44 protein-coding genes, 1 tRNA gene and 3 pseudogenes (1 of these 48 only partly in view) are annotated in these 56,373 nt (G+C 57.6%); 32 read left to right on the plus strand and 16 right to left on the minus strand.

What is annotated here, in order from left to right; genetic code table 11:
- The 8 genes from infC to ACZYSM_RS16445 all read left to right on the plus strand — a co-directional run.
- On the plus strand, positions 1–255 hold the final stretch of the coding sequence (gene infC / locus ACZYSM_RS16410) for a translation initiation factor IF-3 (protein WP_176469887.1). 297 nt of this gene lie to the left of the window's left edge; only the last 255 of its 552 coding nucleotides appear in the window; its start codon lies beyond the left edge, outside the window; it ends in the stop codon at positions 253–255.
- A 60-nt stretch (positions 256–315) separates the two neighbouring features.
- Positions 316–510 carry a 50S ribosomal protein L35 gene (gene rpmI / locus ACZYSM_RS16415; protein WP_003442181.1) on the plus strand — a complete coding sequence of 65 codons (195 nt, stop codon included), beginning with the start codon at positions 316–318 and terminating at the stop codon, positions 508–510.
- Positions 511–539: 29 nt separating this feature from the next.
- Positions 540–896, plus strand: coding sequence for a 50S ribosomal protein L20 (gene rplT, locus ACZYSM_RS16420; protein ID WP_007905879.1), 357 nt, complete (start codon positions 540–542; stop codon positions 894–896).
- Positions 897–1,005: 109 nt separating this feature from the next.
- A complete protein-coding gene (gene pheS / locus ACZYSM_RS16425) occupies positions 1,006–2,022 on the plus strand; it encodes a phenylalanine--tRNA ligase subunit alpha (RefSeq protein ID WP_489072514.1) in 1,017 nt (338 codons plus the stop codon).
- Between the two features lie 26 nt (positions 2,023–2,048).
- Positions 2,049–4,427, plus strand: coding sequence for a phenylalanine--tRNA ligase subunit beta (gene pheT, locus ACZYSM_RS16430; protein WP_489072515.1), 2,379 nt, complete (start codon positions 2,049–2,051; stop codon positions 4,425–4,427).
- Between the two features lie 3 nt (positions 4,428–4,430).
- Positions 4,431–4,733 carry an integration host factor subunit alpha gene (ihfA, locus tag ACZYSM_RS16435; protein ID WP_002553164.1) on the plus strand — a complete coding sequence of 101 codons (303 nt, stop codon included), beginning with the start codon at positions 4,431–4,433 and terminating at the stop codon, positions 4,731–4,733.
- The gene (locus ACZYSM_RS16440) at positions 4,714–5,070 is read left to right on the plus strand and encodes a MerR family transcriptional regulator (RefSeq protein ID WP_003179985.1); all 357 of its coding nucleotides are present in this window, start codon (positions 4,714–4,716) and stop codon (positions 5,068–5,070) included. The genes ihfA and ACZYSM_RS16440 overlap by 20 nt, the downstream gene beginning before the upstream one ends.
- Before the next feature lie 90 nt (positions 5,071–5,160).
- Positions 5,161–5,237 (plus strand) — tRNA-Pro (locus tag ACZYSM_RS16445).
- Between the two features lie 711 nt (positions 5,238–5,948).
- Here the strand turns inward: ACZYSM_RS16445 and ACZYSM_RS16450 are convergent.
- From ACZYSM_RS16450 to ACZYSM_RS16470, 5 genes and pseudogenes are all read right to left on the minus strand, one after another.
- Positions 5,949–6,386, minus strand: a pseudogene (locus tag ACZYSM_RS16450) (site-specific integrase); the annotation flags it as partial.
- A gap of 92 nt (positions 6,387–6,478) precedes the next feature.
- On the minus strand, positions 6,479–6,802 hold the full coding sequence (locus tag ACZYSM_RS16455; protein WP_489072516.1) for an isochorismate lyase: 324 nt from the start codon (positions 6,800–6,802) through the stop codon (positions 6,479–6,481).
- Positions 6,803–6,867: 65 nt separating this feature from the next.
- Complete coding sequence (locus ACZYSM_RS16460) at positions 6,868–8,115, minus strand: histidine decarboxylase (protein WP_489072517.1); 1,248 nt, start codon at positions 8,113–8,115, stop codon at positions 6,868–6,870.
- Between the two features lie 145 nt (positions 8,116–8,260).
- A complete protein-coding gene (locus ACZYSM_RS16465; RefSeq protein WP_489072518.1) occupies positions 8,261–10,096 on the minus strand; it encodes a (2,3-dihydroxybenzoyl)adenylate synthase in 1,836 nt (611 codons plus the stop codon).
- A 26-nt stretch (positions 10,097–10,122) separates the two neighbouring features.
- Positions 10,123–11,268, minus strand: coding sequence for an isochorismate synthase (locus ACZYSM_RS16470; protein WP_489072519.1), 1,146 nt, complete (start codon positions 11,266–11,268; stop codon positions 10,123–10,125).
- Positions 11,269–11,411: 143 nt separating this feature from the next.
- Here ACZYSM_RS16470 and ACZYSM_RS16475 point away from each other — a divergent pair, with 143 nt between their 5' ends.
- Together ACZYSM_RS16475 and basC are read left to right on the plus strand one after the other, a co-directional pair.
- On the plus strand, positions 11,412–15,824 hold the full coding sequence (locus ACZYSM_RS16475; RefSeq protein WP_489072520.1) for an amino acid adenylation domain-containing protein: 4,413 nt from the start codon (positions 11,412–11,414) through the stop codon (positions 15,822–15,824).
- A gap of 93 nt (positions 15,825–15,917) precedes the next feature.
- On the plus strand, positions 15,918–17,234 hold the full coding sequence (gene basC, locus ACZYSM_RS16480) for a putative histamine N-monooxygenase (RefSeq protein ID WP_489072521.1): 1,317 nt from the start codon (positions 15,918–15,920) through the stop codon (positions 17,232–17,234).
- Between the two features lie 98 nt (positions 17,235–17,332).
- Here the strand turns inward: basC and ACZYSM_RS16485 are convergent, their stop codons facing one another.
- A complete protein-coding gene (locus ACZYSM_RS16485; protein ID WP_489072522.1) occupies positions 17,333–19,501 on the minus strand; it encodes a condensation domain-containing protein in 2,169 nt (722 codons plus the stop codon).
- Positions 19,502–19,871: 370 nt separating this feature from the next.
- Here ACZYSM_RS16485 and ACZYSM_RS16490 point away from each other — a divergent pair, with 370 nt between their 5' ends.
- The 8 genes from ACZYSM_RS16490 (at position 19,872) to ACZYSM_RS16525 (ending at position 30,222) form a co-directional block, all read left to right on the plus strand.
- The gene (locus ACZYSM_RS16490; protein ID WP_489072523.1) at positions 19,872–20,390 is read left to right on the plus strand and encodes a sigma-70 family RNA polymerase sigma factor; all 519 of its coding nucleotides are present in this window, start codon (positions 19,872–19,874) and stop codon (positions 20,388–20,390) included.
- Between the two features lie 162 nt (positions 20,391–20,552).
- Positions 20,553–22,358 carry an ABC transporter ATP-binding protein gene (locus ACZYSM_RS16495; protein WP_489072524.1) on the plus strand — a complete coding sequence of 602 codons (1,806 nt, stop codon included), beginning with the start codon at positions 20,553–20,555 and terminating at the stop codon, positions 22,356–22,358.
- Positions 22,352–24,121, plus strand: coding sequence for an ABC transporter ATP-binding protein (locus ACZYSM_RS16500; RefSeq protein WP_489072525.1), 1,770 nt, complete (start codon positions 22,352–22,354; stop codon positions 24,119–24,121). Before ACZYSM_RS16495 ends, ACZYSM_RS16500 begins: the two co-directional genes overlap by 7 nt.
- Positions 24,118–25,062: an ABC transporter permease gene (locus tag ACZYSM_RS16505; RefSeq protein ID WP_489072526.1), complete on the plus strand. Its 945-nt coding sequence runs from the start codon at positions 24,118–24,120 to the stop codon at positions 25,060–25,062. Before ACZYSM_RS16500 ends, ACZYSM_RS16505 begins: the two co-directional genes overlap by 4 nt.
- The gene (locus tag ACZYSM_RS16510; RefSeq protein ID WP_489072527.1) at positions 25,059–26,009 is read left to right on the plus strand and encodes an iron chelate uptake ABC transporter family permease subunit; all 951 of its coding nucleotides are present in this window, start codon (positions 25,059–25,061) and stop codon (positions 26,007–26,009) included. The genes ACZYSM_RS16505 and ACZYSM_RS16510 overlap by 4 nt, the downstream gene beginning before the upstream one ends.
- Positions 26,006–26,788 carry an iron ABC transporter ATP-binding protein gene (locus ACZYSM_RS16515; RefSeq protein WP_489072528.1) on the plus strand — a complete coding sequence of 261 codons (783 nt, stop codon included), beginning with the start codon at positions 26,006–26,008 and terminating at the stop codon, positions 26,786–26,788. The genes ACZYSM_RS16510 and ACZYSM_RS16515 overlap by 4 nt, the downstream gene beginning before the upstream one ends.
- The gene (locus ACZYSM_RS16520; RefSeq protein ID WP_489072529.1) at positions 26,785–27,777 is read left to right on the plus strand and encodes a siderophore ABC transporter substrate-binding protein; all 993 of its coding nucleotides are present in this window, start codon (positions 26,785–26,787) and stop codon (positions 27,775–27,777) included. The genes ACZYSM_RS16515 and ACZYSM_RS16520 overlap by 4 nt, the downstream gene beginning before the upstream one ends.
- Positions 27,778–27,945: 168 nt before the next feature.
- Entirely contained in the window at positions 27,946–30,222 is a 2,277-nt protein-coding gene (locus ACZYSM_RS16525; protein ID WP_489072530.1) for a TonB-dependent receptor, read from the plus strand.
- 322 nt (positions 30,223–30,544) lie between these two features.
- On the opposite strand, the gene ACZYSM_RS16530 is transcribed toward ACZYSM_RS16525, so the two are convergent.
- Positions 30,545–31,573, minus strand: coding sequence for an amino acid ABC transporter substrate-binding protein (locus tag ACZYSM_RS16530; RefSeq protein ID WP_489072531.1), 1,029 nt, complete (start codon positions 31,571–31,573; stop codon positions 30,545–30,547).
- Positions 31,574–31,799: 226 nt separating this feature from the next.
- Between ACZYSM_RS16530 and ACZYSM_RS16535 the strand changes: the two genes are divergently transcribed.
- A complete protein-coding gene (locus ACZYSM_RS16535; protein ID WP_489072574.1) occupies positions 31,800–32,657 on the plus strand; it encodes a LysR family transcriptional regulator in 858 nt (285 codons plus the stop codon).
- Positions 32,658–33,145: 488 nt separating this feature from the next.
- Here the strand turns inward: ACZYSM_RS16535 and ACZYSM_RS16540 are convergent, their stop codons facing one another.
- Positions 33,146–33,559, minus strand: coding sequence for a VOC family protein (locus ACZYSM_RS16540; protein ID WP_489072532.1), 414 nt, complete (start codon positions 33,557–33,559; stop codon positions 33,146–33,148).
- 307 nt (positions 33,560–33,866) lie between these two features.
- Here ACZYSM_RS16540 and ACZYSM_RS16545 point away from each other — a divergent pair, with 307 nt between their 5' ends.
- From ACZYSM_RS16545 to ACZYSM_RS16555, 3 genes are all read left to right on the plus strand, one after another.
- The gene (locus ACZYSM_RS16545; protein WP_489072533.1) at positions 33,867–35,678 is read left to right on the plus strand and encodes an ABC transporter ATP-binding protein; all 1,812 of its coding nucleotides are present in this window, start codon (positions 33,867–33,869) and stop codon (positions 35,676–35,678) included.
- A 547-nt stretch (positions 35,679–36,225) separates the two neighbouring features.
- Complete coding sequence (locus tag ACZYSM_RS16550) at positions 36,226–37,452, plus strand: RtcB family protein (protein WP_489072534.1); 1,227 nt, start codon at positions 36,226–36,228, stop codon at positions 37,450–37,452.
- Between the two features lie 240 nt (positions 37,453–37,692).
- A complete protein-coding gene (locus tag ACZYSM_RS16555) occupies positions 37,693–38,718 on the plus strand; it encodes a GlxA family transcriptional regulator (protein ID WP_489072535.1) in 1,026 nt (341 codons plus the stop codon).
- Between the two features lie 63 nt (positions 38,719–38,781).
- On the opposite strand, the gene ACZYSM_RS16560 is transcribed toward ACZYSM_RS16555, so the two are convergent.
- The 3 genes from ACZYSM_RS16560 to ACZYSM_RS16570 all read right to left on the minus strand — a co-directional run bounded on the left by ACZYSM_RS16560 (position 38,782) and on the right by ACZYSM_RS16570 (position 41,506).
- On the minus strand, positions 38,782–40,083 hold the full coding sequence (locus ACZYSM_RS16560) for an MFS transporter (RefSeq protein ID WP_489072536.1): 1,302 nt from the start codon (positions 40,081–40,083) through the stop codon (positions 38,782–38,784).
- Positions 40,084–40,170: 87 nt separating this feature from the next.
- Positions 40,171–41,112 carry an NAD(P)-dependent oxidoreductase gene (locus ACZYSM_RS16565; RefSeq protein ID WP_489072537.1) on the minus strand — a complete coding sequence of 314 codons (942 nt, stop codon included), beginning with the start codon at positions 41,110–41,112 and terminating at the stop codon, positions 40,171–40,173.
- 67 nt (positions 41,113–41,179) lie between these two features.
- Positions 41,180–41,506, minus strand: a complete 327-nt coding sequence (locus tag ACZYSM_RS16570) for a RidA family protein (protein ID WP_489072538.1) — start codon at positions 41,504–41,506, stop codon at positions 41,180–41,182.
- A 316-nt stretch (positions 41,507–41,822) separates the two neighbouring features.
- On the opposite strand from ACZYSM_RS16570, the gene ACZYSM_RS16575 reads away from it, so the two are divergent.
- The 3 genes from ACZYSM_RS16575 to ACZYSM_RS16585 all read left to right on the plus strand — a co-directional run bounded on the left by ACZYSM_RS16575 (position 41,823) and on the right by ACZYSM_RS16585 (position 44,667).
- On the plus strand, positions 41,823–43,229 hold the full coding sequence (locus ACZYSM_RS16575) for an NAD(P)/FAD-dependent oxidoreductase (protein WP_489072539.1): 1,407 nt from the start codon (positions 41,823–41,825) through the stop codon (positions 43,227–43,229).
- A 10-nt stretch (positions 43,230–43,239) separates the two neighbouring features.
- The gene (locus tag ACZYSM_RS16580; protein ID WP_489072541.1) at positions 43,240–43,587 is read left to right on the plus strand and encodes a cupin domain-containing protein; all 348 of its coding nucleotides are present in this window, start codon (positions 43,240–43,242) and stop codon (positions 43,585–43,587) included.
- A 180-nt stretch (positions 43,588–43,767) separates the two neighbouring features.
- Entirely contained in the window at positions 43,768–44,667 is a 900-nt protein-coding gene (locus ACZYSM_RS16585; protein ID WP_489072543.1) for a helix-turn-helix domain-containing protein, read from the plus strand.
- 50 nt (positions 44,668–44,717) lie between these two features.
- Here the strand turns inward: ACZYSM_RS16585 and ACZYSM_RS16590 are convergent, their stop codons facing one another.
- The 3 genes from ACZYSM_RS16590 to ACZYSM_RS16600 form a co-directional block, all read right to left on the minus strand.
- Positions 44,718–46,148: a purine-cytosine permease family protein gene (locus ACZYSM_RS16590; RefSeq protein ID WP_489072545.1), complete on the minus strand. Its 1,431-nt coding sequence runs from the start codon at positions 46,146–46,148 to the stop codon at positions 44,718–44,720.
- Entirely contained in the window at positions 46,145–46,300 is a 156-nt protein-coding gene (locus tag ACZYSM_RS16595) for a hypothetical protein (protein ID WP_489072547.1), read from the minus strand. The genes ACZYSM_RS16590 and ACZYSM_RS16595 overlap by 4 nt, the downstream gene beginning before the upstream one ends.
- Before the next feature lie 99 nt (positions 46,301–46,399).
- Complete coding sequence (locus ACZYSM_RS16600) at positions 46,400–47,911, minus strand: aldehyde dehydrogenase family protein (RefSeq protein WP_489072549.1); 1,512 nt, start codon at positions 47,909–47,911, stop codon at positions 46,400–46,402.
- Positions 47,912–48,606: 695 nt separating this feature from the next.
- Here ACZYSM_RS16600 and ACZYSM_RS16605 point away from each other — a divergent pair.
- Positions 48,607–48,873 carry a hypothetical protein gene (locus tag ACZYSM_RS16605; RefSeq protein ID WP_489072551.1) on the plus strand — a complete coding sequence of 89 codons (267 nt, stop codon included), beginning with the start codon at positions 48,607–48,609 and terminating at the stop codon, positions 48,871–48,873.
- Between the two features lie 98 nt (positions 48,874–48,971).
- Here ACZYSM_RS16605 and ACZYSM_RS16610 read toward each other — a convergent pair.
- Positions 48,972–49,153, minus strand: a pseudogene (locus tag ACZYSM_RS16610) (phage integrase Arm DNA-binding domain-containing protein); the annotation flags it as partial.
- Positions 49,154–49,188: 35 nt separating this feature from the next.
- Here ACZYSM_RS16610 and ACZYSM_RS16615 point away from each other — a divergent pair.
- The 6 genes and pseudogenes from ACZYSM_RS16615 (at position 49,189) to ACZYSM_RS16640 (ending at position 54,203) form a co-directional block, all read left to right on the plus strand.
- Positions 49,189–49,362, plus strand: coding sequence for a hypothetical protein (locus ACZYSM_RS16615; protein WP_489072553.1), 174 nt, complete (start codon positions 49,189–49,191; stop codon positions 49,360–49,362).
- A 204-nt stretch (positions 49,363–49,566) separates the two neighbouring features.
- Positions 49,567–49,859, plus strand: a pseudogene (locus ACZYSM_RS16620) (hypothetical protein); the annotation flags it as partial.
- Positions 49,860–49,974: 115 nt separating this feature from the next.
- The gene (locus ACZYSM_RS16625; protein ID WP_489072555.1) at positions 49,975–52,011 is read left to right on the plus strand and encodes a right-handed parallel beta-helix repeat-containing protein; all 2,037 of its coding nucleotides are present in this window, start codon (positions 49,975–49,977) and stop codon (positions 52,009–52,011) included.
- 188 nt (positions 52,012–52,199) lie between these two features.
- A complete protein-coding gene (locus ACZYSM_RS16630) occupies positions 52,200–52,373 on the plus strand; it encodes a hypothetical protein (RefSeq protein ID WP_489072557.1) in 174 nt (57 codons plus the stop codon).
- 690 nt (positions 52,374–53,063) lie between these two features.
- The gene (locus ACZYSM_RS16635; RefSeq protein WP_489072559.1) at positions 53,064–53,459 is read left to right on the plus strand and encodes a hypothetical protein; all 396 of its coding nucleotides are present in this window, start codon (positions 53,064–53,066) and stop codon (positions 53,457–53,459) included.
- Between the two features lie 27 nt (positions 53,460–53,486).
- Entirely contained in the window at positions 53,487–54,203 is a 717-nt protein-coding gene (locus ACZYSM_RS16640) for a hypothetical protein (protein WP_489072561.1), read from the plus strand.
- Positions 54,204–54,523: 320 nt separating this feature from the next.
- Here the strand turns inward: ACZYSM_RS16640 and ACZYSM_RS16645 are convergent, their stop codons facing one another.
- Positions 54,524–55,915, minus strand: a complete 1,392-nt coding sequence (locus ACZYSM_RS16645) for an undecaprenyl-phosphate glucose phosphotransferase (protein ID WP_489072563.1) — start codon at positions 55,913–55,915, stop codon at positions 54,524–54,526.
- Positions 55,916–56,373: the final 458 nt, after the last annotated feature.

Here is a 56,373-nt window from a genome sequence, read left to right on the forward strand (position 1 = left end):
ATCAAGTTTCGTCCAGGGACGGAGGAAGGGGATTACCAGGTAAAACTGCGCAACCTGGTACGTTTCCTGAGTGATGGGGACAGGGCCAAGGTATCGTTGAGATTCCGCGGTCGTGAGATGGCCCACCAGGAGCTGGGGATGGAACTCCTCAAGCGGGTTGAAGGTGACCTGCTCGAGTACGGTTCGGTCGAACAGCATCCTAAGATGGAAGGACGCCAACTGATCATGGTCATCGCCCCGAAAAAGAAGAAGTAACCACCAGGGCACGGCAGGCCTTGCGGTTATGTTTATCAACTGAATGCGGAGTATCCGAACATGCCAAAGATGAAGACTAAAAGTGGTGCTGCTAAGCGGTTTCTGAAAACTGCTAACGGTATCAAGCACAAACACGCTTTCAAGAGCCACATCCTGACCAAAATGTCGACTAAGCGTAAGCGTCAACTGCGCGGTAGCAGCTTGCTGCATCCGTCTGACGTTGCAAAAGTCAAGCGCATGCTGCGCCTTTGCTAATTTTTGGTTAAGAATAGAGGAAGTAACTCATGGCTCGTGTAAAGCGTGGCGTCATTGCCCGTAAGCGTCACAAAAAAATTCTGAAACTTGCTAAAGGCTACTACGGCGCGCGTTCACGCGTATTCCGTGTTGCCAAGCAAGCGGTAATCAAGGCAGGCCAATACGCCTACCGTGACCGTCGTCAGAAAAAACGTCAGTTCCGCGCTCTGTGGATCGCTCGTATCAACGCTGGTGCTCGTATCAACGGTCTGTCCTACAGCCGTTTCATCGCCGGCCTGAAAAAAGCGTCCATCGAGATCGACCGTAAGGTTCTGGCTGATCTGGCAGTGAACGAAAAAGCGGCGTTTGCTGCGATTGTCGAGAAAGCTAAAGCCACCTTGGCTTAAGTACCCCCGACAGTCACCCGGCTTCACCTCTGTGGGGCCAGGTGTTAAACGTCATAAATAGGGGAAGAGCCTTTAAGCTCTTCCCCTATTTTGTATCTGGAGTCTGTACATGGAAAACCTGGATGCGCTGGTCTCTCAAGCACTAGAGGCTGTGCAAAGCGCTGAAGATATCAATGCCCTGGAGCAAATCCGGGTTCACTACCTTGGCAAGAAGGGCGAGTTGACTCAGGTGATGAAGACCCTGGGGAATTTGCCGGCAGAAGAGCGTCCGCAGGTCGGCGCCCTGATCAACGTTGCCAAGGAGCGTGTCACAGAGGTTCTCAATGCGCGCAAGGCGTTGTTTGAAGAGGCTGATCTAGCCGCCAAACTTTCCGCCGAGTCCATTGACGTGACCCTGCCTGGCCGTGGTCAGACCTCTGGTGGTCTGCATCCGGTTACCCGCACTCTGGAACGTATCGAACAGTTCTTCACTCACATCGGCTACGGCATCGCCGAAGGCCCTGAGGTCGAAGACGATTACCACAACTTCGAGGCGCTCAACATCCCAGGCCATCACCCGGCCCGTGCGATGCATGACACCTTCTATTTCAATGCGAACATGCTGCTGCGCACCCATACCTCGCCGGTACAGGTCCGCACCATGGAATCGAAACAGCCGCCGATCCGCATCGTCTGCCCAGGCCGTGTTTATCGTTGCGACTCGGATATCACCCATTCTCCGATGTTCCACCAGGTCGAAGGCCTGCTGGTCGACCGCGATATCAACTTCGCCGACCTGAAAGGGACCATCGAGGAATTTCTGCGTGTGTTCTTCGAAAAAGAACTGGCAGTGCGCTTCCGTCCTTCGTTCTTCCCGTTCACCGAGCCGTCCGCCGAAGTCGACATGGAGTGCGTGATGTGCAGCGGTAAAGGCTGCCGTGTCTGCAAGCAGACTGGCTGGCTGGAAGTCATGGGCTGCGGGATGGTTCACCCGAACGTGCTGCGTATGTCCGGGATCGACCCGGAAGAGTTCTCGGGCTTCGCCTTCGGCATGGGCGTTGAGCGTCTGGCCATGCTGCGTTACGGCGTGAATGACTTGCGTCTGTTCTTCGACAACGACTTGCGGTTCCTTGCGCAATTTCGCTAGTCGTAACGAATTTTTAGGAGAGCAGGATGAAATTCAGTGAACAATGGCTGCGCGGCTGGGTAAGCCCGCAGGTAAGTCGCGACGAGCTGGTTGCTCGTCTGTCGATGGCCGGTCTTGAGGTCGATAGCGTAACGCCGGCCGCCGGTGAATTCAGTGGTGTGGTCGTGGGCGAAGTGCTGAGCACCGAGCAACACCCGGACGCCGACAAGCTGCGCGTGTGCCAGGTCAGCAATGGCTCGCAGACTTTCCAGGTAGTATGCGGCGCGCCAAACGTGCGTCCGGGCCTGAAAATCCCGTTCGCCATGATCGGTGCCGAGCTGCCAGGCGACTTCAAGATCAAGAAAGCCAAGCTGCGTGGCGTTGAATCCAACGGCATGCTGTGCTCCCAGGCCGAGCTGCAAGTCGGTGAAGGCAATGATGGTCTGATGGAATTACCGGCCGATGCTCCTGTCGGTCAGGATATTCGTGAGTACCTGAGCCTGGACGACGCGAGCATTGAGGTCGATCTGACCCCGAACCGCGGCGACTGCCTGTCCCTGGCTGGTCTGGCCCGTGAAGTCGGCGCGCTCTACGCTGCTGAAGTCACACGCCCTGTCGTTGCGACTGTTCCAGCCGTGCACGATGAAGTGCGCTCGGTTGAAGTCCTGGCACCAGCGGCTTGCCCACGTTACCTCGGTCGGGTGATCCGCAACGTCGATCTGTCCAAGCCTACGCCGCTGTGGATGGTCGAGCGTCTGCGTCGTGCCGACGTGCGCAGCATCGACGCTGCCGTCGACATCACTAACTACGTGATGCTGGAACTGGGTCAACCGCTGCACGCGTTCGATCTCGCTGAAATCAATGGCGGCATCCGCGTGCGCATGGCCGATGAAGGCGAGAAGCTGGTATTGCTCGACGGTCAGGAAGTCAGCCTGCGTAGCGATACGCTGGTAATCGCCGACCACTCCCGCGCCTTGGCCATTGCCGGCGTGATGGGCGGCGAGCACAGCGGTGTGTCTGCGACCACTCGCGACGTCTTCCTGGAAAGCGCGTTCTTCGACCAGATTGCGGTCGCTGGCAAAGCGCGTTCCTACGGCCTGCACACCGACGCCTCGCACCGCTACGAGCGTGGTGTGGATTGGCAACTGGCCCGTGAAGCCATGGAGCGCGCCACAGGCCTGCTGCTGGACATCACTGGCGGCGAAGCCGGTCCGATCATCGAAACCGTCAGCGAGCAGCACTTGCCGTCGATCGCGCCGATCACTTTGCGTGCCCAGCGCATCACCCAGATGCTGGGTATGGAAATGGATTCGACCGAAGTAGAGCGTCTGCTCAGCGCTTTGGGTCTGACCATTTCTGCCGATGGGGCAGGGCAGTGGCGCGTAGAAGTGCCAAGCTTTCGCTTCGATATCAGCCTCGAAGTCGACCTGATCGAAGAGCTGGCCCGTCTGTACGGCTACAACCGTCTGCCGGTTCGCTACCCGCAAGCCCGTCTGGCGCCGCAAGCCAAGGCTGAGGCTCGGAGCGATCTGCCTGAGCTGCGCCGTCTGCTGGTGGCCCGTGGTTATCAGGAAGCGATCACCTATAGCTTCATCGATCCGAAACAGTTCGAGCTGTTTAATCCGGGCGTCGAACCGCTGCTGCTGGCCAACCCGATTTCGAACGACATGGCTGCCATGCGCTCGTCCCTGTGGCCAGGTCTGGTCAAGGCGCTTCAGCACAACCTGAATCGTCAACAAGATCGCGTGCGCCTGTTCGAAAGCGGCCTGCGCTTCGTTGGTCAGCTGGAAGGTCTGAAGCAAGAGCCGATGCTGGCCGGTGTGGTGTGCGGTAGCCGTCTGCCGGAAGGCTGGGCGCAAGGTCGCGATGCAGTGGACTTCTTCGACGTCAAAGCCGACGTGGAAGCAGTGCTGGGCTTTGCCGGTGCACTGGACGCGTTCACCTTCGTGCCGGGCAACCATCCTGCGTTGCATCCGGGTCAAACCGCGCGCATCGAGCGTGATGGTCGAGAAGTAGGTTACGTTGGTGCTATCCACCCAGAATTGTCGAAAACCCTCGGTCTCGACCGTCCGGTCTTCGTTTTCGAGCTGGTTTTGGCGGAAGTGGCGTTGGGCAAAATGCCTAAATTCCACGAGTTATCGCGCTTTCCTGAAGTACGTCGTGACCTGGCGTTGCTGGCCGACAAAGACGTTGCAGCCAGTGCCGTACTGGACGTAATCCGTGAAAATGCAGGCGAGTGGCTGACAGACCTCAGGCTATTTGACGTGTATCAGGGTAAAGGCATTGATCCGCATAGAAAAAGCCTTGCAGTCGGCTTGACCTGGCAGCATCCATCGCGCACTCTTAATGACGATGAGGTGAATACTACGACGCAAAACATCCTCACCTCGCTCGAACAAAGGTTGAACGCCACGTTAAGGAAGTGACGTATGGGGGCTCTGACGAAGGCTGAAATGGCGGAACGTCTGTATGAAGAGTTGGGCCTGAATAAACGGGAGGCCAAGGAATTGGTCGAACTGTTTTTTGAAGAAATCAGGCACGCTCTTGAAGACAACGAACAGGTGAAGTTGTCCGGTTTCGGCAACTTCGACCTTCGGGACAAACGCCAGCGGCCTGGCCGCAATCCGAAAACGGGAGAAGAAATCCCGATCACGGCTCGCCGTGTGGTCACCTTTCGTCCAGGGCAGAAGTTGAAGGCCCGAGTTGAGGCTTATGCTGGAACCAAGTCATAACGACGAGCTACCCGTCATCCCAGGCAAACGCTACTTCACCATCGGTGAAGTCAGCGAGCTTTGTGCGGTTAAACCGCACGTGCTGCGCTATTGGGAGCAGGAGTTTCCTCAACTCAACCCCGTCAAGCGCCGCGGAAACCGTCGGTACTACCAGCGCCAGGATGTGCTGATGATCCGGCAGATCCGCGCGTTGCTGTATGACCAGGGGTTCACCATCGGCGGAGCGCGTCTGCGTCTTTCCGGTGATGAAGCCAAAGACGACACGACCCAATACAAGCAAATGATTCGCCAGATGATCGCCGAACTGGAAGATGTCCTGGTGGTGCTCAAGAAGTAAAATTTCGGCTTTTAAATACTTCCACATTTCAAAAGCTTGCGTTATATTCCTGAGCGTTCCGTGAGAAGCGAAACGAGTTTCACGCCTAGTCGGGGCGTAGCGCAGTCCGGTAGCGCACTAGCATGGGGTGCTAGGGGTCGAGTGTTCGAATCACTCCGTCCCGACCATATTTTTCAATGACTTAGCCCAATCTGAAAAGGTTGGGCTTTTTCATGTCCGGGATTTTGTGAGTTCACGCCGCTTTTGGCCCTTTTTCGCGCTGCCTTTGGCACCAATCCTGTCTGATATTTCTCTTCCTTTCTCAGCTTTTTCGCATGTCAGATAGCCTTGCCAAACGCCCTGTTTTCGGGCGATTAGGGCGTTTTTCCTCACCCGCTCCGCGGCGCTAAACCTGGAAGCTCAGTTCCGATTCTTCGTTCTAAAAGGTCACCATCCCAAATCAGCGAAACCGGCTGTACGTCACGCGGGCCGTGCCTTTGAAGACAAACGGAAGCACCTTTAGGCCGGACTTCCGATTGTGCGCTAGGGAAACGGAACAGAGCGCGGGGAGGGCGCATCTATTCGAATTGATTGCTGACGGGCTGTGGGCCTTCTGAAGACCCTTTGATCACAAGGCCCAGGGGCTGATTTGGAATCAAACCATCGCGTCCGAGAGCCTGACTCATACCTCCAAATTCGACGTTTTTGGGCCCAAACCGCAGTGCCAAACAGACCGCAAATTCACCCGACTTCTTGCTGTTTTGGTGACAAACCATTTTGCAGGTAGTTGGCACCGATTGAGTGCCGCTGAACCCTCGAAAGATCCGTCGGCCGCGGCTTCTAGCGGTCAGCTCGGAATCTCTTGCAAGGTCCTGGTCGGTGCCAAATCCGCTGCTAACTCACATTAGGTCCGGAATCGCCTCTGACCAGATGATTTCTTCGTGGTCGCGCTGGTAGTTTTTGGTCATGCCCTCGCTCGCATGGCCTGCTATTTTCTGCCCATCCTTCCCGGCCTTTTTGTAAAGGTGAAGCGACAGCGCTCGGACTTCGTGGAAGCCTGGTATCTCTTCTTCTTTCCATCCTGCATAACATCGCCACCTCACGAGCTTCTTGAATGCTCGAGTCAAATACCTATCTTCAATCTTGGTCCAGTGGTCTTTCGTCTGAGCCTATTTCTGTTTCAGACGATCAGGCTCCCGGTGTACCAGGTAAGGCGAAGCGATGTTGTCCCGGCAATGGATGATTACAGCCTGCAACTCAGCCGTCACCCGAAAATGAATCCACGCCGCGTCACTGGTCTTGGCCGCCTTCTTCCGCACCACGTACAGGTGCACCTCCTGAACACCATCAACCGGGCGTCTACTGCTGATTGAGCGCTGCCGTGTCTGCTTGAGGCAATCGAGTAGCGCCATATTGCCCATAAGTGGGTTTATGCTTGAGCCCGATCGGGATAAGTGGCTCGCCAATGCAGAATTTGCTGCTGAATATTCCAGTGAATAATGTGCTCGTATAGCTTCTCGACAAAGGCTGCGTCAAACCCGGCGGCGGTTGCCCATTCACGGCGATCTTCAAGCATCGCCGCGACTCGTTCTGGAGCGGGTATAGCCTGCTCGTCGGCTTTGAATTGCACCGCTGCTTTCACATAACCCAGGCGTTGTTGCAGGGACTCAAGGATCTGACGGTCGAAAAAGTCGATGCCTGCCCGAATGTCACTGAGGTTTTCGCAGGCTTCAGGCGCTTTAAGTTGCGGCATGATGTTTGTCTCTATTAACAATGATGAGAAGGGTGTGTGTTTGAGGGGCTGATGCTGACCGCTGTTTATCTCTCGTCAGTTAACGTTAAATCCGGCGCAAGGTAGTGGGTGCGAAAATTGAATGGGTCCGAAGGCAGCAGTTCGCTAATGACCTGTTTAGCGTGCGCTCTCCTGGATCGCCAGGCATCCGGCTGAAGATCAGCAATCACCTCGTCGATCAACGCATCGATCATTCTGTTGTCGTGATGATGAGGCGTGGCGATCAGGTGTGCGGTATTTCCGGAGGTGGCCAGGCAATATTTCTTCGATATCCTCTCCGACGGACAAGGGAACACCACGGTGATGGAGTTTTCGTTGCGCCAGGCGTCAACGCCTGCGGCCTGGAGTCGATCGACGGCATACTGCGCCGTCTCCAGGCTGTGCTTGATACGGCGGCGCCAGTCAGCCAATGAGTGACTGCGAAGCGCCGCCCACATCATCATCGGCGTATGGCCATTGCGCGAGCCGCTGATGGTCTTGTCATTGGCCGAAATATAGTCAACTTCAACCGAGATGCGTGCGACGTTCTTTTGTTTGGCTACCACGATTCCGCACGGAATGGGGGAGCCGATCATCTTGTGGCCGGAGACGCAGATCGAATCGATACCATCGGCAAAAGTGAAGGGCTGTGGGTCATCGACGAAGGGCAGGATCATCCCGCTCAGCGCAGCGTCTGCGTGCAGGTAATAGTCGTGACGGGCAATGCCCGCCTGATGCAGGCGTTGTTGAATAGTGGCGATGTTATCGACGGCGCCGCGCATCGTCGTGCCGATGTTGGCGAAGATGATGGGGTGGCGCTCCTTATCGGCGGTGATTTTCTCCATCAAGTCGTCATAGTCTATTTCTCCATTGGCCGATGACTCGACAGCGCGGCATTTGATACGCAGCAATTTGACAATTTTCGCCACGGAATAATGGGTATCTTTTGAGTAGTACAGGGTGCCCTCCGGGAAGAGTTCGCGGCCCAGATAGCAACCAAACATGTTGCCTTCCGTTCCCCCGTTGGTGACGTAACCCCAGCTGTCTTCGAGGGGAATGCTGAATAGCTCGGAGAAGTACTCCATGACCTCCTTTTCAAAGTCAAAAGAGTTCAATACATAGTTGCTGTACTCGTTCCAGTCTCCGCAGTTGTTGATCGAAAAACGCAAGAATCGATGCAGCTGGGAGTAATCAAAATCCGCTGACTCCGGGTATCCGATATTGAAGTACTGATTCTTCAAGCAGTGCTGCCAAAAGCTATCAAGCCTGGTTTGATCGGCAGTGGATAAAGTCATTGCTAACTCCTTTTAAATCGACTTGGCGGGCCGAGCTCAATGCAGTGGACAGGACGTTGTTGCAGATGAGTCGGCCCGCTTGACTACAATCAGATCGTTCTCTGGCCGTCACTGTCTCGGCGAGTGTTCTCGTTGCTCGTCGTCATCACGCGGCCTTCTGCCGCGTTTCTACCAACGACCACCAACTGGCAAGCGTGGGTGAGTTCGCCAGTTCTTCAAAACTGACGGCTATACCTCGATCCTTGAGTTCTGCTGCGAGTCTCATCACTTGCAAAGAGTCGAGGCCGTAGAAAATCAGGTTTTCCTCCGGGTCCAGGTCCGTTCCGTCCTCGATGAGTTGCAGTACGCGTGTTTGTAGCCAGGCGCGTGTGGTTTCCGCGGCCAGGAGCTGACGCAGATGCTTCTTATCGATCTTGCCCACCGCGGTGAGCGGCATGATTTCGATGAGCCGGATGCGGTCGGGAAGTTTGTATTCGGCGATACCGAGCTCCATCAAGTGGCGTCTCAGTGCGGGTGGTTTCAGGTTGGGGTTGCGGGAGACGATGAACGCGCAGCTCTTTTCACCCAGCATGTCGTCGGGCATGGCCACCAAGCCTGCATGGGTCACGTCGGGGTGGAGGACGATAAGGTTTTCTATTTCCTCCGATGCCACTTTTTCGCCGCCGCGGTTGATCTGGTCCTTTACCCTGCCGACTACCCGCAAATCGCCTTGCGGGGTGAGCTGGACGAGGTCGCCGGAATAGTAGTAACCCTCATCATCGAACGCCTGGGCATTCTGTTCGGGGCTTCGGTAGTACCCACAGAACGTGTAGGGGCCGCGTGTGGCGAGCATGCCAGGCTCGCCGTCCTGGACGGGAACGCCTTGTTCATCGACGATTTTGATTTCGTCGCCCGGGCTGATCGGGCGGCCTTGAGTGGTGAAGATCTGCTCGTCAGAGTCGTCCAGTCGGGTGTAATTGATGAGGCCCTCGGCCATGCCGAACACCTGTTGCAGCTTGCAGCCGAGAACGCCGGGAACCTGGCGTGCAAGCGAATCGGCGAAGCAGGCGCCGCCGACCTGGAGGAATTCCAGCGATTGCAGTTGCTCTCTGTGGTCCGGTGCTGCCTGCAACCACAAGGCGACTGCGCTTGGAACCAGTGCCGCGGTATTCACCCCATGGCGCTGGATGATCGAAAAACAGGTCAGGGGTTCCGGGCTGGGGGCCATGACGATACAGCCGCCTGCATACAGGACACCCAAGGCACCGGGCGAGCTGAGCAAGAAGTTATGCGCCGCAGGCAGGGCGCAAAGAAAGCGAGTCTGCGGTGTCAGACCGCATATTTTCGCACTCGACCGCGCGTTGTAGTAATAGTCGTTATGGGTACGCGGGATGAGTTTGGGGGTGCCCGTGCTGCCGCCCGACAGTTGGAATAGCGCCACTTCACCCGGTTCGGTGGGGGAGATATTCGCGGGGCTCTCGTCTGGGGTTTCGATCCAGTCAGTGAGATTGTTTTCGCGACGCTGCTCGCCCAGCAGCAAGGTGATTTCAGGGCTTGAGCCGGCCTCCTTGAAGTCTGCGATAAAGCTGTCATCGCGAAAGACTTCATGCTCGCGAGAGGCGATCAGTAGCCTTGGCTCGATTTGCCTGGCGTAGGTCTTGAGTTCCAGTTTTCGATGGCTGTATAGCGCGTTGAGGGGCGCGATCCCGGCCTTGAGCAGTGCGAAGAAGACAATGTAAAACTCCGCGATATTGGGCAGTTGCACCAAGGCGGTGTCGCCTTTGCCGAGCCCACTGGCCGCTAGTCGCGAGGCAAGGTTGGACGACAGTTGGTCCAGCTCGCCATAGCTGAATCGGCGATCACCGCAAATAATCGCCAACGCGTGCGGTTGCGACTGGCTGCGCACCTGGAGAATGCGCGTGAGCGGCTTATCGATCCAGTAGCCCTTGTCCCGATAGCTTTGAGCTCGGTCTTGAGGCCAGTGATTAAATTCAATAGTCATAGTTGTCACTAGTAATGAAGTTCAAGTTAGTGGGTCAGTCCGCATGCGCGCAGCATGGTGCCGAGTTTGGTCTGGACTTCTGTCCATTCGGAGTCGGGATTCGAGGCTTCGACGATGCCCGCACCGGCGAACAGCCGCACCCTGTTGCGTTTAACGGTGCCGCAGCGAATCGTCACGACCCATTCGCCATTGCCCTGGGCATCGCACCAACCAACCATGCCGGTGAACAGGCCGCGCTCGAAGGGTTCGACGAAACGGATCAGTCGCCGGGCGCGCTCGGTGGGAAACCCACATACGGCAGGCGTCGGGTGCAGGCGGCAGGCAAGCTGCAAGGCCGAGACGGACGGATCCGCCAATGTGCCTTCGATACGCGTGGAGAGATGCCAGAGTGCGGGGGTGCTGATGAGGGAAGGGCGTTCTGGCACATTCAATTGTGCGCACAGCTCTCCTAGTTGAGTGGTGATGTCCTGTGTCACGAGACGGTGCTCGTAGTGATCCTTTTCCGACGTTGACAGCCAATCTGCATTGAGGCGGTCGGCTTGCGAATCGGCCATGCGTTTGGCCGAGCCTGCCAGCGGGTTGGATACGAAGCTTAGGCCTTCCTTGCGAACAAGAAGCTCGGGACTGACGCCGATCAGCGTGGCGCCATCAGGCATTGGAACGCGGAAGTGATAGCCGTTTTGGTTCTGGGCCCGCAGATTGTTCTGCATGGCGCACACATCAACATCCTGTGCGAAAACCAATTCTCGCTGCACAGAGAGCACTGCCTTGCGCACGTCACTGTGGCGGAAGTTCACGATGGCGTGTTCTACCGCCCGCTTGAATGCCTGCTCGTTCGGGATGTTTTTCTGCTCGATCAGCTCAGGCAGTGTTGTACCGCCCGTTTGCGCGATGGCGCTTCGCGCTCGCCACTCAGCGTGTTCGGGGATGTAGAGGCAAGAGGCTTCAGCGGGATCGAAAGGGATGGCGCCGACTATTATCGGATTGCTCTGGCCGGCCTTGCGCGCTCGATCGAGGGCTTGCACAACCGATTTCTGGAACAGGCTATTGGGGTCATCGCCGCCGATGGCAGGTGTTTCGATTCTCTGAAGCATCCCTGCGACTGCAAGCTCTCGGTCGCCAGATGTGAATGAAAAACTCTCCTTTTCATCAATCAGTTGCACCTCATCCATGTCATTTGTTCTCAGGGTGCCCGTTCTCATTGGGGGAAGCCTCCGTGGCCCGTGGGTCAAAAAATTAACTGTTGAATTATAATGATTATCGTTTCTAATAGGGGGCGCTAATCATTTAGATTTGTCAATCGCATGAGTGAGCCATGAGAGAGTTAACTTCAATGCAGGCCGCCTGCTGGATTGGGCGCAGTGCTCATGCGGCTTTAGGGGGAGTTTCGGCTCATCTTTATGCCGAGTTCGATGGCCATTCCATTGACCTGGAACGGTTTCGCGAGGCACTTGAACGGGTGTGTCTGCTGCATCCAATGCTTCGGGTTCGGGTGAATGCCGAAGGGTTGCAATCCATTGCTTCGGTGGATCAATCGCCGCAGCTGGAGGTCGAAGATTTACGATTGTTGACAGAGCAGGAAGTGGAGCGGCATCTGCTCGGCAAGCGCGAGGAGTGGACTCATCAGCAGCTTGATCTCTGCCACGGCCAAGCCGCACGTTTCTCCGTGAGCCTGCTGGCTGACGACGAGTTCCGCTTACATGTCGATACGGACATGATCGCCATCGATCCGTCGAGTTTGCGCACGCTGATGGAAGACCTCGCAAGGTTTTATGAGGACCCCGACGGGCCCGTTCCACTCACGCCATCTTTCTTCGATTGGTACGACAAAGCGCGTACCGATACGTCGCTCAAGGCCGCCCGCGCCCGTGACCGTCTCTGGTGGCGTGAGCGCCTGGCTGACGTCGCGCCTGCGCCGACGTTGCCTTTTCTCGATGCCCAGCCAGATCAAGCGCGTAGCCATCGATTAAGCACATGGCTTGGCCCCGAGGAGCGTCAGGCGTTACAGCGTCTCGCCCGTGAACGAAGAATGACCCTGTCTACCTTGATGATGGGGCTTTTTGCGGCCGTTCTCGGGGCACAGACAGGGGACAAGACATTTCGCCTCAATGTCCCCACGTTCTGGCGCCCGCCGCTTGTGGATGGGGTTGAGCGGGTAGTCGGCGATTTTGCCAACGTGCTTATGCTCGATGTGGATGTTGAGTCGGCCCAGAGTCCCGCAGCGCTTTGCACGCAACTGGCGAGGAAGATGGTCGATTTACTCGAGCATTGCGCCTATCCGGGGGTGAATCTGATGCGCGATCTTTCCCGCCATCATGGTTCGCCGCAACTGGCGCCTGTCGTGTTTACGGCGGCGTTGGACATGCCTGGCGGTGATCTTTTCTCGGAGCGCGTCCGGCGTGTTTTTGGCCCGATGAACTGGGTTATCTCCCAAGGACCTCAGGTGGCTCTCGACGCGCAGATTGCGTGCGCCGACGGCGGCATCCTCGTCAATTGGGACATCCGTCTTGATGCACTGCCACGAGAATGGGTGTCGGCCATGTTCGACCGTTTCGTTGCGGTCGTGCGCGAGGTCGCTGTCTGCTCCTCTGTCCTGGATCAACCGCTGCATCCCGGCGCTTCGGAGCAAACCGTGCCTGAAGACACTGTTCACCGGGCGGTTGCCGAGAGGCCACTGACCGCTTTGCAGCAGGCCTATCTGCTTGGGCGCAGCGCGCAGATGCCGCTGGGTGGCGTGGCCATGCAGGAGTTTCGCGAGTACCGCGGGCGCATGGATCCTGCCCTGCTGCGAAACCGTTTGGTTGAAATGGTCCAGCGCCACGAAAGCCTGCGAACACGGATCGATGCGCAGAAGCTCGTGCAGTTTGTCAGTGATGAGGCGCAGATAAACCTGCAGGAAATCGACCTCACTGCCATGTCGCCAGAAGAGGCGCTCGGGTACGTCGAGGAGCGTCGTGAGGCTTATGCACACGCGCTTTTTGAGCTGGATCGTTCGCCTTGGAATGTAACGGTATTCCTTCTTCTGGAGGGGCATCTGACGGTCTTTGTGCGCTTGGATGCATTGATCCTCGATGGACGCTCGATCGCAACCCTCATGGTCGAACTGTTCGAGGGCACATCTGGCGAAACGCCGCTCATGGAGGCTGCGCCTGAGCCAGAAGACCTCGCCAGTCAACGCAAGGCGGACGCCGCTTATTGGAAGGCCAAACTCTCTGCGGTCAGCGGTGCACCGCGGATGCCATGGACCACACCGCTGGACCAGGTGGGCGCTTCCCGCTATGAGCGACAGAGCCTGCTGGTGCCCAAAGAGGCGTTTAATGCGCTCTGCAAACTGGGCGCACGGCAACGGCTGTTCAAGAATTCCGCCTTGATGGCGCTGGTGCTGGAAGTGCTTTCTCACTGGCTCGATGAGGGGGGATTGTGTGTCGCAGTTCCCGTTGCTCCGCAAACAACCGGTGCATTTGCCAATCGTTCGAGCTTTATCGCGGTCAATTGGAACTCTGACCCAAACAGCTTTACGGAGCGGGCTGCCAGGCTGCAGGTGGATGTGCTGGAAGGGCTGCAACATTTGGCCTTTTCAGGCGTGGACCTTGCCCGGCTGCTGTTCGAGTCCCACGGTCCAGGTCCCGTACTGCCAGTGGTGATCACCAACGGTTTTTCCTGGCCGGTCTCGGCAACGGACAGTCCCATGAGCCTGTGTGGCGGGCTGACCCAGACGCCACAGGTGGCGATGGATATTCGCTTTTCGGCCAACGCAGAAGGCGCGTTGGTGTTCGACATCGACTATGCGCGCGAAGTGCTGGACCCGGCTGTTGTCAGCGATGTCTTGAACGCAATCGCGAAGGCGGTCGGCCAGATCACAGCAGGCGGTGTTTTCACCATTGATGCTTCGGCGATTATCGACAGGAGCCACTACCGTCTGAATGGCAATGTCACTGAGGCGTGCCGCGAGGGGTTTCTCGGCCGGATCGCGACGAATATCTTTGATCGCACCAACGCCAGAATCGCCCTCGTCAGCGGTGACCGGCAAATCAGCTATGCCGAACTCGGCGATGGCGTGTGCCGCGTTATCGCCGCATTGAAAACGCGCGGGCTTTCTCAAGGCCATGTCGTCGCCATCTGTCTGCCCCGCAGTCCGGAGCACACGATGGTGATGTTGGCCTGTGCATTGACGGGCTTGGTCTGGGTCCCCATCGACGCTTCGGCACCTGGCGAACGACTGCATTACCTGCTGGAAAACTGTCGACCCGATCTAGTGGTGATCACCCAAGGTGAGCCGGTCGAGCACCCCGTCGCGACACCCGATGAGCTTTTGTCTGTTCAAGCACAGGTTCCGCCCGCGCTGGATGACCTGTCGTTGAGCAAAGCACCCGCCTATTACCTCTATACTTCGGGCACCACCGGCAAGCCGAAATGTGTCGTCCTGAGCAACCGAGCCACTGCCAATGTCATCGGCAGCACCCTTGAGCACTGGGCTGTGACCGAGCGCGATGTGTTCATTTCTGTGACCCCGCTTCACCATGACATGTCGGTGTTCGACGTGTTGGGATGCCTGACAGCGGGGGCGACGCTGGTGCTTCCTGGCCCGGGCGAGGAAAAGGATGCGGTGCGCTGGAACCAACTGATTGCCACGCATCAAGTGACGTTGTGGTGTTCCGTGCCTGCCATTCTGGAGATGCTCCTCTCTTGCCGCGCCACCAATGAGTTGAAGAGTCTGCGCCTGATTGCCCAGGGCGGTGACTACATCAAGCCCGCCGTCATTGCCGAGTTGCGCGAGCTGCTGCCGTCATCACGGTTGATTTCCCTGGGGGGGCCGACGGAGACAACCATCTGGAGCATCTGGCACGAAATCGCTGCAGATGATCTGGCGGTGATCCCTTATGGAAGGCCCTTACCCGGTAACAGCTACTTCCTCCTTAACCCACAAGGCGAGCATTGTCCGGCGGGCGTTGTAGGCCGAATTCACACGGCCGGCGTCAACCTCGCGCTGGGGTATCTGGAAAACGGCGGCCTGACACAGAGCGAGTTCGTGACCGTCAGTGATGAACATGGCCAAGCCGTTCGCGCCTTCCGCACCGGCGACTGTGGGCGCTACCGTCGCGATGGCACCTTGATCTTCGACAGTCGCATCAACGGCTATGTGAAAGTTCGCGGTGTGCGGGTATCGCTTCCGGACATCGAGATAGAACTGATTAATCATCCATCGGTCAGGCACGTGCTGGTCGTGGACTATGGCGAGCAGCGCCAAGGCGAGGTCTGCATCGGTGCGTTGTATGTCAGTCAGCAAGACGCTGTAGAGCTGAGCGCGTCCGAGTTGCGCAACTACGCCCGCCAACATCTGCCGCACTCTCATGTGCCCACGCGGTTCCTGAAGGTGGACGAGTTGCCGCTGTCACAAAACGGCAAGCCTGATCGCCATCGTGCCCGCAGCCTGCTCACCGCACCGGCGAATGAAGGCGCCGAATTCCATCATCGACCCGCCGCCAGGATCGAGTCGACGCAGAGAAGCAAGGTGCTGGATATCTACTTGAGCGTACTGGGTCGGACGCTGGAGGACGGTGCAGATGACGCGGTTGATTTCATCAGCCTGGGGTTGCGTCCTCAGCATTTGAAAGCCATTTCGGCACGGTTTCAGGAGGACTTCTCGGTGGTGCTTTCGCCCGGGCAATTACTGCGTTGTCGCAATGCGCAAGACGTCGAACGACTGCTCGTGGCCGATGGTTCGTGATCGCGTGAAGGATATTGATATGAACGGAGTGGCGCGCCTCAAGGCGCGCCCATTCCCACCCAAACAGCAGTGCCTAGGGAGATGGATCGGATGATGGATATACCAACTGTTGATATTGCCGGTGTTGGCATAGGGCCCTTTAATCTCGGGTTGGCCGCGTTACTGTCTACACACCCCGGCGTGACCGGTATTTTCCTGGACCGCAAAGCGGAATTTCGCTGGCATGAAGGGCTTCTGTTACCCGGTACAACGCTCCAGGTTCCCTTTCTGGCGGACCTGGTCACGATGGCGGACCCCACCCATCAGCTGAGTTATTTAAATTATCTGCACCAGCACGATCGCCTGTACCCGTTCTACTACTACGAAAACTTTCAGGTGCCTCGCCGCGAGTATGACCATTACTGCCGATGGGCGTCGCAGCAGCTGCGGGCCTGTCACTTCGGCGAAGACATCTGTGATGTGAGCTATGACGCGAGCGCTGACCGATTCCTGATTGAAAGCCAGTCCGTGTCAGGCTTCAAGCGGCACTACTACAGCCAGAACCTCGCGATCGGCGTAGGTACCGTGCCGTTGCTGCCTCAATGGGCCCAAGTCAAAAGCACGGCGCCGGTCATGCATTCGGCGGAGTTTGGAAAGAGGCAGGAACAGCTGTCGAAATGCCGGAGGGTCACGGTTATTGGCTCCGGCCAAAGTGCAGCGGAGTGCGTATTGGCATTGTTCAACGAATTGACCCCCGAGCGGATTGCGGCGGGGGCTTCGATTCGGTGGATCACGCGCTCGCCGGGTTTTCACCCCATGGAGTATTCGAAACTTGGCCAGGAGTGTTTTACGCCTTCCTATATGGAGTACTTTCACAGTATTCCGCGGGAACGGCGCCGCGACATCGTTGCGGGGCAGGGGCTACTTTATAAAGGCATCAGTTTTTCGACCATCGCGGACATCTACGACCTACTCTACGAGCGCTCGATTGGCGGCAGTGATCCGGGCCTGACCCTGCTTTCCAACTGCGAGGTCGAGACCGTGGAGGATATCGGCGGCACACTTCGAATAGCCTACCTGCACCGTGAACTGGATCAGACAAGTACCCTCGAAACGGATGCCATTGTTGCAGCCACAGGTTACGGGCATGTCTGGCCGCAGTGGTTTGAAAGGCTCAAGGGCACGGTGCTTGAAACCGATGATCACGGCGACTGTATCGTCCAGGAGGATTTTACTGCGCGCCGCTGCGATGAAGGCGCCGGCCGCATTTTCGTGCAGAACGCGGAAATCTTCCAACATGGCGTTGGCTCACCGGATCTCGGGATAGCTGCCATTCGCAATGCGACGATTGCCAATCAGCTGCTCGGCCGACAGCACTACCGCTTGCCCAAGCGCTCATCGTTCCAACGCTACGGGATGCATGAGGCTTAGAGGTCACTGCTTGGCAGGGGCTCGTATTCGAGCGTGATGCACAGGGTCTTGTTAAAGCGTTTGGCTTTACCAAGACCCTGATTGAGGGGGCTCCACGGTTACGCGCGGATGTGATCCAGGACTATGTCGGCTGCATCGGGCGTCGCGAACAGCGCGAACACCTGATCAATCGTAGCGCTGAGGCGCGCCATCTGTTCTGCGTTGTAACGATCTGAGCGGTAAGTGACCACCAGGCGCAGTGAGCGTTTTGCGTCGATCAGATCTTCCATAATCTCGAATTGAATCCCGAACATCGATTGATTCTTGTCCGGGTCAATCTGCCGGTAGCGGATCGTCCCTGCGTCTGGAGTGCTCAAGGCTCCATTCAAGGCGTTATTGGCATGAATCTGGATGTAGACGTCGAACAGCAGGCCGTCTGCAGCCGTCATGCCCAAGGATTTTTGAATCAGCTCCATCGGCACATCGGCATAGGCCATGGAGTCATTGATCAGGTGGGTGACGTTTTCGATCAGTGCGCCAACTGCCTGTTGAGGATCGAACTGCACCCGGTGCGCCACCATCGTGGTGAAGTAACCGACCGTCTCGTAAAACTCCGGGTCGGTTCGGCCGGAGGCCGACGTGCCGATCACGATATCCTTCAAGCCACCGAGTTTATGCAGGGAAAGAGCAATGGCCGTATAAACCACGCTGAACAGAGACGAGTTGTTCTGTCTGGCGAAGGCATACAGGTTATGGGTGATGTCGTGGTCGGGCTTGATCTCAAACCACTGGGCCTTCGATGAAACTTCTTTGGCAGGCACGCTGGCCTGATGGTCAGGGGAGGGCAGCTTCAAGCCACGGGTTGCATCACGCAGCATGCTCGTCCAGTAGTCGAGATGCTTCTGATTGAGGCCGGAGGCCTGTTCTCGTACGGCGAACTCATGGAATGACCGCGCAGGTGCTTCCCAAGTTGGCGCTGCGTCGGCGGCACGGGCGAGGTAGGCCTGGGCCAGTTCCTCCATCATGACGTTGAGCGACCATTCATCAATGGCCATGTGATGGACGAGCAAGGACAGGGTTTGGCGCTTGCGTTGCGAGTCGTAAATGAAGCGAATTCTGATCGGCAGTTCGCGGGCCAGATCGAACTGATAAGAGGCTTCGCTTTCCAGCGTTGCACCCAGGCGTTCATGGCTTGGCCAGAACCACTTGTAGTGGGACAGTTGCGCGACCGGCACAATTTGCTGATACGCCTCATTGTCCTGGAAGTGGAAGGTCGTACGCAGGCTGGCATGGCGTTTCAGCAGGTCGGAGAAGGCCTGCTCGAATAGCGCTTCATCCACGTTATCGAGGAAATCCAGGGCAAAGGGCAGGTTGAAAATCGTCCCGAACTCATAGGCAACGTAGGCCCGCCCAAGGGAGGCCTGGGCCAGCGCGAAAGGCGCCTTCACAACCTCTTGCGGCAGGTGTGCAGCAGAAGCGGCCGCATCGTTTTGAGGAATGACGTGCGCGCGCGATGCCAGGGCGGCTGCCGACGGGGCGCTGAAAAAGTCATTGAACTGGACTTCAATCCCATGGTTGCTCAGCAGCTTGCCAATGATGCGGGTGGCCAGCAGGGAGTGGCCGCCAAAATCAAAAAAGTCATCGGTAAGTTGCATGTCGGGCTCTGCCAGGGCCCCGCGGAATTCGCCAAGGATAATCGTCGCGACTTCACTGTTGTTGGCCGCTGGCTGGGCGCTGGGCGCACTGGCTGTTGACGATAGAACCTCGCCATCCGCCTGGCGGCGCAACCAGGGAATATCGCTGGCTGAGAGGCCTACATAGGCGTTCAGGACCCGGCGATACAGGTTGTCCTCCTGGCAGGTCTGGTCGAGGATCTGATGCAGTACGAAACCGAGGATGACGTCATTCCCGGTTTGGATAATCAGCGCCTTGAACGGCGGCTGGCTCTGCGCGTCCCACGGTGCGGCTTGCTGCGAGAGCAATTGATCGGTGGCTTCGGCGTCGGAGTGTGAGCGAATGAGCTCAACGCAAGATTGCCAGTCATTGGCGTGCACTTTGTGCACTTCACCGTCGTCGTTGAACTGATAGCGTGCATTCAGATCGGGCAATGTTTCGATGACGGTCTTGATCGCCAGCTCGAGCCTTGAAAGGTCGATGTCGGCGTCGAACCGCCAGGCGCTGAAGTGTTTGAGCGTACGTTCGGGGTATTGCTGCTGCAAGAGCCAGAAATGCTCCTCGTCACCCGTGACAGATAGTTTCGGTAACGAATCTGGATTGAGTTCCATCATGGAAATTTCCCGCCTTATCAAACTGAACAGTAAGAAGTAGAGATGGCACCGAGTGCCGACAGAACCATCCTCGGTCTGTTGTAACGCCCAGGGTTGCCAGCGCTTCCCCGGTGCGCCTGGTCGTTCCAGGCGTGATTCTTGAAGTGAATGAAACCCACCGTATTTTTTGCCGACCCCTGTGGGCGGGACCGGTCGATCAGCCCTGTCAGCTCATTGAGGTGTGCTGATCCCCGGCGCCACGTGTGAAGAGGCGCTACAAGCCGATCGCATTGCAGGAGCTCAACGAACTCAGTACTATGCAAATAATAATCATACTGATTCGCATTAGTCAAAATCTGGTCGCGAATTCCATCGTCTCAGGAGAGGTGTCGTGGACAACGGAGCGTTCGCGTTTAAGCAACAATTTGAAAAGCTGTACGCCGACCACCACAGTTGGCTGTGCAGCTTGTTGCGCCGCAAGCTGGGCAATTCGGTCGATGCCGCAGATCTCGCCCATGACGTCTATCTCAATCTCATCAAGAAGGGCCGGGTCCCCTCGACCGAGGAGTCTCGCTGTCATCTGACCCAAATCGCCAAAGGGATGGTGATCGATCTGTATCGCCGCCGGCATCTTGAGGCCAGCCATTTGGAGGGGCTGAAGCTGCAGGCCGAACCTCTGGCGCCGTCAGAGGAGATACGCGCCTTGGTGACTGAAACGCTGACTCAGATCGATGATGCGCTGCACAGCAAGCCAGCCAAGACTCGTCAGGCGCTACTGCTGTGCAAGCTGCATGGCATGGGCCACCGCGACATTGCCACCGAGTTGAAAGTGTCAGTGTCTTCCGTCGAGAAGTACATCGCCGCTGGACTGCGAGCCTGTTACCCGTTCGTACCCGGATCCGGGCCTTGATCCGCCTCGCGGTTCGATGCTGCGTAGCAAATTAATAGGTGTTTCGATTGAGGATGTTGCGTTGGTGTTCGGAGTACAGGGTGAGCAGCGCGTAAAACGCTCGAACGCAAAGGGAGTCAGGCATGCCTTCAGGCTGCCTGCAGTGGTTATTCAGGAGAGCTCATGAGTGTTAATGATGCAGCTGCGGCCAACCCCGCCGCCACCGGCTCGGTATCCCAGGTACTGAGACCCATACGCGGCCGACTGATTGTCGCTGCGGTACTGGCCGCCATCGGGACCATGCTGACGATGGTGCCCCTGGCCGGCATTGCCCATATCGCACAGTTCGCGATGGGCCAGGCCGAGGTCGCTACGGCCTGGGTCCAGATGCAGGATCAAGTCTGGCGAGTCGTCATCATCAGCCTGGTCTGCCTGTTCCTCGGCATGACGTTGATCTCGGCGGGCGAGATGGTCGCGCACCTGGCCGACAATCACATCACCGGCCATTTGCGTCTGGCGATTACCCGGCGGCTGGCCAAGGTGCCGCTGGGCTGGTTTACCAGCCGGGCGTCGGGCGAGGTCAAGCAGGCGATGCAGGATGATATCGGCACGCTGCACAGCCTGACCGCGCATTTCTATACCACGCTGGGCCGCACCATCGGCGCGATTCTTATCTCGATCCTCTACCTGTTCGCCATGGACTGGCGCATGGCGATCATCTCGCTGCTGCCATTCCCGCTGTTTTTCCTGTTCTTCTCCAGGGCCACCAAAGCCAGCGGGGCGAACATGCAATCGTTCGGTGCTGGCATGGCGCGCATCAACAACGCGGTGGTGGAGTTCGTCAACGGTATTCCCGTGGTCAAGGCCTTCGGTGTCGAGGGCAAGGCCCACGGCAGCTACCGCGAGGCGGTCGATGCCTTCGCCGACGCGTTCACCGAGTTCACCCGGCCACTGGTCAGCGCGATGGCCAACGCCCACGCGATGATCACCCCGGTTGCGGTACTCGGGGTGGTGTTGGCTTTTGGCACCTTGTTTGTGGGCCTGGGCTGGATGACGCCGGTCGAGGTGTTGCCCTTCGCGTTGGTGGCGCCGGGTATCTGTGCACCCTTGTTGCTGTTGAGCTACATCACCCACGACCTGAACAATGCCACCGGTGCTGCCCAGCGCGTCCATACGCTGCTGGAAACGCCAGTACTGGAAACCTTGGCGGGCGATTCACCGCAGTTGCCTGAACATGCCGAAATTCGTGTCGAGCAACTCGGCTATAGCTACGACGGCCGGAACCCGGTGCTCAAGGACGTCAGCTTTACCCTCAAGCCCGGCACCGTGACGGCGATTGTCGGTGCTTCCGGCTCCGGCAAGTCAACCCTGGCTCGCCTGCTGCTGCGCTTCTTTGATCCGAGTGAAGGGCGCATTACCCTGGGCGGTGTCGACCTCAGGCAGATCGAGAGCGCGCAGTTGTACCGGCGCATCGGCTTCGTGCTGCAGGAAGTGCGCCTTATCCATGCCAGCCTGCGCGACAACATCGCCCTGGGCCGGCCCTCGGCCAGCCAGCAGGAAATCGAAGACGCAGCACGCACCGCGAACATCCACGAGCGCATCCTCGCCTTGCCGAGGGGCTACGACTCGGTCATCGGCGAAGATGTGCAGCTCTCGGGCGGCGAGTTGCAGCGCGTGAGCATTGCCCGTGCCGTGTTGCTGGACCCGCCGGTGCTGGTGCTTGATGAAGCCACGGCGGCAGCCGATGCCGAGAACGAGGTGAAGCTCCAGCAAGCGCTGTCGCGATTCGCCCAAGGCCGCACCTTGATGGTGATCGCGCACCGACTCGACACGGTGATGCACGCCGACCAGATCATCCTGATCGACAACGGCACGATCTGCGAGCAGGGACGTCACCACGATCTGCTCGCACGCAGAGGCCGCTACGCCCGACTGTGGGCGCTGGGTGGCTACGAACAGGCCAAGGAACAGGCGGTATCGTCATGCTGAAAACCTTTATTCAACTGCTGGGTGAAGACGCGCCGGTATTGCGCCGCTACGTCTGGATGACACTGTTCTATGGCCTGCTCTGCGGGCTGACGATTATCACTCTGGTGCCGGTGCTCACCAGCCTGCTGGGCAACGACGTGCGCGCAGCGGGGCAATGGCTGATCGTGTTGTTGATCGGCGTGGTGGTCTGCTGGGCGCTGCGGCGCAGGGTGGAGAAGGCCGGTATCCGTGTAGGCATCGCCGTTCTCCAGAGGGGCCGTCATCGACTCGGCGACCACGTTGCGCGTCTGCCGGTTGGCTGGTTCACTGCGCATAACACCGCTCGGCTCAGCCATGTTGCTTCCCAGGGCATGATGGAAATGGCCCAGCTTCCTGCCCACGTTTTCACGCCCTTGATCAGTGGCGTGGTAACGCCCGTGGTGATCCTCGTCGCACTGTTCGTATTGAACGGGCAAATGGGCCTGATCGCGCTGGTGACGCTGCCGATTCTGTTCGGTGTCTTCCTGCTGACCGCTCGCCTGGGGCAGCGCGCCGACCAAAGCTTCCAGCACAACGCTGCCCATACCAGCCAGCGTATGGTCGAGTTCGCCCAGGCTCAATCTGTGCTGCGTGCCTTCAACGGCGAGGACGGCGGTACACATTTCCTTGAGCAGGCCATCGGGCGGCAGCAGCAGTCCGCCAGGCGCCTGATTCACGTATCCGCGATGTCGGTGGTGTTCAATGCCTGGGCGGTACAGGCCGGCTTCGCCGCCTTGCTGGTGGCCGCCGCGCTGTGGCTGGGAGATCAGTTGGGTGGGAGCCTGGAGGCGAGTTCAGTCATCGCTGTCATCGTGTCGCTGCTGTTGGTCAGCCGTTTCATCGATCCGCTGCTCGACGTGGCAGGGTATAGCGAGGTTCTGCGCGGCGCGCGCGGCCAGCTTGAAGCGGTGCGTGAGATCTTTGCGGTCAAGCCCTTGCCGGAGCCGCAGGCGCCACAAGCGCCGGTGGGTGGATCCGTCGAGCTGCGTGACGTGAGCTTCCGCTACGCCGAGGACCAGGCCGATGTACTGCAAGAGGTCAGTCTGCGTATCGAGCCGGGCAGCATGACCGCCCTGGTCGGTGCTTCCGGCTCGGGCAAGACCACCCTGGTGCGGCTGATTGCGCGTTTCTTCGACGTGACTCAGGGCGCCGTGATGGTGGGCGGTGTGGATGTCCGGCAGATGTCCAGTGAGCAACTGGCCGGTCAGATCAGCCAGATCTTCCAGGACGCTTACCTGTTCCAGGGCAGCATCGCCGACAACATCCGCATCGGCAAACCCGATGCCAGCGATGCCCAGGTGATGGAGGCGGCGAGGCAGGCCGGCGTCGTGGAAATCATCGAGCGCCTGCCCCAGGGCCTGAATACACCCGTGGGTGAGGGCGGCGCCCGACTTTCCGGAGGTGAGCGCCAGCGGATCTCCATCGCCCGTGCGCTGATAAAAGACGCACCTATTCTGTTGGTCGATGAGGCCACCGCAGCGCTTGACGCCGAGAATCAGGCCGCCATCGCCGAGGCGCTGGCACGCTTGCGTGGCACCCGTACGCTGATCGTCATTGCGCACCAGCTGTCGACGGTGGCCATGGCCGATCAGATCCTGGTGCTCGATAACGGCCAGATCAGCGAGCAAGGCTCCCATCAGCAGTTGAGTGCGAAACCAGGGCTCTACGCGCACTTTCTCGCTCAGCGCCGGGCCGCGAAGGGCTGGCGGATTGCCGAGGCGTCTGGCAGTGAGGACGGTTCTTGAGTCGTGCAGCTTTATTGATCCTGTTTGCCGTGCTCTGTTGTCTTTCGTTGATGGTGGGGGTCAAAGAGGTTTCCTGGACAGCACTGTTCACGTTCTCCGATGACGCCTGGCTGACCCTGACTGCCAGCCGCCTTCCGCGTCTGGCGGCATTGGTGCTGACCGGGGTGGGGCTGGCCGTTTGCGGCGTCATCCTGCAGCAGATCGTGCGTAACCGCTTCGTCGAGCCGGCCACCTCCGGCGGGCTGGATGCGGCAAAGCTGGGCATTCTGGTTTCACTGACGGTGGCGCCTGCTGTTGGCGCAGCCGGCAGGATGCTGTTTGCACTGGCGTTCTGCTTTGCCGCGAGCCTGCTCTACGTCGCGATCATCCGCCGCATCAAGTTCAAGAACACGGTGATGGTTCCGGTCGTGGGCCTGATGTACGGCAGCGTACTGAGCGCCATCGCCGAGTTCTACGCCTACCGCCACAACATCTTGCAGAGCATGCAGGGCTGGCTGCTCGGTGACTTCTCCAAGATCGTCCAGGGCAACTACGAGATCATCTACCTGATCCTGCCGATCGTCGTGCTCACTTATCTATTCGCGCACCGGTTTACCGTGCTCGGCATGGGCGAGGGCATGGCGACCAGCCTGGGCTTGAGCTATTCGGCCAACGCGGCGCTGGGGCTGATGCTGGTGGCTGTCACCGTCTCCGCCACGGTCATTACCGTGGGGGCGATCCCCTTCGTCGGGCTGGTGATTCCCAACCTGGTGGCGCTGCACTACGGCGAGAACCTGGAGCGAACATTGCCCATCGTCGCCTTGTGCGGCGCGTCGCTGCTGTTGGCCTGCGACATCCTCGGCCGCCTGCTGATTTACCCCTTTGAAGTGCCTATCGGGCTGACCGCGGGCAGCGTGGGCGGTGTCCTATTCCTCGTGTTGCTGATCAGGAAGTACACATGAAGGGCGTGGCTACCCGCTATGGCCTCTGGGTGCTGGTCCTGGCCTTGGCGATCGCGTTCCTGTTGCTGGGGTCTGGCTTTGACTTCGACTACGTCATTCCCAAGCGACTCACCCGTTTGGCCGCGATGTGTATTGCGGGGGTCTGCATTGCCTTTTCTTCGGTGATTTTCCAGACCATCGCCGGCAATCGGATACTGACGCCGGCGATCATGGGTTATGAGGCGATCTATCTGCTGTTCCAGGCGCTGCTGATCCTGGTGCTGGGCACCCAGAGCCTGGTGCTGCTGGGGCGTAACGGTAACGTCCTGCTGTCGATCCTGCTGATGCTCGGCTATTCGTGGCTCATCCATCGTTGGCTGTTTCGTGACGGGCGCAACAACGTGTACCTGCTGCTCCTGCTGGGGCTGGTGCTGAGCATGGTGATGGCGACCTTTACCCAATTTATCCAGCTTAAGATCAGCCCCGGCGAATTCTCGATTTTCCAGGGCTTCAACTACGCCTCTTTCAACAAGGCGCAACCCGGGCAAGTGCTCTATTCGGGTGTGCTGGTGGCGGCGGTATGCTTCATCGCGCAGAGAACCCTGCCGGTGCTCGATGTACTTTCCCTGGGGCGTGACCAGGCGATTTCCCTGGGGGTCGATTACCTGCGCAGCGTGCGGCTTCAGCTCGCGCTCATTGCGATTCTGGTGGCGGTCTCCACCAGTCTCGTCGGCCCGACGGCGTTCATGGGCGTGTTCGTTGCGAACATCACCTATGCGCTTGCCCGAACCTCCAGGCACCGGATTACGCTGCCCATGAGCTGCGCCATCGCCATCGGCATTTTCATCGTCGCCCAGTACCTGGTCGAGCAGATGTTCAACTACAACACCTCCGTCAGCATCCTCATCAATCTGGTGTGTGGCGTGTATTTCCTCGCGCTGATGGTTCGAACCCGAGGCACCCCATGATCTCCCTCAGTCACGTCCACAAGGCCTATGGCAACAAGCACGTCCTTCGCGACGTTAGCGTCCAGTTCCCGCCAGGGCAGGTGACTTCGCTGATCGGCCCCAACGGGGCGGGCAAAACCACGCTGCTGATGTTGATCGCACGGCTACTGGCGCCGACCCAGGGCGACATCCAGATTGGCGGGCGCAGCATCTCGGATGTGCCCATCCGCGACTATGCCAAGCGCGTCGCCACCTTGCGCCAATCCCCCGATTTCAACCTGCGCCTGACAGTCGAGGAACTGGTCGCCTTCGGGCGCTTCCCCTACAGCCGCGGGGCGCTCACCACGCAAGATCGTCATGCCATCGATGAGGCCATCGAGTTTCTGTCTCTGCAAGCGCTACGCCATTCTTACATCGACGAGCTCAGCGGCGGACAGCGGCAGATGGCCTTCCTGGCGATGACCATTGCTCAGCAGACGGACTACCTGCTGCTGGACGAGCCGCTCAACAATCTCGACATGAAGCATGCCGTACAGATCATGCGTGCGCTTCGCCGCTTGTGCGACGAACAGGGGCGCACGGTGATCCTGGTGGTGCATGACATCAACTTCGCCGCCAACTATTCCGATCATGTCGTTGCCATGAAAAACGGTGCGGTGCACTGCCATGGCCCGGTCGCGGAGGTCGTTACCCAAGCGCGCCTGCGCGATCTCTACGAACTGGATTTCGAGATCCTGCAGAGCGAGCAGGGGTTCGTCTGCAACTACTTCAACCCATCACCTTCAAGGGAATTGATATGAGCGCTGATAACGCAAACAGAATCTGTGGGGTGCTACTGGCGGTTGCCGTGGCAACGGGTCTGCAGGGATGCGATAAACCGTCGGCAGAGGCCGCCCGGCCACCCGCTACGCAGGCAGCACAGGCGCACTACGAGCCGGTAAAGATTGAGCATCCGCTGGGTACAACCCTGATCACCAAGCTCCCCGAGCGCGTGGTGGCCTTCGATATGAGTGAGCTCGATACACTCGATCAGCTGGGGGCTCCGGTGGTGGGCATCGCCAAGGACTATGTTGCCAGCTTTCTCGTCAAGTACCGGGACGACCCGAACATCGTGGATGTGGGGTCGACGATTCAACCCAATCTTGAACGGTTGCACGCACTCAAGCCCGACCTGATTCTGATCTCTCCGCTACAGGCACAAAGTTACCAGGAGTTGAGCCAGATCGCTCCGACCGTCTATGACGATGTGGACCTGACCAACAAGCAGGGCAACCTCATCACCACGGCCAAGGAGCACTTGACCACCCTGGGACGCATCCTCGGCAAGGAGGAATTGGCCCGTCAGAAAGTCGCGGAAATGGACGCCAAGGTGGAACAGACCCGGCGCGTCACCGATGGACGCCCCGAGAAAGCGCTGATCGTGCTGCATAACAATGGGGCCTTCACCTCTTATGGCGTGAAGTCGCGCTACGGGTTCATCTTCGACACCCTGGGTGTGAAACCGGCCAGCACGGACATCGAGGCTGGTTTGCATGGCCAGCCGATTTCCAATGAGTTTATCCAGCAGGCCGATCCCGACATCCTCTATGTGATCGACCGTACGGCGGTGATGGAGCATCGGCCGGCACTGGACATCAAGAGCCTGGATAACCCGCTGTTGCGCAAGACCAAGGCCTGGAACAACGGGCATGTGATTTTCGTCGATGCCCAGACCTGGTACCTGTGTACCGCCAGCGTGACCTGCCTGAATCGCATGGCTGACGAGGTGGTTCAGGGCTACAAGGGCTGATTCGGTACGCGTAACTGCAGCACAAAGGGCTGGTGCCATTTAGGCACTGACCCTTTTTGTAAAAAATCCCCAAATGCTAATCATTGTCATTTTCATTGAGGGTTTCGCGTTCTGGTTCGGAAAACCTAGTGAATACATTCCAACTCTCCGAATCGAAAGGAATTCAGCATGTCGGAACGCTGTCGCCAACATCGCGCCACCCCTGATTCACAGCAGGCTGCGCAACGCCCTTTTTCGTTTACCTTGAATCGCACATTCACTGCCGTACAGGTGGCGCTGTTGCTGGGTTTGACCGGTGGCTCCATGGCCGTGGTCGCTGCGCAACCTCCTGAACAGTCGACGCAGTCCCGGACGGGCACTGGCGAAGGCAGCCTGGTACTGTCTGAAACGACGGTGGAGGGCAGCATGGACGCCGCCGGGGATCTGCCGCCAGCTTATGCGGGAGGGCAGGTCGCCTCCGGCAGCCGCGTCGGGCTGTTGGGCAACAAGGACTTCATGGAAACGCCGTTCAACACCATCAGTTACACGGACGAGTTCATTCAGAACCGCCAGGCGCAGGATATCGGTTCAGTGATCGGCGCGACCGACCCTTCGGTGTATGTGCCCAGCAAGCGCAGCAACTTTGAAACCTTCTTCATTCGTGGTTTTAACAGCACGGCCGATGACATCACCTTCAACGGGCTGGTTGGCATGGCGCCGAACATGCGCGGTTCAACCGAGCTGGCCGAGCGTGTGGAGGTGCTCAAAGGCCCCTCCGCGCTGCTCAACGGCATGCCACCCAGCGGCAGCGTGGGAGGCAGCATCAACCTGGTGCCCAAGCGTGCAGGCGATGAGCCGCTGGCACGTCTGACCACCACCTATGAATCCCGTGGCCTGGGCGGCGTGCATGCGGACGTGGGTCAACGCTTCGGTGATCAGAAGCAGTTTGGTGTGCGCTTCAACGGTGTTTACCGTGATGGTGATACGGCGGTGGACGACCAGCAGCACAAAATGGCGCTGTCCGCCTTCGGACTGGATTGGCGTGGCGAGCGCGCCCGGCTGTCGGCCGATATCTACAAGCAGCGTGAGCGCATGGATGGCGTCAACTACTTCGGTATCAGCACCATTGCCAGTGGCGTGACGCACTTGCCGAGCCCCAAGAAAGGCGATTATTCCCTGGCACCGGATTGGGCCTACACCATCAACAACACGACAACCGCGATGGTGAGGGGCGAATACGACCTGACGGATTCGATCACGGCCTATGCGGCCCTGGGGCAGCGCGACGGTGGCTATAACGCCGTGATGACCATGGACACGCTGCTCAATAACGCCGGTGACATCAGTGCCACGGCGATTCGCTCAATCAGGGATGGCACGCAAAAATCGGGTGAGGTCGGCCTGAAGGGCTACTTCCAGACGGGGCCGGTGGATCATGCCTGGACGGTAGCCGCGACCCGCTTCACTTCGGACAACAGCTTCAAGGATGGCAGGTCCGCGATTCCCGGTACCACCAACTATAACAATCTGCAGTTCGGACCCCCTCCGACCTTTAACGGCTTTGGCGTTACCACGTCGCAAACCAAGGCCGAGTTAGGCAGTTACGCCATTGCCGATACCCTGTCCTTTGCCGAGGGGCGTGTGCAGTGGACGGTGGGGGCTCGCCGCCAAAACGTGCAAAGCACTAACTACGGGGCTACGGGCGCCAAGACATCGAAATATGACGAAAGCCGGGTTTCACCCGCTACCGCGTTGATAGTCAAGGTGACTGACGAAGTCGCGGTCTACGCCAACTACATCGAAGGTTTGAGTCAAGGAGCTGCGGCACCTACCACCGCGTTGAACGCCGGCGAAATGATGCAACCGTTCCAGACCAAGCAATACGAAGTCGGTACCAAAATGGACCTGGGCAGTTTCGCCACAACCGTTAGCCTGTTCCAGATCGAGAAGCCCAGCGCTTTTACCGATCCTGCGACGAATATCTTCGGCGTATACGGCGAACAGCGTAACCGTGGCGTGGAATGGTCGTTCTTCGGTGAACTGCAACCGCAACTGCGCCTCATGGGCGGGGCTTCCTATACTCAGGCTGAGCTGACCAAGGCAGTCAGCGGCGGCACCGAAGGTAAACAAGTCACGGGCGTGCCCAAGGTGATCGCCAAGCTGGGCACCGAATACGACCTCATCGATGTTCCCGGGCTGACCCTGACCGGTAACGTCAATCATACGGGTAAGCAATACGCGACCAACGATCATCGTGTGTCGCTGTCGCCCTACACCACATTCGACCTCGGTACCCGTTATGCCTTCAAGGTGGCGACCAAGCCAGTGACCTTGCGCGCTACCGTCGAGAACGTCGCCAACAAGGCGTACTGGTTAGGCTCCTGGAGTGGCGGTGATGGCAGCGGACTCTCCGGTGGCCTGGGCGCGCCACGCACATTGCTGCTCTCGGGTACGGTGGATTTCTGACGGCCTATAAGCCAAAAAAACATGGGCGGTTATGAAGCAAATCGTGCGACGTTCGCCCATGCCGATGGGACTATTACTTCGCGCATTTCAATACGCCGAGCAGTAAATCCGTTGTAGGCCCAAGACACTGCGGCTTGGATGAGCAAAGCGTCTGCTCCATGCCAGACACTCCCGCAACCTGATGGATATTGCATGAGGATATCAGTCGGCAGCTCGTAGCCGGATAGGCACCCTGTGAAAGCTTAGTGGGCGTTCACAGGGTGGGGCGGGGTAACCATTTCATTACTGGATCGGCTGTGTTTACAGATCGTATTTCAACAGTTCAGCGCACCGGCGGTGCGTACTGAATCCCGCCGTTATTCCACAAGGCGTTGAGGCCGCGCTTGATCTTCAGCACGCTGCCCTGGCCGATGTTGCGCTCAAACACTTCGCTGTAGTTGCCGACCTGTTTGACTATCTGCACCACCCAGTCCTTGCGCAGCTTCAAGTCCTTGCCGTATTCGCCATCGGCACCCAGCAACCGTGCGACATCCGGGTTCTTGGTGCTCTTGGCCTGCTCTTCGACGTTCTGCGAGGTGATGCCCATTTCCTCGGCGTTGAGCATGGCAAACAGGGTCCACTTGACGATGCTGAACCACTCCTCGTCGCCCTTGCGCACCAGCGGTCCGAGCGGCTCCTTGGAGATGATTTCCGGCAGCACCACGAACTCGTCAGGGTGGGCCATTTTGATCCGCTGGGCGTAAAGGCCCGACTGGTCGGTGGTCAGCACATCGCAACGACCGGCCTCCAGGCCCTTGGCGCTTTCATCGGCGGTGTCGAAGGTGATGGGGGTGTATTTGAGGTTATTGGCGCGAAAGTAATCCGATACGTTGAGTTCGGTGGTGGTGCCAGCCTGGATGCAGATGGTCGCACCGTCCAGTTCCTTGGCGCTGCTCACCCCCAGTTTGCTGTTCACCAGAAAGCCAATCCCGTCGTAATAGGTCACACCGGTAAACACCAGGCCCATGCCGGCGTCCCGGGAACTGGTCCAGGTGGTGTTGCGGGAAATCAGGTCGATCTCCCCCGACTGCAACGCGGTGAAGCGCTCTTTGGCGGTCAACTGGCTGAACTTCACTTTCGACGCATCGCCAAACAGCGCGGCGGCCACCGCGTGGCAAACATCGACGTCGATCCCGGTCATTTTGCCCTGAGCATTCGGCACGCCGAACCCCGGTAGGCCATCGCTGACACCGCACTGGATAAAGCCCTTTTTGGTAATGGCATCCAGCGTCGCCCCCGCTTGAGCGGTAACGGTCACACCCAACAGGGCGGTGGCGGCCAGCAGGGCCAGGGTGGATTTCATGTTCTTCATGCCAACGACTCCCTAGTGTTTCTTGTTATTCGACGCACATGTCGCGCGCTCGCACGCGCCCGATAGTGGACGAAATCCTTGATGCCGGTCAGTTTTAGTGGTTTTTTAGCCGTCCAACAAACGACCTTTCGGCAAGCGCTCCTTCCGATTTGGAATGAACTGCCCCTGGCACCGCATCCGCTCCCCTTTAGGTGGCCTCGTGTTTACAAAACGTTTAACGCCGTCGATGACCGCCCTGCAGTGCTTCGAAGCGGCCGCTCGCCACCTCAGTTTCACCCGCGCCGCCCAAGAGTTGCACCTGACCCAAAGCGCCGTCAGCAAGCAGGTGGCGCAGCTGGAGGAAATGCTCTGCCACAACCTCTTCGAGCGAGTGCGCCAGCGCCTGCACCTGTCACCGGCCGGCGCCTTGTACCTGGCCGAAGTGCACAAAATCCTCAACCAGGTGGACATCTCCAGCCGCTACATCCTCAGCTACGGCGGCGAAACCGAAGTCCTGCGCATCGCCACCCAGCCGACCTTCGGCGACCGCTGGCTGGTGCCCAAGCTCAAGGACTTCGCAGCGCTGCACCCGCACATTCACTTGGACGTGCGCACCGATCTGGAGCCTTTCGACGTGTTGCAGGCCAAGGCTGATATCGCGTTTTTCTACGGCCAGGGCTCCTGGCCGGGTGCGACCTGCATTGAATTGTTCAGTGAAGATGTGGTGCCGGTCTGCGCCCCGGGGTTCGTCGCCAGCACCGAAGTCGCCCCCTCCGAACACATCTTGCTGCAATGCACCTCCCGCCCTGAGGCCTGGCATGCATGGCTTCTGGAACAGGGTCTGCATTCGCAAAACAGCTACCACGGCCCACGTTTCGACACGTTTTACATGTGCATTCGCGCCGCCCAGTCGGGGTACGGCGTGGCGCTGGTGCCCCGGTACATGGTGAGCGACGAACTGACCCGGGGCAGCCTGGTCATTCCCTGGGATTACGCCATGCCCAGCGCCGGCGCACACTTCATCGCCCATGCCGAGCATGCGGGGGAAGTGCCCAAGGTGAAGGCGTTTTTGCGGTGGGTGGTCACGTACATCACGCCTGCCTAGGACTCCCGTAGCTCTATGTGGGAACGTGTGTGTTCCAGCGAACATTGCACATCCCGATTTTTTATAATGACCCGCACACTTTATTAAGTGTGCGGTACGGACCTGCCCCCGGCTTGGATAACCGCCTCCACGCCTTGGGTTGATCCAGCATGCGCAGCGAAACCATCAGTCAGTCGATCTCCATCGTTCACCCCATTCGCCTGCATCATGGCAAAAAATGCTGAGGTCTGGGACGGCTAGGCCTGGGTGCCGACACAGGGCTGGTGTGGTTTTTAATACCGCTCATTCACAGTGTTGGCCATGAGCAGTCTTCGCTCTGTCATGGCCGGTTACATTTCGCTTGATGTCACCGTACAAAGCCACCTGCACAACGGTACCCCGGACAGACTGCCAGGATGGGGTGTGCAGTCGCGTATAGGTCTTCGGGTCTTTGTTAAATGGAATAAGCTGCCCCACCTTTACCCCTTATCGAATGGCTGAAACCAGGTTCACTGATCCTTTTCACAATTGATCATCCACGACACCCCGAAGCGATCAACCAGCATTCCGAAACGCGCCGCCCAGAAGGTGGCTTCCAGCGGCATTTGAATGCTGCCTTTGTCCGCTAGCGCTGCGAAGACGCGTTCTGCCTCGGCAACGCTGTCGACATTCAGCGAGACCGAACAACCGCTCATGCCGTTAGTGGGGCGGTCGGGTGTGGTGTCCGAGCCCATGATTGCCTGATCGCCGACCAGCAGGCGGGTATGCATGATCAGGTTGTGACTGTTTGCTGGAACATGCTCGCGAGCCGGGCTTTCGCCAAAGGTCATCATGAGTTCGATCTTGCCTGGCAGGCATTGGGCGTAGAAGGTGAAGGCGGCTTGGCAATCGCCATTGAAGATCAGGTAGGGATTGATTTTCATGTTCTGCTCCCGGCAATGGTGGATGTCGGCTGGAGGTTCGGTTTGTCCTCGAATTCCGATGGGCGTTGACCCCAAGTAGCTAAGCGCTAAAACGCGGCGGGTGGTTGTATTTTTTTAGATTTTTTTTCTATGGAATAGGTGGGACTTATCGCCCCACTTAAGCACTCACGCGCTAGTGTGCTCATTGAGGCTGATCCAGCACATGCAGCCTGCACAGCCCGCTGTCGAGCTGAAGTACCATGGCGCATTGTCATGATTAACGAACCCGACACACCCATCTCCCATCCTCCGCCGAGTTCATCGTCCTATGCCTGTTCTTAACCGTTTCGCCTCGTTGCTCGACCAGGCGAGGCGTGCCTTGTTGCTGGTCTGGGGAACGTCACGCGGGCTGTTTCTGGGGCTGGTGCTGGCAACGCTGATTGCCGGTGTGCTTCCGGCGTTGGCGGCGTGGTTGGGGCAGCGCATCGTCGACGCGGTGGTGACCGCCATGCAGTTGCACGCCCAGCAGGGCAGCGCACCGTTGTGGCCCGCTGTGCGGTATGTGCTGTTTGAAGCCGGTGTGCTCGCGTTACTGTCCGGGACCCAGCGCGCGCTCTCGGTCCAGCAGTCGTTGTTGCGGGTGCAGTTGGGGCAGAAGGTCAACACCATGATTCTGGAGAAGGCTCAGACCTTGTCCTTGGTGCAGTTTGAGAACTCTGAGTTTTACGACAAGTTGGTCCGGGTGCGGCGCGAAGCCTCGACCCGACCATTGGCGCTGGTGATCAAGTCGCTGGGGCTGATCCAGAACCTGATAGTGCTGATCAGCTTTGGCTTGTTGCTGGTGCATTTTTCGCCCTGGGCGCTCGTGCTGCTGGTGGTCGGTGCGTTACCGGTGTTTTTCGCCGAGGCACATTTCTCCGGCGATGCTTTTCGTCTCTTCACCCGTCGCGCGCCGGAGAGTCGCCAGCAGAATTACATCGAGACACTGCTCTCCCACGAGGGCTACATCAAAGAGGTCAAGTTGTTCGGTTTTGCGCCGCTGCTGTTGAAGCGCTACAGAGACACGTTCGCTCGTCTCTACGCCGAAGACCGGCGCCTGACCCTGCGCCGGGATGGCTGGGGATTTGTGCTCGGGCTGCTGGGTACGGGAGCGTTTTATCTGGCCTATGCCTGGGTGGTGGTCGATACCGTCCATGGCAACATCAGCCTAGGGCAGATGACCATGTACCTGGTGCTGTTCAAGCAGGGGCAGATTGCTGTAAGCAGCAGCCTGAGCGCCATCAGCGGTCTGTATGAAGACGGGCTTTACCTGTCGAGCCTTTATGAGTACCTGGCCGAACCGGTGGTGGTGGATACCGGTAGCCTGACCGTGGGTAGCGTGCCCGGTGATGGGGTGCGTTTCGAGAATGTAGGTTTCCGCTATCCGGGGGCGAGTCGAGCCGCTCTGGAGGGCATCAACCTGCACCTTGTACCGGGTCGCAGTGTGGCACTGGTGGGTGAGAACGGTTCGGGCAAGACCACACTCATCAAGTTGCTGACCCGTTTGTATCGCCCCGATCAGGGTCGCATTCTGCTGGACGGCAGCGATTTGCAGGGGTGGGAAGAGGATGCGCTGCGTCGGCGCATCGGCGTCATCTTCCAGGATTACATTCGCTATCAGTTCTCCGTGGGCGAGAACATCGGTGTGGGCGACACTTTGGCCTTTGACGATGAAAAGCGCTGGCATGAAGCTGCCGCCGAGGGCATGGCCGCACCCTTCATCGAACATCTGGATCGGGGGTATGCCACTCAATTGGGACGATGGTTTGCCGGTGGGCAGGAACTGTCTGGCGGGCAATGGCAGAAGATCGCCTTGTCCCGTGCCTACATGCGCCGCAACGCCGATATCCTGATTCTGGATGAGCCGACCTCGGCGCTTGACCCAGCGGCGGAAGCCGCGGTATTTGAGCATTTCAGCCAGCACACCCAAGGCCGCATGACCTTGCTGATTTCTCACCGGTTCTCCAGCGTGCGCAATGCGGATCACATCATCGTGCTGGACCAGGGCGCGATCCTGGAGCGGGGCGATCACGACAGCCTGGTAGCGGCTGGCGGGCGTTATGCGCAGTTGTTTGACTTGCAGGCACGGGGTTATCGATAAACCAGGAGCTTCATGAGGCCCCTGGGCCAATCACGGTCAGGGCATTTGCGGCAGCTCATGAAGCTGCAAATCGAACACCAGTACTTCGGCATCCACGCCGTTGCCTTCCTGGGAGTTCATGCAACGGATGCTGGCTTGCGAAATGTAGTGTTCTAATGAAACCGGACACTCATTCGGCCCCATCAATTCAACGATGGGCTTGCCCCAATGCCGATAAGTTAAGGAGTTTCAGGTTCAACGCATTCCCCACGTAGCAGCTGCCGAAGGCTGCGTCCGGCCGCGAAGCGGTCGCAAATAGGCGATATGCGATCTTCCTGAAAGGACGACGTTTGCCATTTTGCGAGCGCTACGGTCGGACGCGACCCCGGCTCGAACGCAGCCTTCGGCAGCTGCTACGGTTCGCATAACGACTTAACTTACCTTCATTTGGGCTTACCCCGGCGCTGTCATCGGCTCGCTAAACTTGTAGAACACGGTGCATGTTTCACCCGCCGTTGCCGCCATCCGAAGCATCCCGCGCGGACGGCCATCAGGAAAGAACCGAGTCATGCAACAACACAGCTATCAATTACTGGAAGTCGCCCACGGCAAGCCGATCAAGCTCTGGACCCAAGGCGTTCCGGTTGAAGCAGACGCCAGACAGCAGTTGATGAACACCGCAAAGATGCCGTTCATCTTCAAGCATCTGGCTGTTATGCCAGACGTTCACCTGGGTAAGGGATCGACCATTGGCAGCGTGATTCCCACCGTGGGCGCGATCATTCCGGCAGCGGTCGGAGTGGACATCGGCTGCGGGATGATCGCTGCCTGCACCTCGCTGACAGTCACCGACCTGCCGAACAACCTGCACGGCCTGCGCTGTGCGATCGAGAAGGCCGTGCCCCATGGCCGCACCTCCGGGCGTGCCGCGCAGGACAAGGGCGCCTGGGATAACGTGCCGCGCCAGGTCGATAAAGCGTGGTCGGCACTGGATACCCGGTTCAAGGCCATCACCGACAAATACCCGAAGCTTGCGAACACCAACAACCGCAAGCACCTGGGAACGCTGGGAACTGGCAATCACTTCATCGAGGTTTGCCTGGACGAAGCGAATCGGGTCTGGTTCATGCTGCACAGCGGCTCGCGCGGCGTGGGGAACGCCATCGGCAATCAATTCATCGAACTGGCCAAAACCGACATGCGTCAGCATATCGCCAACTTGCCGGACCGTGACCTGGCCTACTTTGTAGAAGGTAGTCGACATTTTGCGGACTACGTCGAAGCCGTCGGCTGGGCCCAGGACTTTGCCCGGCAGAACCGTGCACTGATGATGCAGTCGGTGATTCTTGCGGTGCGTCAGGTGATCGGAAAACCGTTCGAGGCCGCACTGCAGGTGGTGAACTGTCATCACAACTATGTGCAGAAAGAGCGACATTTCGGTGAGGAAATCCTGGTGACCCGCAAGGGTGCGCTGTCAGCGAAGAAGGGCGAGTTGGGCATCATCCCCGGCTCCATGGGCGCCAAGAGCTTCATCGTCCGTGGGCTGGGGAACGAGGAATCGTTCTGCTCCTGCAGTCATGGCGCCGGCCGTACCATGAGCCGTACCCAGGCGAAAAAACGCTTCACCGTCGAAGACCAGATCCGCGCAACCGCCCATGTCGAGTGCCGCAAGGACGTAGCGGTCATCGACGAAATCCCGATGGCCTACAAGGACATCGATCAGGTCATGCACGCCCAGCGCGAACTGGTGGAGGTGCTCCATACGCTGCGCCAGGTGGTGTGCGTCAAGGGATAGCAAGAGACAAGGAAGAACAGCTTCGATTCATGGATTCTCAGGTGGGGAGAACCAGCTCGAGCAGCAGTTGCAGCTCTTCGCGCGCGCAGGGTACGATCCCGTTGACACGGGCAGGGCAGCGGCCCTTGTCGGAACCGGGTAAGTGATGCATCCCACTCGCTACCGCCATCACAGGTTGTCCGAATAGACCATTAATCAGCAGCCTGCTGGCATGCTCCGGGTGCTTCTGGAATAAATAGCGTGAAGACTCAGAGCAGTTTCGAAACCCCAGATGACGCCCTTGCGCAGACGACCCCCAAACCTGATCTGCGGGTTGCGTTCGTGCTCTTCGAACAATTCACCCTGACACCGGTTGCCGGCTTCGTCGACTCACTGCGCTTCGCCGCAGACCGCTCCTTCGACAGTCGACAGATTTTCTGTCAGTGGGACTGGTTAAGCGTGAGTGGCGAACCCGTGACGGCTAGCTGCGGGCTGCCGATAGCACCGACCAGAAGCCTCGACCCCGAGGCCAACTACGACTACGTGGTACTGGCGGGCGGCCTGCTTTCGGGGGTGCTCAGTCCAGCGCCGGAACTGCTTACCTACATCCTCCACATGCATGCGCGAAAGGTTCCGATTATCGCGCTCTGTGCTTCCTACTTCACCCTTGGCATTGCCGGTCTGCTCAAGGGGCGGCGCTGTGCGGTGCACTTCACGGTGCGCAATGAGTTTGCAGCGATGTTCCCTGACACCCAGATTGTCGTCGATAAGAGTTATGTCGAAGACAATGGTTTGTTTACTTGCCCAGGCGGAACCGCCTTTGAACTGGCAGCGGAGATTATCAGCCGTCACTGCGGCAAACGCCGAGCCCAAAAAGGGCTGGAGTACCTGTTGGTTGACGATGAGGAGATCGAGCGCAGCGACGAAATTGGCGTGCCTCATGTCTATCAGGATCTGTTGGTGCAGCGCGCCGTCGACTATATGAAGGTCCATCTCGACAGTCACTGCACACTCAAGGACCTCGCTGCCAGCCTGGGTAGCAGCGAGCGCCAGTTGCATCGCGCGTTCATGCTCAATGCCAATCAGCCTCCTGCGCAGTATTGGCGAAAATTGCGTTTGCAGCAGGCGCGCAAGTTGCTCAGCGACACAAGCCTGCATGTTACGCAGATCGCCTACGCCACCGGATTTTCAGACGCTTCTCACTTCATCCAGCAGTTCCGCAAGTGTTACGGCGAAACACCTCATCTATTCCGCAAATTGCGCCACCAGGCCGAGCGGTTGGTCTAGCCAGTAAGCCAATGGCTCGCAATCGCAGCGTGGCACTGCGATTGTGAGCCGCGATAGCAGGATTCAGCGCAGATAGCGCGGATTCGTTTCCGGAGCCCATCGTTGGCAGACCAGCGCACCGATGACTAACGCCGCCACGCACGCACCGATGGCCGCTGAGGCGCCGAAGCGCTCCATTACCACTGGCAGGAGGAAGGTGCAGGAGGCGGCGCCGATACGGCTGGCTGCGACTGATAGGCCTACCCCGGATGCGCGTAACTCAGTGGGGAACAACTCTGAGGTATAGGCGAACTCCAGTACACCTGAAGCCGCCATGACGAACGCGAATACGGCGAATACGCCCACCACATAAACCGCAGGCATGCCGCTCCAGGTCGCCAGTATGAACAGTGCAACAGCGTTGATGCTGAAGGTGCCGATCAGGAATGCCCTGCGCGTCAGCAGGTTGATCAGCATCAGCCCGACGACTGAACCCGCGAGCAGGAAGATGTTGTAGATCAGGCCGCCGGTGTAACTGTCTTCCACCTTCAGCGCCGTGAATATGCGCGGGATGAAAGTGCTCATGGCAAAGTAGGGAATGACCTGGCAGGTATAGAACACTGCGCCGACCAAGGTGTTGCGACGATACTTGCGACTGAACAGCTGACTCCAGGAGGCTTTCGCCACATCCCGCTCGATCGTGGGCAACTCGCCTCCGCCGAGGCGCTCGATCACCTCGCGAGCTTCTCGTTGGCGGCCCTTTTTCATCAGCCACAGCGGCGACTCCGGCGTGCCTTGTCGAACGAGGAATATCAGCAGGGAAGGTACTGCGCTGCTGAACAGTATCCAGCGCCATGCATCATCACCCAGTGCTTGCAGCAGGTAGCCGATGACATAGGAGATCGTGAAGCCGAGCGTCCAGGCAACGGCCATCAGTGCAAGCAACGGCCCCCTGAAACGCTGTGGCACCAGCTCTGCAACCAGGGACACGCCGACCACAAAATCGGAGCCCAGCGCAAAACCCAGCAGGAGCCTCAATACCAGCAGTTGCGATGCATCCTGGGCGTAGAACTGGGCCACAGAAACGACGCAGAACAGTGCCATGTTCCAACGGTAAATGTGCTTCCTGCCAAAGCGGTCCGCCAACGGCCCGGTCAATAAGCTCCCGAGGAACAAGCCAATCAGCGCGGCGCCGCCGAGCAGGCCAAGCCACAGGGCGTCCAATCCCAACGGTAGGGTCGCCAGGCTGATGGCAATGCCGATGATGCCAAGCACGTAGCCGTCGCAGAACTGGCCACCGACTCCGCCAATGGCGGCCTTGATGTGCAAAGGGCGAATGGGGGACTCATCAAAAGAGCGGGTACTCGATATATCGACGTTTTGCATGGCAATAACCTACCTATTCTTTTTGTATTTATTGGATTAGGGGCTTTCAGGGGGGAACGAATGATCGGCATGACGTCGTAGTCGGGCTTAATGACCGGCTACGAACGCCGTGACGTTGTCCAGCGCGGCATCCATCAGTCCCTGCATGGCCTCAGCGCTGCTCCAGGCGACATGCGGGTTGAGAATCAGGTTGTGGCTGGCCGCCAGGTGCAGCAGTGGCTCATCGAGGCTGATCGGTTCATTGGCCACGACATCGAGCGCCGCACCGGCAATCTGGCCGTTCTGCAAGGCCCATATCAGGTCGGGTTCGTGAATAACGGCGCCACGTGCGGTGTTGATCAGCACGGCATCGTTTTTCATCCACTCGAACTGTTTGCGGCCTATCAAGTGCCGGGTCTGCGCCGTGAGCGGGCAGTTAATCGACACCACATCGCTGTTTGCGAGCAACTGTTCCAGCGGTAGGTAGCGTTCGCCAAGGTAGTGGCCATCGCGATCGTGGAAGTAAACCTCCATCTCCAGCCGCGTGGCCAGTTCCGCCAGCCGCTGGGCGATGGCGCCATGGCCGATGATGCCCAGCACCTTGCCGCGCAGGTCTCGGATGGGATAGTCGAAATAGGCATTGCTCAGGGTTCTGCCCTGCTCGCGAACACTCATCAGCAATTGGTGATAGCGGCCGACGTTGCGCATCAAAGCGAAGATCATCGCCAGTGCGTGCTCAGCCACCGCATGGGTGCCGTAGCCCGGCACGTTACTGACATGGATGCCGCGCTGGTGGCAGTAGTCGAGGTCCACCACGTCGGTGCCAGTCATCGCCAGCGAGATCATCTGCAGTGACGGCAGTTGCTCCAGTTGTTGCACCGACAATGGCACGCCGCTGGAAATGGCGATGGTCGCGTTAGCCAAGCGGGGGACCATGGTCTGTGGCGGGGTGTAGCCATATTGGGTCCAGCGATGAGGGAACGGCAGTTCGTTGATCACCACGCTCTCGGCGAAACCGTCACGGTCCAGCAATACGACGTCATGCAGCATGGACACCTCCTGGGGCATCTATTGTTTTTTGGGGGGCAGTGGGGAAGGGCGCTGCACGCGTTGCGGCTTAGAAGATTGCCGAGGCCTGGATTTCCAGGAGGTAGCGGCTATCGGCCAACTCTGCACCAACACAGGCTCGGACAGGCGGGTTGGCGCTATCAACCCAGGCGTCGTAGACCTCGTTCATGGCGCCGAAGTTGCCCATGCTAGAGAGCCAGATTTGCACTCGGGTCAGACGCGATTTGTCCACCTGTGCCATTGCAAGAATGTCCTCCAGTTGCTGCAGGACATCGTGAGTCTGCGCGGAAATTCCCTGGCTTAAGTCGCGAGCGACGATTCCAGACGTCTCGATCTTTCCATCGCAGATGACACATTGGCTATAGCGTGCACTCATGCCTAATCGTTCTATTTTCACGCCGACCTCTCTTCTTGTTGCTCTGATGGCTGCGCGGCCACAGTGGCTGGCCTTGGCACAAAGTGTGTGGGCAGCCGCGATGAGTGAGCTAGGAAGAAAATGACGATAAACAGGAGAAATCGGCAATTTTAATAAATTATTAAAAAATTTACTGCCAGTAAAAATAATGTTGTTTTTTTAGATTCGTCGAGATAGCTTCGTATTCAGTCATTTCACCCTGCGCAAGGTAGCGCGTACTCGCAACAGGTTTGCCGTTCGAGACGGACCCAACAATAAATTAGAACGAGACGTGCGAATGAAATTTCCTGTCACCCCACCGTTAAAACGAAGCTTTTGGTTGCAGTCCGTGGAGCCGGCGCTTCAACCTTCTCCCTCGCTTCATGGCGTGCATTCGGCCGACATCGTTATTGTGGGTGGAGGATTTGTCGGGTTGTGGACTGCCCTCACCATCAAAGAGCATGAGCCGGACTGCCGAGTCATTGTTTTGGAGCAGGACGTTTGTGGTGGCGGGGCATCAGGCCGTAATGGTGGTTTCGTGATGTCTTGGTGGCCCAAGATCAAGTCTCTGACTTCATTCTGTTCCACTGAACAGGCGGCCTTTTTGGCACACAGTGCAGAGCGTGCGATTTCTGAACTGGGCGAGTTTTGCGAACGTCATAAGCTGGAAGCATCGTTCAAGCAGAAAGGTTGGCTTTGGACCGCAACCTGTCCTGCGCACGTTGATTCCTGGAGCGCGACGCTTGAAGCCTGTGAGCGATTGGGTGCCAAGCCATTCGAGCGCTTATCTCGTAGAGAGGTCGCGCGGCGTACCGGCTCGGATGTTCATCTGGCCGGCGTGCTGGAACGTAGTAATGCCACCGTTCAGCCAGCAGCTCTTGTGCGTGGCATGCGCAAAGTGGCGATAGAGGCTGGCGTTGAAATATTCGAAAACAGCGGGGTTACAGACATTCACCCTGGGCATCCGGCCCGGATTCACACTGCCAATGGCCGGGTCGATGCGAGAAATGTTGTCCTTGCAACCAATGCCTGGTCATCGGCGATACCTGAGTTAGCGAAGCTGTTTGTCCCGGTCGGGAGTTCCATTGTGGTCACACAACCGATCGCCAAACGCCTGGTCAATATGGGGTGGAGCGGGGCTGAAGCGATAACCGATTCACAGCTAATGGTTGACTACTATCGGACCACCCCGGATGGACGGATTGCCTTTGGTAAAGGTACCGGGTCTCTTTCCTATGGCTCAAAAATGGGCAAGGTATTCAGCGAAGACCTGGACGGTATCGGTCTTACCGAAGCGGACCTGCGTCGCACTTACCCGATGCTGAACGATGTAGCCGTTACACACTCCTGGTCAGGTCCCATTGACCGTACCTACGACAGCCTTCCTGTGTTCAACAACCTGAACGGTAGCGACAACATTCATTATGGGATTGGCTGGAGTGGAAACGGGGTAGGGCCTAGCCGCATTGGTGGCCGCATCCTCGCCAGCCTGGCGCTTGGCAGAAAGGATGAATGGAGTGGATGTGCTCTGGTTGCAAGGCGCTGTAAGACATTCCCGCCCGAGCCGGTGCGTTTCATTGGCGGCTCCATGGTTCGCAAGTCAGTTATCCGCAAGGAGCGGGCTGAAATTAGCGGCAACAAAGCCAACAGGCTGGATGTGATGATGGCCAAGTTTGCTCCTGCTGGTCTTGAAGACAAATCCTGAGGAATTCTATATGACCCCTATTTTGATCCGCCTCCAGAATGACGCTCAATTTTCCGTCCCGGTCCCCGCCGGCAAACCTGTCGGAGAGACGATTCCGATGACGCGTACCGCGCTAGACCAGGAGGTTGCATCGCAGAATGTATCAACCGGAATCTGGGAGTGCACGCCAGGCCGTTTGAGGCGTCAGATCATGCAGGCTGAGTACAGTTATTTTATCGAAGGCAAGGGGGTATTCACCCCGGACGATGGTGATCCCATAGCGTTCCAGGCAGGTGATGCGATCTACTTTGCACCTGATACCCATGGTATTTGGGAGGTCACCGAAACAGTACGCAAGACCTATCTGATTCTGGGGTAATCGATTTCATCTTGACCGAGCGCCAAGCCTTGCGTTCCGGCAACAGGCGTCGCGCTTTTGCACTTTACCTCTATCCTTGTTTTCTACTAGAAGATCGTTGCGTCGGTTGCCTTCCGAATAAGCTGGCAGGCATCTGGCGTACCGTCTCTGAGCCAGAAAAAAATAATAAGAGGCGAGGCCATGTTCCGCAAAAATCCGCATCCCGATGCGCTTTCACCGCAAGCCTGGGCAGCCTTCATGCCCACCCCCGCGCAACTCTCCAGCGACGAGAGCGGTTGGGCGTCGATCACCGCACGTCGTCACCAGCATCCGCCCAGCGGGCATGTTCAGCCACCGCCCCTCGCGGCTCACTTCATCGTGATCCACCTCGACACCCCTGGCGATCTTGGTGTGCGGTTGAATGGCCAATGGCTGCGCGGGTACAGCCGCCCGGGACAAATTTCCATCATGTCTGCCAACCAGGAAAATGCGTGGGAGTGGACGTCGGCCATCGACTCCCTACATGTCTGTCTTGACCCCTCGGTGCTGCAGCGCACTGCACGCGAGATCGACATGGGAGCCTTTGAACTGGTGGATGGGATAGGCCTGGAGAACAAGGCGATCTACAACATCGGCTTGGGTCTTCTCGATGAGTTGCGCGGCGAAAAACCGGGTTCGCGTGCCTATGTTCAAGCACTGACCCAGACCTTCTGCCTGGAGTTGCTACGTGGGCATTGCAACCGCCAACCCGATGAACCGGACGAGCGTCTGGCGCTTTCACCGCACAAGCTGAAAGCCGCGCTGGACTTCGTCGAACGCAATCTGGCGCAGAATATTTCAGTAGAAGACATCGCCTTGGCGACCAAAACCAGCCATTTCCATTTCGCCCATACCTTCCGTAAGGCCATGGGCATTTCGCCTTACCACTACCTGCTGCAACGACGTATCGAGCGAGCCAAACTCCTGCTGAAGGAAACCGACGCATCGATCTGCGATGTGGCGCTGGCGACCGGCTTTTCCAGCCAGAGCCATTTCACGGCCTGCTTCCACAGAACGAGCCAGGAAACCCCTCGGCGCTTTCGTGAGCGGGCAGATGACTGAACCTGCGCAGATAAATCCCGGAGCATGGGCTGCATGCTCCGGGCAGGTATCTACCGATAACCACCTTTGCCCGCTGGCCGGACCCATAGGTGGGTGACGACGCAGTACACCAGTCCAGCGATCAGTACCGAGGGCAATGAGGCTGTGGTGAATGCATAGGGACCATGACTTTCATACGTCAACGGATCGAGCAATCCAACATAGGTGGTGCAGCCGGCAATCATCGCCAGCAGTGCCGCGGGGTTGAATCCACCCCAGAAGCGATAGGGGCTGTCCGGCCGATTGTCGAACAGCACTCGCACGCTGACGCGACGTTGCCGCATGAGGTAGTAATCGGCGATCTGAATCCCGCAGAGCGGCGCAAAACCTACGCCAATGAAGGCGAGGAAGGTGCCGAAATGGGCGAAGAACAGCTCCGGAATAAGCAGGCCGACCAAGGCCACTGGCAGGAGGGTGATCAACAGAATCGCTGGCCAGGACACGGTTTCCAGCGCTTTGAAATGCCGCAACCCAATCGCCGATGCATACACCCCGGCCACGGCCGTCCCCAGGTTGGCGGCTGCCACGAACAACAAGGCGACGATCCCGTAGGCAGGCCCACCAATGGTGCGTAACCACTCGGCTGGATCGGAAACCTGCAGCACCAGAACTCCGGCGATACCGATCAGGCTCAGCGCCGGTACCGGGGCCGACATGCCCAGCATGATCGGCAGTGCAGCTGTTCGCCCCTTCGGCGCCATCCGCACCATCGCCCCAATGTAGGGCCACCAGGACAGCAACGAGGCGATGCCGATCTCAACGCCCGTGGTGTAATTCCACAGCCGGTCCGGTGATGCGGCCGCCGGCACTGCGCTGGAGAGCTCGTCCCAGCGCTCGCTGACGATGATGTAGAGCACCCAGAACCCGACTAACACATGGACGACGAGAATCCTCGCGACCCGATCGACTCCGCGCGAACCCTTCAAGAGAAAGCAAAATACCAACGAGCACGCCAGCAGAATCGTCAACGGCACCAGCAAGACGCTTTTACCGTCCTCAATCCAGCCAAGCGCCAAGAGCAATTGCGTGGTCGACTTGGCGAAGAAAATCAACAGCTGGGAGTTCCAGCCGACAATCGAGATGAACTGCATGGCACTGACCAGCACCCAACCTCGATTGCCGAACTGCGGCTTGGCCGAGGCAATGGAGTCGACGCCGAAGCGCATGCACACCGGCACCACTGCCAGGGCAACCAGCAGCATGCCGATCATGCATCCCGCCGTGAGGGAAATGGCACCTTGGGCGAAGGGAAGGTAAGCCCCGACATAGCCGCCAATCAGATAGCACCATGTCGCGGCAGCGGCGGTGGCCAGTGAAATGCCAAGTTTCCAGCTACCCCAGGTGCGTTCGTGACGCAGCAGCGGCAAGGCGCTCTTGTCTGCTTCGATATCGCTGCTCGAATCCGCGGTCGAGCCGTCCAGCGTCGATAAGTGCTCGTTCATACATACCACCCCACGATCAGTGCGATTGCCGGCAGAAATACTCCGAGCAAGAGCAGCCAGAACCAACTCGTCGCATCGAAGTCTTCGCCTTGCTCCGCCGGGTTCTCCAGCAGTTGCAGACGTCTTTCCAGTTCGCCAGTTTGTTGTTGCATTTTTTTGGCCCTCACCAGAGATACATTCGAGAATTACCCGCCGCCCAGAGGAGAGCAGCGGGGTGGTGGACCTCCTACAAGAGGAAGCCGAAATGGTGTTCAGCGCTGCCCTGGAAATGCATCTTCATCGCGGAACGGGAACCACCAGAAGTCCTGCGCCGAGGCGGCAGGATCCATCATCACGAACTTGCTGTGACGGAAGTTATCCAGTCCCTCGGCCCCCAGTTGACGCCCCATACCCGACTGTTTACGGCCACCAAATGGTCCGGCATCGTTATCCAGCAGGGGCGCATTCACCCAGACCATGCCCGCCTGCAGTTCATGGGTGGCGCGCATGCTCTCTTCCAGCCTGGTGGTGTAGATCGTCGACCCCAACCCATAGCGCGAATCGTTCGACAGTGCCAGGGCCTCATCAAGGCTCGCCACCTTGCAGATGGGGGCCACTGGCCCGAAGCTCTCGTCGTGCATGATATCCAGCGTCGAAGCAATGTCGGTCAGCACCGTGGCGTCAGCGAACCAGCCCTTCTCAAGTCCTCGCGGGCGACCACCTCCCGCACCGACTCGTGCACCCTGTTCGATGGCTCGATGAAGAATCCGCTCGTAACGTTCGCGCTGCCCTTGTGAGGCCAGCGGTCCCATATCGACCTTGTCCAGACCATTGCCGACCCGGATATGCCGGGCGTGGTGGATCAAACGCTCGACGAACGCGTCGTAGACCGCCTCGTGCACATAGAAACGCTCCGAGGAAGCACACACCTGGCCGCAGTTGAGGTAGGCACCGAAGGCCGCGCCACGGGCGGCGATATCGATCGGGGCTGACGGCATGACAATGAACGGGTCGTTGCCCGAGGTTTCGATCAAGGTGCGCTTGTACATCCCAGCGCATTCCCGGGCGATGCTGCGCCCCGTCTCGATCCCGCCGGTAAACGCCACCATGTGCGTACCCGCATGCCGAACCAGTTGCTGGCCGACCTCGGCGCCGCCGGTCAATACCTGAACCAGCCCCTGACCCAAGCCGGCGAAGGCCTGGACAAACTGCAAGGTGGTCAGCGAGGTCAACTCTGACGGCTTGATGATGACCGCGTTGCCGGCCACCAGCGCCGCTGCGGCCTGCCAGCAAAGTAGGCAGAGCGGATAGTTGAAGGGCAGGATCAGTACCACCACGCCCAGCGGCTCCTTCAGCGAGAAGTTGAACTGCCCGTCCACCACCGGACCCGCTACCCGTCCGATCTCATGCCGGCCCAGTTCCGCGTAGTAATCCACTGCCGTAGCCGACCAGGAGGCTTCGTCGAAGGACTCTTTGTAGGTCTTGCCAATCTCACGGGTGAGCATCTCTGCGAGCAGCGGGCGCTGCCGGCGGATTTCGGCGGCGACTTCGTGCATCGCTTCGGCACGGTGCAGGGCATTACTGCGGTTCCAGCGTTGCTGCGCTTGATTGGCGATATCGATCGCGTGGTTCACCTCTTCCCGAGAGGCATCACAGAGTTGACCAATACGCTGCTCGGTCGCCGGGTCGAGCACGTCGTAACTTGAGGGGCTCGTGCCAGCCTGCAATTCACCATTGATCCAATGACAGCCGCTGAGACGGGCAAACAGTTCGAGAGCATTCATGGGGGGAGGCTTTTCCTTCAGACGATGGATTGGCGCATCCCGCAGACGCCCAGGCAATGTTGCCTGACGGTGCGCTGCGGGTGCATTGATGCGACCTCAGGCTATGCCCCGTGCCATCTCCCGTTCTTTCAGGTTCCTGCTGCTTTTTATGCAATCCTGCGAATTGTTTTCCCCCGAGTTACTCCTGGTTGAATCGCTCATGCCAGCCAGCAGGGCTTATCCAGCCTGTTGCTGTTGGCCCGTGGCCTGGGCAGCAAGCATCAATTTAACAGGGAGTTGGTGTCGGGTTTTGTAGGGGTAAGCCCAGTCACTCAATAACTGACTGTCGCCCATTGCGGAGTCGCCAAAGTGTGTAAAAAATTCGTAATATCGTCTACATCTCTCATGCGCCGTACCAGTTATGAAATAACTCAGAAAGTCAGCGTTTCGCTAACTTAACAAAGCGGATGCGCCGGCGTGGTGTGGGCAGAGTGGGGCTAATCTCCGATGTCTGCTTTTAGGTATTAATGATTGTTATAAAAGGTCGGAAACACATGTCGGTGTTCGTCTGAGTGTTATCAATGAGTTGTGTTGATCAGAAAGTGCCGGCGTTAGAATACGTCGAATACGTATATCGAATAAAGTGTAGTGTCATGATGGCGGATGTATGTCTTTAGCGGAAAGATGACTTCACGAAGCGAAGGAGTATACGTTTTTTGGACGCCTTTAAGATGACGGGCGTCGTGGGTATCAAACAACGTAAAGCTGCAAAGAAACTCCCTGTCTGGCTAGGGCGCTTGAGAATCAGCAGCGCTTATCAAGTGACCCATGTGCTGCTTGATCAGATGCACGCTGCGGAAAGCTTAATCGCGACCTGCGCGTCGAGGCACAAGCCAGCCTTGCTGGAGGCACTGGTGGAGGAAGAGCTGGCGATGGATCTCGCGAGTTATTCGGTGGCTGTTGTCGAGGGTCGATTGAGGTAATTTCTGGGTCGCTGAGCGTGATATCTACTGGGCTCGCTTTCGGTGTCGGAAACGCTTGGAGAATGGTAAATCGGCGTCCCCTTTTCTTAGTTTCCTTTTCCACTCATGAACTCCAGGTTGAACTGTTTGGCGGCGTCGATCGCTTTGATTCGATCTGCGCCGAACTGGAACCACATGCCCCGTCGGTGGGCCGACAGTAGCGATAGGTTGAGCGCTGTGCGTCGAAGTACAAATTCTGCGAAAGGTTTTTGTTCGCAGTGTTGCGCGGCCGTGGCGCCATTATGCGGCTCCTTTCATCAGTATCGGATGGATCGTATGAGCGAGCCAAGAGGTGAGTACACCCACGCGCCGGCTGATGGTCGAGGACGCCGACGGGCACTGCTGGATTGCGTAGAGGTTGATTACGCAATCTATGCCGACACTCAGATTGGCCTGGTGGTCGCATCATTCGATGTCACTGCGCATTGTGCCTGGCGCAATCATTGTTGACTCGTTCCCCGCATGGGGTGTCGTCGCTGTGAAGCCAAATGGGGGGTTAATGGCCTTTAGTGGATGTGCCGCCCGGCGCGAGTAGATCACCAGAGAATGATGAGGTTGAGTTATGACCGAGCAGTACAGCTCTTTGGAAAGCCTGCTGATCCAGACGCTGGTAGAGGAGCAGGTTGAGCAAGATCCTGATGCCATGCCCCGACCTACATGGAGGGTGGCGTGCACAAGATCGGCATTCGCCGATTGGACGGCACGTTATCCGATCCCTACGAAGCCGCCCTGGTAGACGACAACCACGTCAGGGCTATTGAACTGGACTCACGCCAGATACAAATTGGATGTTGGAGCCGCCGCATGCCCTGTTCGGCCCTGCGAGCAAGTGGGCCTACCCGATGCTGGTAACCAGTTCCAACCCATCGAACGATAATATGGCGATGAGGGATATGCCCTACGACGCGTGCGTGTACACCTACGACGATCAGCACCCACCCATTTGAATCCATCATAGAAGGCTTGGTCACGATGGTTAGTCGCCGGCAATTGATAAAAATCAGCGCACTCGGCACCGCTTCATTTGCGGCGCCGGCGGCTTACTCCGTGAGCGAGATAAGCATGAGCTACAACACCCTCAACCCGATTGGCAGTACTGATCCGCGCGATCTGTCCGACAATGCGAAGAGCTTTGACAGCTTTGCCAATGGACCTGCGTCAACCTATAAGGATCGGTTTGGCGTAGACCGCAAAAGTATTCCCGGCATGGTGGCTGATTTCGATTCGGATCAGGTGCAGCGGAAAAGAGAGTTTCAAAGTACACAGGATGATCGAGAATCCACATTCACAGCATTTCAGTCCGAAAGCGAATCAGCGTTCGATGCGGCACAGGCTGGTCGCGTCTCGCGGTTTGACCATTTCCTTCAATCTAGCGGCTACGAGCTACTCGGTGACTATGCGGACAGCCCGCTGCAAATCACAGCGCACAACCAATATTTGATGAAAGACGGGCAGCCCTATCGCCTGTCATCGTTTGTGGCCGTACCGTATACCACCACGGGCAACTGGGTGGCCGAGAGTGATGCGTTTGTGCTGCTCGGGGATGATGTGCTGCGGCAGGAGCTGGCCGATCCGATTAACGGCGCCGGAGAGGTGGGTCTTGATGGTCGAACTGTTGCAGATTTCCTGCGTGACTCGATTGTCGTCTTGACAGGAAAGTCCGATTCGACCGCCCAGCTGAATGCAGCGCTCGTCCAAGGCGCAGCAGATGGACGTGTCGTGTTCACCCCTGGGCGCGGCAAGGTGCTTAACCTACTTGGCACGGTCGTCGTCCCCAGTGGTGCAACATATATCTGCGACGCGAAGGTCCAGGGTGGAGCGCAGACGGATATATTCAGCGTGGCGGGCAGCACAAACGCGCGCCTGGAGTTACGCAGTGATTTGATCGGCAATGCAACGAATGTTAAGCAGAACGGCGTTCTCGCAGCAGGCGCGAACTTCTGTGATATACGAGTCCTGGGCGAGATCCGCGACATCAAGAATAAGGGCGTGTCACTGGCTGGGCAGGCTGCTGCCGGTACAACTTGCCAGCATAACCGTGTGTATGTTCGAAAGGTGACAGGCTGTGACTCTAGCTCGGGGGCCGGTGTTTCGTTATCCGGGGAGCGCTGCACCAACAATATCGTTACTGTGGACGATGCTTCGCTAAACCGTATCGGAATAACGCTGAACGGTGCGCACGACAACCACCTCTATCCCGGCAGCCTCAGTTGTAACACTGATGCAGGCCTGATGATTGACGGATTCGTCTCATCGTCTGGCGATGGAGGCAAGCGCAACCGTGTGCACGGTGGAGTTTATGATCGAAACGGCCCTTCCATCGCTTACGGTGGCATCTATCTTGGCAACGGCTCGTCCAGTAACACGTTTTTTGCGCCGTCGTGTCGGGGGAACTCAGGCGCGGGTATCCGCCAATCTAGCGGTGTTGGTTATGAGAGCACCGACAATGCCTACTACAACCCTATCTGTGAGGGTAACGCGGCGAGCGGTTTCGTGCTGACGTTTTCGCCCGACACCACGCTGTTCAATCCAAAAATCCATGGAAACACTGGGCGCGGCATCACGCATTCTTGTTCTCCGAACTTCAAGGTTTTTGGCGGGCACAGCCGATCTAACACTACCGTGGGCTACTTCTCGCAGTCGCCGGACTCGCAGCTGCACGGCATTGAGTTGTCTGGAAACTCGATAGGCTGCCAGATATCCTCGGACGGCAGCACGACGTACAGCGGCCATCTTTTTGTCGGTTGCCTTGTCAAGGGGAATGCCACGGACTACGCCATTGATCCTGGTGCTGCGCGGATTATCGCCGGATTGGGCGCGGGCAACCCATCGGTCTATGTAGGCGATGCCAATATAGTCGGCGTCCCCGGGAAGACGTTCATCGTTAACGCAGTGATTACCGCCACTCGTACGATTGCGACTCCGCCAGCAGCGCTGGCAAGTGCTGCTGGCGACCGCATTCGCGTAGTCCGGCCCGCCTCTGCCAGCGGTGTGCCTAACGTGTTCTTGGGTTCTCTCAAGGGAATTGCTGCGGGACAGTGGATGGAAGCGGAGTTTGATGGAGCGACATGGATGCTGATTGGCTTCGGAAGTCTTTAGATTGGGTATGAGGTCTTGGTCTGGCGGCGAAAGCCCTGCATTGAGGCACGGAGCCGAGAACTTGCATTTTCGCAGCCCCATCTTGACCAGGGTCATTTTTCCTGAAATCCCAATAAGGCGGCAGATTTTCCGCAGCGCACCCGAACGCCCGCCCAGTTGCCGGCTTTTTTACGCCTGGAGAAAAAACCATGGCCAAGATTTCTGACTCGCTGGCGGGCAGCAAGAACGCGCTTGCCTTCCTCGACATGCTCCCGATCACCGAAGGCAACTCCTCCAGGAAATACACGCACAACCATGAGTATGACGTGATTATCGGCGGTATTGACAGGGTTTCACCAGCTACGCCGATTACCCTGACGTGATGGTGACCGTCACCGGAATGGCCTCCAGTCGACGGTAGCGGGTCGCTATCAGCTCAACCGATAACCATTAGCTCCCATTGAGGGTCCACTGGGATGAGACAGCTACCCTCCCGCCAGAATGTCATCTGGCTCTCTCCTGCCTTGCAGGGGCGGGCCTCGAGTTGTTTTCCATGAGTCAGTCATTTTTGTGGCTATTCTGTGATCTTGCGCGGATGGCGTCGGGCCAGTATTTTTAGAATGAGCTAAGCCGCGATTTCCAATATCAAGAAACAGGTTTGAGTGTTGCTTCGATTATAGGTCACTCAATAGCTGACTGTCGCCCGTTGCAGAGTCGCTAAAGCGTGTAAAAAGATTCGTAGTATCGGCTACATATCTCATGCGTCGTACCAGGAATGAAATAACTTAGAAAGTCAGCGTTTCGCTAACTTAACAAAGCGGATGCGCCGGCGTGGTGTGGGCAGAGTGGGGCTAATCTCCGATGTCTGCTGTTAGGCATTAACGATTGTTGTAAATGGTCGGAAACACATACTGGTGTTTGTCTGGGTGTTATCAGTGAGTTGTGTTGATCAGAAAGTGCCGACGTTAGAATACGTCCAATACGTATATCGAATGAAGTGTAATGTAATGATAGGGAGAAGATGAAACTTCGCTCGCCCGGCTACGCTTGATTAAGTGTAATGAGTATGGGTCATGATTTCCCGTAGCGTAGGAGTGTCGGCTTTGGGATCCTTGGATGATTTGATTCTTGGCTATGTGTTGAAAAAGCTGACCGACGTGTTCGAAGAGATAGTGGAAGCTTCAAAAAATATTTCTTTGGATAAGTCGATGAGCGTCAGACGGAGTAAAACAGCGAAAAGACTTCCCCTCTGGCTAGCGCGTCTAAAAAACAGCACACCTTATCAAGTAACCCATGTGCTATTTGATCAGATGCACGCTGCGCGCAAGCTTAATCGCGATCTCCGCTTCGAGGCCCAAGCCGCGTTGCTGGAGGCTCTGGTGGAGGCAGAGTTGGCGATGGACGTTACGAGCTATTCTGAGGCTGTGGTAGAGGAGCGGTTGAAGTGCTTTTTTGATCGGAGATTCTGAGTCTTGTATAGACTGAGTTCAATCTCCGTGTCGACCAACGCCGGAAAACTGCCCAAGGGCAGCGAGGAGGTCCTGGCTCTGCGTAACACTGAAAAAATTATTCGAGGAGGTAGTTTGGATTCAAAACTGTACATCGCTCAATACGCCGGTATCACTGTCATGCTCCCGGCAGCCCTGGTTGTCGCCGGTTGGCTGTGGTGTGCCGCGTCAAAAAAGCTCGCCTTTTTATGGCTAGGCGTCGTGCTTGTCGCCTATTTCGTCGTTGGCCTGAGCAAAGTGCTTTTCAAGGGCTGGGGGATAGGTCTGGAAAGCCTGGATATCGCAGTTATCAGCGGTCACGCGATGAACGCTTGCCTGGTGTCAACCGTGGTGATGAGTTTACTGTTTCGACAGATAGATCACCGCCTTCGATGGCCCGCGCTGGGTGTAGGGCTGCTGTCGACCTGGTGGTTCAGCGTCTACTATGTTGCGCCTTACATACATCCCCTTCCAGAAGCCATTGCCGGGGCACTGGTTGGGTCGGCAGCGGCCTGTGTATTTCTTTACGGGCAGGAGAAAAAGGGCGTCAGCAAAATCCCACTGCCGGCCCTGATGTTGGGGCTTGCGATCATAATGTTGAGTGCGAGTATTCCAAAATATACCGCGGAAGGGTTATTGAACCATCTGGCGGTATCCCTTTCCGGGGCTGAAAAGGCCTTTAAGCAGCCGTACTGGCGCATTTCTGGCGAATCGATACGGTTATAGAGGTTGGCGTGATTGCGAGTCCTGGTGAAGTGACGGCATGGGTGTCCCCAAAAGATCGTCCGAACGCGGCCCGAACCTACGGCAGCTCCTGCAGGTTTTGCGTACACCTGTTATCTCAAAGATGAACCGGTTTGGCGGAGCTGCCGCAGGCTGCGATCTTGGTGATCTGGCACGCGCCGCAAGCCTTTGGCTTACATCGCAGTACTGTGCATTTCTCTTAACGGACCGGCATGAGGGAAAGCCCACTCGCTTTTTCGGCCGCCGCCCATACAACTCGAAAACCTTCAGCTACTTATCGCCTAAATAGGTGATTATGAGTGTTAATAAATATCTTTTGATATAAGCGAGAAGGGCGTCTTGATCAGGATTTTTATATCAAGCCATAGCGACCAGTTATTAATATAGGCGAGGTCCATTTCGACACGCTTTTGCATTTTGTCGACTGTTTCGGTTTCCCCTCGGCAGCCGCTTACCTGAGCAAGTCCGGTTATTCCTGGCTTGATTCGATGGCGCGCCATGTAGGCATGTATCTTGCCCATATAATAGTCATTGTGAGCGACGGCATGGGGGCGAGGCCCGACGAGTGCCATATCGCCTTGCAGTACATTGAATAACTGCGGTAATTCATCGATTGAAGACCGTCGTATAAAGCGCCCCACTGCAGTCACCCGTGAGTCCTGTCGGCTAGCTTGCTGCACATGTTTGTCGTCATGTACTCGCATAGAGCGGAACTTCCATACCATGATAATCTTGCCATTCCAGCCATGGCGCTTCTGTTTGAAAATAACGGGGCCGGGGGAGGATAATTTAACGGCGGCAGCGATCCCTAACAGGAGTGGGCTTAAGCAGATAAGGGCGATGAGCGACAGGGAACGATCCACCAACGTTTTACTCAAGGCTGCGGTGGGGTAGCTGGTCAGCGGACTTTCATTAAGATGTATGGCGGGAAAACCGCCTACCTCACTCACTGAATGATTAAGAAGCATCATACTGTCCAGGTCGGGAACCCAGATGACATCCACATTTAAATCAAGAAGGTCAATATACATGGCCTCAATGTGCTGTGCTTCACTCAGCGAAAGGGCAATATACAAACGCCGAATGTCATGAGCGGATATGAGTGCCCGAAGCTCTTCTAATTCACCGACAATCAAGGGCGAACGGGCAACGCTGTGTTGAGTCGGTACAGAGCTGACAAGTCCGACGAGAGGAGAATGTTCCTGTTTGTGGAAAGTGTCAGCCAGCTTTAGCGCAATACCGCCTGTACCAATAATCAAAGTATTATATTGATGGCTAAGTTTTCGATGATAATGTCTGGAGAGATGGTGCATTAGAAGATAAGGCAGGACTTGCAAGCCATAACCCAACAATGACCAGGTTATTATAACTTCTCGGGAAAACATATCCGTGGTTTTGCTGACAAAGCCGATAGTGAGCAAGCAGAATGAAGTGATCAACCAGCCGAGCAGTAGCCGGCCCATGCCGTTGAGGTAGCTATGTTTCTTATGATAAACCTCAAGCATGGAGTAGGAGGGTACAGAGACCAGTATAGTCAGAATGGCCAGCACTCGATAATGGAAGTCAATGTTGCCTGTTTGGTAATACACTAATATAAACAGAAGCGTGACCACGACGCTCATGGCAACGGCCCACTGCCCCCAAAAGGTAAGCCCTTTGACTACCGTTTTTCGATTTACGCGAGTATGTACCAAAGTGCAAATCCTTTGCTGATAACTAATTATATTGAAATTGTCAGCGACTTAATGTTGTAGGTCGCTGCGGCTTTTTTGTTATTTTTTATTGCCGCAGTTGACAATAGGAGAGTGTGTACGCTCCGCCAATAGTAATGTTTAAATGAGCAAGGTGGTCGACGATTTATAACGGGAGGGTGGCGGGGTTGTGCGGCTATAAATGTTATAAAATGCCGCACTATATAGACGCGTCGTTGTTCGATGTGCGCACTTAATCAGGATTGGCCCTAATGCCGGTAAGTTAAGGCTGCTCCTACAGGGGCAGCGCTCGCTTAACTTACCGGTATTAGGACTAGTGTCCTGAGCGGTTAATTCAATAACTTATTCTTTATCGCCCCCAGCTTTGCTTTGTTTACAGAGCTGATGATTGATTCAGCCGTCTTATTCCACCTGAAGGGCTTGGCTGAAAGGTCATTGTG

The organism is Pseudomonas sp. F220 (genome assembly GCF_057813935.1).

Excerpts from the sequence above, each read along its gene's own strand:
- ACZYSM_RS16590 (WP_489072545.1), bottom strand. The coding sequence starts at position 46,148 with ATGAACGAGCACTTATCGACGCTGGACGGCTCGACCGCGGATTCGAGC.
- ACZYSM_RS16575 (WP_489072539.1), top strand. The coding sequence starts at position 41,823 with ATGAAATTTCCTGTCACCCCACCGTTAAAACGAAGCTTTTGGTTGCAG.
- ACZYSM_RS16470 (WP_489072519.1), bottom strand. The coding sequence starts at position 11,268 with ATGGATGAGGTGCAACTGATTGATGAAAAGGAGAGTTTTTCATTCACA.
- ACZYSM_RS16455 (WP_489072516.1), bottom strand. The coding sequence starts at position 6,802 with ATGCCGCAACTTAAAGCGCCTGAAGCCTGCGAAAACCTCAGTGACATT.
- ACZYSM_RS16485 (WP_489072522.1), bottom strand. The coding sequence starts at position 19,501 with ATGATGGAACTCAATCCAGATTCGTTACCGAAACTATCTGTCACGGGT.
- ACZYSM_RS16440 (WP_003179985.1), top strand. The coding sequence starts at position 4,714 with ATGCTGGAACCAAGTCATAACGACGAGCTACCCGTCATCCCAGGCAAA.
- ACZYSM_RS16520 (WP_489072529.1), top strand. The coding sequence starts at position 26,785 with ATGAGCGCTGATAACGCAAACAGAATCTGTGGGGTGCTACTGGCGGTT.
- ACZYSM_RS16625 (WP_489072555.1), top strand. The coding sequence starts at position 49,975 with ATGAGCTACAACACCCTCAACCCGATTGGCAGTACTGATCCGCGCGAT.
- ACZYSM_RS16560 (WP_489072536.1), bottom strand. The coding sequence starts at position 40,083 with ATGCAAAACGTCGATATATCGAGTACCCGCTCTTTTGATGAGTCCCCC.
- ihfA (WP_002553164.1), top strand. The coding sequence starts at position 4,431 with ATGGGGGCTCTGACGAAGGCTGAAATGGCGGAACGTCTGTATGAAGAG.
- ACZYSM_RS16530 (WP_489072531.1), bottom strand. The coding sequence starts at position 31,573 with ATGAAGAACATGAAATCCACCCTGGCCCTGCTGGCCGCCACCGCCCTG.
- ACZYSM_RS16510 (WP_489072527.1), top strand. The coding sequence starts at position 25,059 with ATGAAGGGCGTGGCTACCCGCTATGGCCTCTGGGTGCTGGTCCTGGCC.
- ACZYSM_RS16580 (WP_489072541.1), top strand. The coding sequence starts at position 43,240 with ATGACCCCTATTTTGATCCGCCTCCAGAATGACGCTCAATTTTCCGTC.
- pheT (WP_489072515.1), top strand. The coding sequence starts at position 2,049 with ATGAAATTCAGTGAACAATGGCTGCGCGGCTGGGTAAGCCCGCAGGTA.
- ACZYSM_RS16545 (WP_489072533.1), top strand. The coding sequence starts at position 33,867 with ATGCCTGTTCTTAACCGTTTCGCCTCGTTGCTCGACCAGGCGAGGCGT.
- ACZYSM_RS16475 (WP_489072520.1), top strand. The coding sequence starts at position 11,412 with ATGAGAGAGTTAACTTCAATGCAGGCCGCCTGCTGGATTGGGCGCAGT.
- ACZYSM_RS16600 (WP_489072549.1), bottom strand. The coding sequence starts at position 47,911 with ATGAATGCTCTCGAACTGTTTGCCCGTCTCAGCGGCTGTCATTGGATC.
- ACZYSM_RS16630 (WP_489072557.1), top strand. The coding sequence starts at position 52,200 with ATGGCCAAGATTTCTGACTCGCTGGCGGGCAGCAAGAACGCGCTTGCC.
- ACZYSM_RS16500 (WP_489072525.1), top strand. The coding sequence starts at position 22,352 with ATGCTGAAAACCTTTATTCAACTGCTGGGTGAAGACGCGCCGGTATTG.
- ACZYSM_RS16525 (WP_489072530.1), top strand. The coding sequence starts at position 27,946 with ATGTCGGAACGCTGTCGCCAACATCGCGCCACCCCTGATTCACAGCAG.
- ACZYSM_RS16460 (WP_489072517.1), bottom strand. The coding sequence starts at position 8,115 with ATGACTTTATCCACTGCCGATCAAACCAGGCTTGATAGCTTTTGGCAG.
- ACZYSM_RS16515 (WP_489072528.1), top strand. The coding sequence starts at position 26,006 with ATGATCTCCCTCAGTCACGTCCACAAGGCCTATGGCAACAAGCACGTC.
- rpmI (WP_003442181.1), top strand. The coding sequence starts at position 316 with ATGCCAAAGATGAAGACTAAAAGTGGTGCTGCTAAGCGGTTTCTGAAA.
- ACZYSM_RS16615 (WP_489072553.1), top strand. The coding sequence starts at position 49,189 with ATGAGCGAGCCAAGAGGTGAGTACACCCACGCGCCGGCTGATGGTCGA.
- rplT (WP_007905879.1), top strand. The coding sequence starts at position 540 with ATGGCTCGTGTAAAGCGTGGCGTCATTGCCCGTAAGCGTCACAAAAAA.
- ACZYSM_RS16585 (WP_489072543.1), top strand. The coding sequence starts at position 43,768 with ATGTTCCGCAAAAATCCGCATCCCGATGCGCTTTCACCGCAAGCCTGG.
- ACZYSM_RS16570 (WP_489072538.1), bottom strand. The coding sequence starts at position 41,506 with ATGAGTGCACGCTATAGCCAATGTGTCATCTGCGATGGAAAGATCGAG.
- basC (WP_489072521.1), top strand. The coding sequence starts at position 15,918 with ATGGATATACCAACTGTTGATATTGCCGGTGTTGGCATAGGGCCCTTT.
- pheS (WP_489072514.1), top strand. The coding sequence starts at position 1,006 with ATGGAAAACCTGGATGCGCTGGTCTCTCAAGCACTAGAGGCTGTGCAA.
- ACZYSM_RS16540 (WP_489072532.1), bottom strand. The coding sequence starts at position 33,559 with ATGAAAATCAATCCCTACCTGATCTTCAATGGCGATTGCCAAGCCGCC.
- ACZYSM_RS16550 (WP_489072534.1), top strand. The coding sequence starts at position 36,226 with ATGCAACAACACAGCTATCAATTACTGGAAGTCGCCCACGGCAAGCCG.
- ACZYSM_RS16535 (WP_489072574.1), top strand. The coding sequence starts at position 31,800 with ATGACCGCCCTGCAGTGCTTCGAAGCGGCCGCTCGCCACCTCAGTTTC.
- ACZYSM_RS16635 (WP_489072559.1), top strand. The coding sequence starts at position 53,064 with ATGATTTCCCGTAGCGTAGGAGTGTCGGCTTTGGGATCCTTGGATGAT.
- ACZYSM_RS16595 (WP_489072547.1), bottom strand. The coding sequence starts at position 46,300 with ATGCAACAACAAACTGGCGAACTGGAAAGACGTCTGCAACTGCTGGAG.
- ACZYSM_RS16465 (WP_489072518.1), bottom strand. The coding sequence starts at position 10,096 with ATGACTATTGAATTTAATCACTGGCCTCAAGACCGAGCTCAAAGCTAT.
- ACZYSM_RS16495 (WP_489072524.1), top strand. The coding sequence starts at position 20,553 with ATGAGTGTTAATGATGCAGCTGCGGCCAACCCCGCCGCCACCGGCTCG.
- ACZYSM_RS16565 (WP_489072537.1), bottom strand. The coding sequence starts at position 41,112 with ATGCTGCATGACGTCGTATTGCTGGACCGTGACGGTTTCGCCGAGAGC.